At 48.9% G+C, this 57,671-nt stretch carries 56 protein-coding genes and 2 tRNA genes (2 of these 58 only partly in view); 33 read left to right on the top strand and 25 right to left on the bottom strand.

All coding sequences use genetic code 11. From position 1 onward, the window contains the following. The 13 genes from ABXT40_RS05555 to ABXT40_RS05495 form a co-directional block, all read left to right on the top strand. A protein-coding gene (locus ABXT40_RS05555; protein WP_443646834.1) for a deoxyguanosinetriphosphate triphosphohydrolase crosses the window boundary here: on the top strand, window positions 1–862 show its 3' portion. 341 nt of this gene lie to the left of the window's left edge; 862 of the gene's 1,203 nt are visible here — the last part of the coding sequence; its start codon lies off the left edge, out of view; its stop codon occupies window positions 860–862. A 34-nt stretch (window positions 863–896) separates the two neighbouring features. Further along, window positions 897–2,627, top strand: a complete 1,731-nt coding sequence (gene argS, locus ABXT40_RS05550) for an arginine--tRNA ligase (RefSeq protein WP_443646833.1) — start codon at window positions 897–899, stop codon at window positions 2,625–2,627. An 8-nt stretch (window positions 2,628–2,635) separates the two neighbouring features. Next, a complete protein-coding gene (locus ABXT40_RS05545; protein WP_443646832.1) occupies window positions 2,636–3,544 on the top strand; it encodes an SPOR domain-containing protein in 909 nt (302 codons plus the stop codon). Between the two features lie 58 nt (window positions 3,545–3,602). Next, window positions 3,603–4,385, top strand: coding sequence for a segregation and condensation protein A (locus ABXT40_RS05540; RefSeq protein WP_443646831.1), 783 nt, complete (start codon window positions 3,603–3,605; stop codon window positions 4,383–4,385). A 1-nt stretch (window position 4,386) separates the two neighbouring features. Next, window positions 4,387–5,055: an SMC-Scp complex subunit ScpB gene (scpB, locus tag ABXT40_RS05535; RefSeq protein WP_443646830.1), complete on the top strand. Its 669-nt coding sequence runs from the start codon at window positions 4,387–4,389 to the stop codon at window positions 5,053–5,055. Beyond that, window positions 5,048–6,097 carry an ABC transporter ATP-binding protein gene (locus ABXT40_RS05530; RefSeq protein ID WP_443646829.1) on the top strand — a complete coding sequence of 350 codons (1,050 nt, stop codon included), beginning with the start codon at window positions 5,048–5,050 and terminating at the stop codon, window positions 6,095–6,097. Before scpB ends, ABXT40_RS05530 begins: the two co-directional genes overlap by 8 nt. 178 nt (window positions 6,098–6,275) lie before the next feature. Then, the gene (gene tatA, locus ABXT40_RS05525) at window positions 6,276–6,572 is read left to right on the top strand and encodes a twin-arginine translocase TatA/TatE family subunit (protein WP_443646828.1); all 297 of its coding nucleotides are present in this window, start codon (window positions 6,276–6,278) and stop codon (window positions 6,570–6,572) included. Between the two features lie 16 nt (window positions 6,573–6,588). After that, window positions 6,589–7,032: a Sec-independent protein translocase protein TatB gene (tatB, locus tag ABXT40_RS05520; protein WP_443646827.1), complete on the top strand. Its 444-nt coding sequence runs from the start codon at window positions 6,589–6,591 to the stop codon at window positions 7,030–7,032. Between the two features lie 6 nt (window positions 7,033–7,038). Next, complete coding sequence (gene tatC, locus ABXT40_RS05515; protein ID WP_443646826.1) at window positions 7,039–7,860, top strand: twin-arginine translocase subunit TatC; 822 nt, start codon at window positions 7,039–7,041, stop codon at window positions 7,858–7,860. A 96-nt stretch (window positions 7,861–7,956) separates the two neighbouring features. Further along, entirely contained in the window at window positions 7,957–9,240 is a 1,284-nt protein-coding gene (gene serS, locus ABXT40_RS05510) for a serine--tRNA ligase (RefSeq protein ID WP_443646825.1), read from the top strand. Further along, entirely contained in the window at window positions 9,240–10,019 is a 780-nt protein-coding gene (surE, locus tag ABXT40_RS05505) for a 5'/3'-nucleotidase SurE (protein WP_443646824.1), read from the top strand. The genes serS and surE overlap by 1 nt, the downstream gene beginning before the upstream one ends. 7 nt (window positions 10,020–10,026) lie before the next feature. Then, window positions 10,027–10,659 (top strand): protein-L-isoaspartate(D-aspartate) O-methyltransferase, encoded by a 633-nt coding sequence (locus ABXT40_RS05500; protein WP_443646823.1) that lies wholly within the window; start codon window positions 10,027–10,029, stop codon window positions 10,657–10,659. Further along, window positions 10,660–11,628: a peptidoglycan DD-metalloendopeptidase family protein gene (locus tag ABXT40_RS05495; RefSeq protein WP_443646822.1), complete on the top strand. Its 969-nt coding sequence runs from the start codon at window positions 10,660–10,662 to the stop codon at window positions 11,626–11,628. A 21-nt stretch (window positions 11,629–11,649) separates the two neighbouring features. On the opposite strand, the gene ABXT40_RS05490 is transcribed toward ABXT40_RS05495, so the two are convergent. After that, window positions 11,650–12,519 carry an ATP-binding protein gene (locus ABXT40_RS05490; protein WP_443646821.1) on the bottom strand — a complete coding sequence of 290 codons (870 nt, stop codon included), beginning with the start codon at window positions 12,517–12,519 and terminating at the stop codon, window positions 11,650–11,652. Between the two features lie 128 nt (window positions 12,520–12,647). Here ABXT40_RS05490 and yajC point away from each other — a divergent pair, with 128 nt between their 5' ends. The 5 genes from yajC to ABXT40_RS05465 all read left to right on the top strand — a co-directional run bounded on the left by yajC (window position 12,648) and on the right by ABXT40_RS05465 (window position 16,749). Further along, window positions 12,648–12,998, top strand: coding sequence for a preprotein translocase subunit YajC (gene yajC, locus ABXT40_RS05485; protein WP_443646820.1), 351 nt, complete (start codon window positions 12,648–12,650; stop codon window positions 12,996–12,998). Window positions 12,999–13,104: 106 nt separating this feature from the next. Next, complete coding sequence (gene secD, locus ABXT40_RS05480; RefSeq protein WP_443646819.1) at window positions 13,105–14,664, top strand: protein translocase subunit SecD; 1,560 nt, start codon at window positions 13,105–13,107, stop codon at window positions 14,662–14,664. A gap of 15 nt (window positions 14,665–14,679) precedes the next feature. Further along, window positions 14,680–15,621: a protein translocase subunit SecF gene (gene secF / locus ABXT40_RS05475; protein WP_443646818.1), complete on the top strand. Its 942-nt coding sequence runs from the start codon at window positions 14,680–14,682 to the stop codon at window positions 15,619–15,621. Further along, entirely contained in the window at window positions 15,608–16,060 is a 453-nt protein-coding gene (locus tag ABXT40_RS05470; RefSeq protein ID WP_443646817.1) for an Mth938-like domain-containing protein, read from the top strand. The genes secF and ABXT40_RS05470 overlap by 14 nt, the downstream gene beginning before the upstream one ends. Before the next feature lie 26 nt (window positions 16,061–16,086). Further along, window positions 16,087–16,749, top strand: coding sequence for a hypothetical protein (locus tag ABXT40_RS05465; protein WP_443646816.1), 663 nt, complete (start codon window positions 16,087–16,089; stop codon window positions 16,747–16,749). 55 nt (window positions 16,750–16,804) lie between these two features. Here the strand turns inward: ABXT40_RS05465 and trmFO are convergent, their stop codons facing one another. Together trmFO and uvrA are read right to left on the bottom strand one after the other, a co-directional pair. After that, complete coding sequence (gene trmFO / locus ABXT40_RS05460) at window positions 16,805–18,166, bottom strand: methylenetetrahydrofolate--tRNA-(uracil(54)-C(5))-methyltransferase (FADH(2)-oxidizing) TrmFO (protein ID WP_443646815.1); 1,362 nt, start codon at window positions 18,164–18,166, stop codon at window positions 16,805–16,807. Window positions 18,167–18,172: 6 nt separating this feature from the next. Beyond that, window positions 18,173–21,001, bottom strand: coding sequence for an excinuclease ABC subunit UvrA (gene uvrA, locus ABXT40_RS05455; RefSeq protein WP_443646967.1), 2,829 nt, complete (start codon window positions 20,999–21,001; stop codon window positions 18,173–18,175). Between the two features lie 342 nt (window positions 21,002–21,343). Between uvrA and ssb the strand changes: the two genes are divergently transcribed. The 3 genes from ssb to coaD all read left to right on the top strand — a co-directional run bounded on the left by ssb (window position 21,344) and on the right by coaD (window position 25,319). Continuing rightward, window positions 21,344–21,835 (top strand): single-stranded DNA-binding protein, encoded by a 492-nt coding sequence (ssb, locus tag ABXT40_RS05450; protein WP_443646814.1) that lies wholly within the window; start codon window positions 21,344–21,346, stop codon window positions 21,833–21,835. Between the two features lie 269 nt (window positions 21,836–22,104). After that, window positions 22,105–24,807, top strand: coding sequence for a DNA gyrase subunit A (gyrA, locus tag ABXT40_RS05445; protein WP_443646966.1), 2,703 nt, complete (start codon window positions 22,105–22,107; stop codon window positions 24,805–24,807). Further along, the gene (gene coaD / locus ABXT40_RS05440; protein WP_443646813.1) at window positions 24,804–25,319 is read left to right on the top strand and encodes a pantetheine-phosphate adenylyltransferase; all 516 of its coding nucleotides are present in this window, start codon (window positions 24,804–24,806) and stop codon (window positions 25,317–25,319) included. Before gyrA ends, coaD begins: the two co-directional genes overlap by 4 nt. Before the next feature lie 392 nt (window positions 25,320–25,711). On the opposite strand, the gene ABXT40_RS05435 is transcribed toward coaD, so the two are convergent. Next, complete coding sequence (locus ABXT40_RS05435) at window positions 25,712–26,044, bottom strand: hypothetical protein (protein ID WP_443646812.1); 333 nt, start codon at window positions 26,042–26,044, stop codon at window positions 25,712–25,714. A gap of 336 nt (window positions 26,045–26,380) precedes the next feature. On the opposite strand from ABXT40_RS05435, the gene ABXT40_RS05430 reads away from it, so the two are divergent. Further along, window positions 26,381–26,456 (top strand) — tRNA-Lys (locus ABXT40_RS05430). A 91-nt stretch (window positions 26,457–26,547) separates the two neighbouring features. Here the strand turns inward: ABXT40_RS05430 and ABXT40_RS05425 are convergent. The 11 genes from ABXT40_RS05425 to ABXT40_RS05375 form a co-directional block, all read right to left on the bottom strand. Further along, window positions 26,548–26,691 (bottom strand): hypothetical protein, encoded by a 144-nt coding sequence (locus tag ABXT40_RS05425; RefSeq protein WP_443646811.1) that lies wholly within the window; start codon window positions 26,689–26,691, stop codon window positions 26,548–26,550. A 229-nt stretch (window positions 26,692–26,920) separates the two neighbouring features. Then, a complete protein-coding gene (locus ABXT40_RS05420; protein WP_443646810.1) occupies window positions 26,921–27,697 on the bottom strand; it encodes an MBL fold metallo-hydrolase in 777 nt (258 codons plus the stop codon). Then, complete coding sequence (locus tag ABXT40_RS05415; RefSeq protein ID WP_443646809.1) at window positions 27,694–28,515, bottom strand: TatD family hydrolase; 822 nt, start codon at window positions 28,513–28,515, stop codon at window positions 27,694–27,696. The genes ABXT40_RS05420 and ABXT40_RS05415 overlap by 4 nt, the downstream gene beginning before the upstream one ends. After that, window positions 28,505–30,061 (bottom strand): methionine--tRNA ligase, encoded by a 1,557-nt coding sequence (gene metG, locus ABXT40_RS05410; RefSeq protein ID WP_443646808.1) that lies wholly within the window; start codon window positions 30,059–30,061, stop codon window positions 28,505–28,507. Before metG ends, ABXT40_RS05415 begins: the two co-directional genes overlap by 11 nt. 68 nt (window positions 30,062–30,129) lie before the next feature. Then, a complete protein-coding gene (locus tag ABXT40_RS05405; RefSeq protein WP_443646807.1) occupies window positions 30,130–31,242 on the bottom strand; it encodes a DNA polymerase III subunit delta' in 1,113 nt (370 codons plus the stop codon). 46 nt (window positions 31,243–31,288) lie between these two features. Continuing rightward, complete coding sequence (gene tmk / locus ABXT40_RS05400) at window positions 31,289–31,942, bottom strand: dTMP kinase (protein WP_443646965.1); 654 nt, start codon at window positions 31,940–31,942, stop codon at window positions 31,289–31,291. 8 nt (window positions 31,943–31,950) lie between these two features. Next, the gene (locus ABXT40_RS05395; protein ID WP_443646806.1) at window positions 31,951–33,123 is read right to left on the bottom strand and encodes a D-alanyl-D-alanine carboxypeptidase family protein; all 1,173 of its coding nucleotides are present in this window, start codon (window positions 33,121–33,123) and stop codon (window positions 31,951–31,953) included. Window positions 33,124–33,231: 108 nt separating this feature from the next. Continuing rightward, on the bottom strand, window positions 33,232–34,197 hold the full coding sequence (locus ABXT40_RS05390; protein WP_443646805.1) for a septal ring lytic transglycosylase RlpA family protein: 966 nt from the start codon (window positions 34,195–34,197) through the stop codon (window positions 33,232–33,234). A 29-nt stretch (window positions 34,198–34,226) separates the two neighbouring features. After that, window positions 34,227–35,210, bottom strand: a complete 984-nt coding sequence (locus ABXT40_RS05385; protein ID WP_443646804.1) for a lytic murein transglycosylase — start codon at window positions 35,208–35,210, stop codon at window positions 34,227–34,229. A 313-nt stretch (window positions 35,211–35,523) separates the two neighbouring features. Further along, window positions 35,524–38,691: an efflux RND transporter permease subunit gene (locus tag ABXT40_RS05380; RefSeq protein ID WP_443646803.1), complete on the bottom strand. Its 3,168-nt coding sequence runs from the start codon at window positions 38,689–38,691 to the stop codon at window positions 35,524–35,526. Continuing rightward, on the bottom strand, window positions 38,691–40,034 hold the full coding sequence (locus tag ABXT40_RS05375) for an efflux RND transporter periplasmic adaptor subunit (RefSeq protein ID WP_443646802.1): 1,344 nt from the start codon (window positions 40,032–40,034) through the stop codon (window positions 38,691–38,693). Before ABXT40_RS05375 ends, ABXT40_RS05380 begins: the two co-directional genes overlap by 1 nt. Window positions 40,035–40,287: 253 nt before the next feature. Here ABXT40_RS05375 and ABXT40_RS05370 point away from each other — a divergent pair. The 3 genes from ABXT40_RS05370 to ABXT40_RS05360 all read left to right on the top strand — a co-directional run bounded on the left by ABXT40_RS05370 (window position 40,288) and on the right by ABXT40_RS05360 (window position 42,024). Continuing rightward, window positions 40,288–40,377: transfer RNA gene (locus ABXT40_RS05370), tRNA-Ser, on the top strand. 223 nt (window positions 40,378–40,600) lie between these two features. After that, window positions 40,601–41,497, top strand: a complete 897-nt coding sequence (locus tag ABXT40_RS05365) for a polysaccharide deacetylase (protein WP_443646801.1) — start codon at window positions 40,601–40,603, stop codon at window positions 41,495–41,497. Then, on the top strand, window positions 41,497–42,024 hold the full coding sequence (locus ABXT40_RS05360; RefSeq protein ID WP_443646800.1) for a ricin-type beta-trefoil lectin domain protein: 528 nt from the start codon (window positions 41,497–41,499) through the stop codon (window positions 42,022–42,024). The genes ABXT40_RS05365 and ABXT40_RS05360 overlap by 1 nt, the downstream gene beginning before the upstream one ends. Before the next feature lie 47 nt (window positions 42,025–42,071). Here ABXT40_RS05360 and ABXT40_RS05355 read toward each other — a convergent pair whose 3' ends face one another. After that, entirely contained in the window at window positions 42,072–42,941 is an 870-nt protein-coding gene (locus tag ABXT40_RS05355; RefSeq protein ID WP_443646964.1) for a DMT family transporter, read from the bottom strand. Between the two features lie 126 nt (window positions 42,942–43,067). Then, on the bottom strand, window positions 43,068–43,760 hold the full coding sequence (locus ABXT40_RS05350) for an SDR family NAD(P)-dependent oxidoreductase (RefSeq protein ID WP_443646799.1): 693 nt from the start codon (window positions 43,758–43,760) through the stop codon (window positions 43,068–43,070). 190 nt (window positions 43,761–43,950) lie between these two features. Between ABXT40_RS05350 and ABXT40_RS05345 the strand changes: the two genes are divergently transcribed. Then, window positions 43,951–44,361, top strand: a complete 411-nt coding sequence (locus tag ABXT40_RS05345) for a GFA family protein (protein ID WP_443646798.1) — start codon at window positions 43,951–43,953, stop codon at window positions 44,359–44,361. A gap of 359 nt (window positions 44,362–44,720) precedes the next feature. Here the strand turns inward: ABXT40_RS05345 and ABXT40_RS05340 are convergent, their stop codons facing one another. Then, window positions 44,721–45,380: a DUF938 domain-containing protein gene (locus ABXT40_RS05340; protein WP_443646797.1), complete on the bottom strand. Its 660-nt coding sequence runs from the start codon at window positions 45,378–45,380 to the stop codon at window positions 44,721–44,723. 346 nt (window positions 45,381–45,726) lie between these two features. On the opposite strand from ABXT40_RS05340, the gene ABXT40_RS05335 reads away from it, so the two are divergent. From ABXT40_RS05335 to ABXT40_RS05325, 3 genes are all read left to right on the top strand, one after another. Then, window positions 45,727–46,539 carry a sulfite exporter TauE/SafE family protein gene (locus tag ABXT40_RS05335; RefSeq protein ID WP_443646796.1) on the top strand — a complete coding sequence of 271 codons (813 nt, stop codon included), beginning with the start codon at window positions 45,727–45,729 and terminating at the stop codon, window positions 46,537–46,539. A gap of 143 nt (window positions 46,540–46,682) precedes the next feature. Next, window positions 46,683–47,123, top strand: coding sequence for a hypothetical protein (locus ABXT40_RS05330; RefSeq protein WP_443646795.1), 441 nt, complete (start codon window positions 46,683–46,685; stop codon window positions 47,121–47,123). Between the two features lie 55 nt (window positions 47,124–47,178). Continuing rightward, window positions 47,179–47,859 (top strand): hypothetical protein, encoded by a 681-nt coding sequence (locus ABXT40_RS05325; protein ID WP_443646794.1) that lies wholly within the window; start codon window positions 47,179–47,181, stop codon window positions 47,857–47,859. 152 nt (window positions 47,860–48,011) lie between these two features. On the opposite strand, the gene ABXT40_RS05320 is transcribed toward ABXT40_RS05325, so the two are convergent. Beyond that, entirely contained in the window at window positions 48,012–49,202 is a 1,191-nt protein-coding gene (locus ABXT40_RS05320; protein WP_443646793.1) for an aminotransferase class V-fold PLP-dependent enzyme, read from the bottom strand. 142 nt (window positions 49,203–49,344) lie between these two features. Here ABXT40_RS05320 and ABXT40_RS05315 point away from each other — a divergent pair, with 142 nt between their 5' ends. Both ABXT40_RS05315 and ABXT40_RS05310 read left to right on the top strand, forming a co-directional pair. Beyond that, window positions 49,345–50,751 (top strand): helix-turn-helix domain-containing protein, encoded by a 1,407-nt coding sequence (locus ABXT40_RS05315; RefSeq protein WP_443646792.1) that lies wholly within the window; start codon window positions 49,345–49,347, stop codon window positions 50,749–50,751. 236 nt (window positions 50,752–50,987) lie between these two features. Next, window positions 50,988–51,152 (top strand): DUF2805 domain-containing protein, encoded by a 165-nt coding sequence (locus ABXT40_RS05310; protein ID WP_443646963.1) that lies wholly within the window; start codon window positions 50,988–50,990, stop codon window positions 51,150–51,152. A gap of 38 nt (window positions 51,153–51,190) precedes the next feature. Here ABXT40_RS05310 and ABXT40_RS05305 read toward each other — a convergent pair whose 3' ends face one another. The 5 genes from ABXT40_RS05305 to nthA all read right to left on the bottom strand — a co-directional run bounded on the left by ABXT40_RS05305 (window position 51,191) and on the right by nthA (window position 54,924). After that, a complete protein-coding gene (locus ABXT40_RS05305) occupies window positions 51,191–51,406 on the bottom strand; it encodes a hypothetical protein (protein ID WP_443646791.1) in 216 nt (71 codons plus the stop codon). Window positions 51,407–51,464: 58 nt separating this feature from the next. After that, a complete protein-coding gene (locus tag ABXT40_RS05300; RefSeq protein ID WP_443646962.1) occupies window positions 51,465–53,006 on the bottom strand; it encodes a SulP family inorganic anion transporter in 1,542 nt (513 codons plus the stop codon). A 213-nt stretch (window positions 53,007–53,219) separates the two neighbouring features. Next, complete coding sequence (locus ABXT40_RS05295; RefSeq protein WP_443646790.1) at window positions 53,220–53,615, bottom strand: nitrile hydratase accessory protein; 396 nt, start codon at window positions 53,613–53,615, stop codon at window positions 53,220–53,222. Further along, window positions 53,612–54,304, bottom strand: a complete 693-nt coding sequence (gene nthB, locus ABXT40_RS05290) for a nitrile hydratase subunit beta (RefSeq protein WP_443646789.1) — start codon at window positions 54,302–54,304, stop codon at window positions 53,612–53,614. The genes ABXT40_RS05295 and nthB overlap by 4 nt, the downstream gene beginning before the upstream one ends. Continuing rightward, the gene (nthA, locus tag ABXT40_RS05285; RefSeq protein ID WP_443646788.1) at window positions 54,301–54,924 is read right to left on the bottom strand and encodes a nitrile hydratase subunit alpha; all 624 of its coding nucleotides are present in this window, start codon (window positions 54,922–54,924) and stop codon (window positions 54,301–54,303) included. The genes nthB and nthA overlap by 4 nt, the downstream gene beginning before the upstream one ends. A 179-nt stretch (window positions 54,925–55,103) precedes the next feature. Between nthA and ABXT40_RS05280 the strand changes: the two genes are divergently transcribed. Next, on the top strand, window positions 55,104–55,901 hold the full coding sequence (locus tag ABXT40_RS05280) for an SDR family oxidoreductase (protein ID WP_443646787.1): 798 nt from the start codon (window positions 55,104–55,106) through the stop codon (window positions 55,899–55,901). Window positions 55,902–55,972: 71 nt separating this feature from the next. Here ABXT40_RS05280 and ABXT40_RS05275 read toward each other — a convergent pair whose 3' ends face one another. Continuing rightward, on the bottom strand, window positions 55,973–56,854 hold the full coding sequence (locus tag ABXT40_RS05275; protein ID WP_443646786.1) for a DMT family transporter: 882 nt from the start codon (window positions 56,852–56,854) through the stop codon (window positions 55,973–55,975). A 341-nt stretch (window positions 56,855–57,195) separates the two neighbouring features. On the opposite strand from ABXT40_RS05275, the gene ABXT40_RS05270 reads away from it, so the two are divergent. Then, window positions 57,196–57,671: the 5' portion of a pirin family protein gene (locus tag ABXT40_RS05270; protein WP_443646785.1), read on the top strand. The gene runs 445 nt beyond the window's last position; 476 of the gene's 921 nt are visible here — the first part of the coding sequence; its start codon is at window positions 57,196–57,198; its stop codon lies off the right edge, out of view.

Raw genomic sequence — 57,671 nt, 5'->3', positions numbered from 1 at the left:
TGCTGGTGAAGACGCACTTGACCGGCTGATGACTGAGCATGGCGGTTTTGACCATAATGAACAAACGGTTCGGGTGCTAACCCAGCTTGAACAGCGCTATGCCGGTTTTGACGGGCTGAACCTGTCATGGGAAACGCTTGAAGGTGTTGTAAAACATCATGGTTCCATCAAAGATCGCACCACGCTTCGCCCAGCCATTATCGCCATTGATAAAAATATGGATTTGCAACTCGAGCGCCATTCATCAGCCGAGGCGCAACTGGCGAATCTGGCCGATGATATTGCCTATCTTTCCCATGATTTTGACGATGCGCTTCGTGCTGGCCTATTTGGCATCGAAGATATACGGCCATTGCCACAGGTGGGAAAGGCGCTGTTAGATATAGAAAAAAATCACGGCAATTTAGAATTGAGCCGGATCACCCATGAATTGGTGCGGCGGTTAATTTCGGTTTTTGTCGAGGATATACTTGGCGTATCGGCTGGCAATCTAGCGGCATTGCAGGCCAAGCATGCAGATGATATCCGCAATCACAAAATGCCAGTTATCGGCTTTTCATCGGGCATGGCAGCTGATCTGGAAACCTTGCGCGAGTTTCTGTTCAAAAACATGTGGCGGCATTATAAAGTGAACCGTATGTCAAGTAAGGCAAAACGAGTGGTGACAGATCTGTTTGATTTGTTTATGTCCGAACCCAACACATTGCCAAGTGACTGGCAATTTAGTGGTGGAAAAGCCCTGAGCGACATGACAAATAGCGATCGGGCACGTATTATCGCCGACTATATTGCCTCAATGACCGACCGCTATGCCATTATCGAACATGAACGCCTTTTCGATCTTGGCCCCATTTTACGATAGATTCTGTTTGCGGATAGAGAAAAGACCCGATTACATGAATATTTTTTCCTTCTTTGAAGTTGAATTTCAAACCATCATCAACCGGCTTGTTTCCGCCGATTTACTATCTGGCGACATTGATACAAGCCGTGTTGTCTTTGAGTTGCCACGGGATGAAAGCCATGGCGATCTTGCCACAAATGCGGCGATGGTTTTGGCCAAACAGGCGGGTAAATCACCGCATGATCTTGCTGCCTTATTTGCTACCGAGTTGGCAAAAATTGATGGGGTGAACAGCGTTGATATTGCCGGTCCGGGCTTTTTGAACCTCACCATTGAATCACGTCTATGGACACGGGAAATAGCCGATATTCTTGCTGCCAATTTAACCTATGGCAAAAGCGACATTGGGGCAGGCGAGCCGGTGAATGTCGAATTTGTGTCGGCGAATCCAACCGGCCCATTACATGCCGCCCATGCCCGCGGTGCGGTGATTGGAGATGCGCTTGGCGGGTTGATGGAGTTTTGCGGCTGGAACGTCACACGTGAATATTACATTAATGACGCTGGTGGACAGGTCGATGTTTTAGCGCGGTCAACTTATCTTCGCTATTGCGAGGCGCTTGGCCAGGACATCGGTGCTATTCCGGCTGGTCTATATCCCGGGCTTTATCTCAAAGATGTGGGGCAAGCATTGGCCGCCCGTGATGGCGAACTCTACCTTGATAAGCCTGAAGCCGAGTGGCTTGAGACTGTTCGCGGCTTTGCCATTGACGCTATCATGCAAGGAATCAAAACCGATCTTTTGGCACTTGGCATCAAAATGGATCAGTTTTCATCAGAACGCGCCATTGTGAATTCGGGGGCGGTTGGGCGCGCAATTGATAAATTGCAGCAAGACGGCCATCTCTACCACGGTGTTTTGCAGCCACCAAAGGGCAAAGAGCCGGAAGATTGGGAACCGCGCGAACAATTGCTGTTCAAAGCCAGCGAATTTGGCGATGACACGGATCGGCCTTTGCAAAAATCCGATGGAACATGGACCTATTTTGCTGCCGATGTTGCCTATCATCTTGACAAGTTAGAGCGAACCGGGGGCGCCTTAATCAATATTTTTGGTGCTGATCACGGCGGCTATGTCAAGCGCATGACCGCGGCGGTTGCCGCCTTATCGGGCATGCAGAACATGCTTGATATCAAACTATGCCAGCTGGTGAATTTGCTGGATAACGGACAGCCAGTCAAAATGTCAAAACGCGCTGGTACTTTTGTTACAGTTGAAGATGTTATCGAGGCGGTTGGCGCTGATGTGATTCGTTTTATAATGCTCACAAGGCGCAATGATCAAACCTTGGATTTTGATTTTGCAAAAGTAACCGAGCAATCTCGCGATAATCCGGTTTTCTATGTCCAATATGCGCATGCCCGCGCCTGTTCGGTTATTCGGCAATTTGAAAAAGACCGGACAATCCCCGAAACGGCAGATCTTGGCCTGATTACCGACCCTGCTGAACTGGCTGTCGTTAAAATGCTGGTTGGCTGGCCAAAGCTGGTTGAATCAGCTGCCAGCGCGCATGAACCGCACCGGATTGCCTTTTACCTTGTCGATCTTGCAAGCCGGTTCCATTCATTATGGAATGCGGGTCGGGAAAACCCATCATTGCGCTTTATCCTCGACGATGATGCGGCAACGACAGCCGCCCGACTGCAACTTGTTCAAGCAACAAGTTTTGTTATTCGAACCGGCTTAAATGTGTTATCGATTAACGCCTTAGAAGAAATGTAGAGTGCAAAATGAGCGATGAAGACCAACAGGTTAGCGGCGTCAATTGGGGATGGTTTGTCATCCTTGCCAGCATCATCGCCATTGTTGGCGGCACAACTTACTTTCTGCTGCCAAGCCTGATTTCAAAAACCGTTACAGATATTACAGTGGTCAAAGCGATTGATGAGCCGATCAAGGTAAAGCCTTTGGATCCGGGCGTTGAGGCGGTCGATCACCAAGATTTGCTTGTTGTTGATATCCTGAAAGGCGGCAACAAAGCCGATGATCAAACCGAGACGCTGCGCCCAACATCACCAAGCCCGGAACCACCCCCGGTTACCGAAGTCGAAACCGCAGCAAAATCAGTTTTAAAAACACCCGTAGCAACCAGTGAGAACCAGTCCAACATTGGCAATAAGGCAATGGTTACTAGCGGTGATGAGGCGGCCAAGAAACCAGCCAAGGAAATAGCCAAAAACCCCCTGCCAAAAGCAAAGCCTGTGGCAAAAGATCCAACGGTTAAAGATGCAATTGGGGCAGACACCAAAACAGCGGCCAATGCCAAGACCAGTGCCAAGCCAATAAAACCAGCTACGGAAAATCCGGCTGCGGCCAAGCCCGATCAAGACACCACGTCAAAGATCAAAAAGCGGGTGATCGTGATTGAAGGTGATGAGCCACTTTACATGATTCAGCTTGCCGCGTTTCGCAATAGAGAAAAAGCCACTGAAATGGCGAAAATTTTGTCACAGAAACACAAATCGCGCCTGCAAGATGTCGATCTTGAAACGATGTCGGTTGATACCGGCAGTAACGGTATTTTCTACCGCATTGTCAGCGCCGCATTGCCGCGCCCTGATGCCGATAAGATTTGCGGCGTTTTGCGGCGGTCGGGTCAGGATTGTTTCTTGCGGAAATACACCGCGCCAAGTCCGTAAATTAATGAAAACCCTCAAAACCTTAAACCAAATCTGAACTGGCATTATTACAGCGATTATGACCGACCTACAGGACACATTCACCGCCGATGAAAGCCCCATAGACCGACCAAAGCAGCTGGCGCTTTTCGTTAATCTTGATGGTTTTGAGGGGCCGATTGATCTATTGCTGAAACTGGCGCGGGATCAAAAGGTTGATTTAACTAAAATCGCTATTTTACCATTGGCAGAACAATATCTCAGCTTTGTGAATAATGTTCGTGAACTCGATCTGGAAATTGCTGCCGATTATCTGGTAATGGCGGCATGGCTTGCCTATCTGAAATCGCGGCTTTTATTGCCCGACCCTGAGCCCGAGCAAGCCGAAGAAATGGTCGATATGGCGGATGCGCTGCGCTATCAGCTTTTGCGGCTCGAAGCCATGCAGCAAGCTGCTAAACGCCTGTCATCAATGCCTAAACTGGGGCAACAACGATTTGCCCGTGGCGCACCCGAACAATTTGCCAATACTAGCCAAGCGATCTGGACAGCATCACTTTATGAATTGTTATCATGCTATGGCGATATTCGTTCAACCGAAGATGCCGAAACACTGACCATTGCCTCGACCCGGCTTTATTCGGTTGAAGAGGCAGCAAAGCGGTTGCGCAACCTTATTGGATCAAGCCCGAATTGGACGGTTTTGCAGCATTTCCTGCCAACCGGCCTGCAATCACCAATGGATTTGCGATCGGCAACGGCGTCGCATTTTGTCGCATCACTGGAATTGGCACGCGAAGGCGTGCTAAAACTGCGCCAAGACAATCATTTTGCGCCGTTATATATGAAGGTTAGAGACTAAGATGACGATGTTGTCACCGCTGCAAGATTGCGCCGCCACAATTGAAGCCCTGATTTTTGCCTCAGATCGGCCAATTCGCGAGCGCGAGCTGATTGTGCATGTGCCTGACAATATGGATCTTGCCGAAGTGATTGCCGCCATTGCTTTGCGTTATGATGCAACAAGCGGCATTGAGCTATGTCAGGTTGGTGATGGCTGGGCGTTTCGCACCAAAGCCGAAATTGCCGAAAGATTAAGCCAACATAAACAGGTTGAACGGCCACTTTCCCGCGCTGCGCTGGAAGTTTTGGCGATCATTGCCTATCACCAGCCCATCACGCGCGCCGAAATTGAAGAAATTCGTGGGATCAGCTTGTCAAAAGGCACTATGGATATTTTGCTTGAACTTGGCTGGATTAAACCACGCGGCCGCCGCCGGACGCCAGGTCGCCCGTTAACATGGGGAACAAGCCCAGCATTTCTTGACCATTTCGGGCTTGCCGATATTGGTGATTTACCGGGAATGGATGACTTGAAAGCAGCCGGCCTGCTTCGCAAAGGCCAAATTCTTGGCGCTTTGATGGATCACACATCGCAAAATGATGATCTTGATGATGAAGATGACAGTGACGCCGATTTTCTGGAAGATGGATTGCTAGAAGCCGGTTATGACGGAGATGGACATGCTTGAATTTGAACATATCAGGCATGCCTATAACGGCAGCCTGTCGGTTCGTGATGTCAGTTTCAAGGTTCAGCCAGGCGAGGTTGTGTCACTGCTTGGACCATCCGGGTGCGGTAAAACGACCTTGCTGCGGCTGGCAGCAGGGCTAGAACAACCCCAACATGGCAGCATTAGTCTTCATGGCGATGTTATTTCGTCGTCTGATTACATCCAGCCGCCTGAACAGCGCGGCATTGGCTATATGTTTCAGGATTACGCGCTATTTCCGCATATGACAGTATTGCAAAATGTGGTCTTCGGCCTTGTCGAAAAAGGCAGTGCGGCGACCCGGCGCGGGCTTGATGTGCTTGGCGAGGTTGGCATTGACGATCTTAGTGATATGTATCCGCATGAATTGTCAGGTGGCCAGCAACAACGCGTTGCGCTGGCGCGGGCGCTTGCCCCAAAACCCGCGGTTATCCTACTTGATGAGCCCTATGCCGGTCTGGATAGCCGCCTTCGCGAGCGTATCCGTGACCAGATGCTGCATGTTCTAAAAGCTTCGAATGCGGCAGCGTTGATGGTGACACATGATGCCGAAGAGGCAATGTTCATGTCGGACCGGATTGTTGTTCTGCGTGATGGCCATGTCGTTCAAACCGGCCGCCCAGTTAATCTATATTGCCAACCAAGCAGTGCCTTTGTTGCTGAATTTTTTGGCGAAGTGAACCGTATTGAAGGCATTGTTGCCAAGGATAAGGTGGTTACCGCGCTTGGCGAGTTTAGCGCGCCAAAAACCCTAAGCGATGGCAGCGCAGCGAGTGTTGTGATCCGGCATGAAGCGCTTTTGATAGATGCTGGCAATGATGGCGTCGTTGGCGAGGTGATGGAGTCACGCTTGCTAGGCCGTGCGTCACTAATCCATTTATCGGTGCCAACGGGGCGGGATGTTCTTCATCTTCACGCGCGCATACCCGGCTTGAACTCTATTGAAGTTGGAAGTCAAGTTCGGGTTCGCGTTGATCCGGCACAGGCATTTGTTTTTGCTGCCGGAAATGGGGCTGAATAAGCCAAGAGTAAAACCACAATCGCCAAAACATTTGGTTTTTTCACAGATTTGTCACTTTTCTGTACCGGTTTTGCCAAGGACTTCTTGTAGACAGCCAAAGCCCTGTCTATAGTGCGGGGGCAACAAGGCCATTGGTTTTTCCGGTGGCCGAAACGAATTGGAAATGAGGACCTAAACTATGTTTGGTGGTACATTCAGTATTTTACATTGGATCGTTGTTTTGGCAGTTGTTCTGCTGCTTTTTGGCGGCAGAGGCAAAGTGTCGGCGATCATGGGTGATTTCGGTAAAGGCTTGCGTAACTTTAAAACAGGTCTGAAGGGGCCTGAAGAAGACGCCGGCGAAGAGGCCGAGGCCATCGAAGAGGCGCCAAAGGCAGCGAAAAAGCCAGCGGCAAAAAAAGCGGCTCCAAAGAAAGCGGCGGCCAAAAAAGCCACAGCTAAAAAAGCATCTGCTAAAAAAGCCGCCAAGAAATAGGCGCTAGGAGCAGATAATGCTTGATATTGGCGGCTGGGAATTCTTGGTTGTTGCCTTTGTGCTGATCATGGTGGTTGGCCCAAAGGAGCTTCCCAAGATGCTTCGTGGTTTTACCCGTGTAATGCGTCAAGTGCGATCAATGGCGGCCGAATTTTCGCGCAGCATGCAAAACATGGCCGATGACGCCGAACTTGGCGATCTAAAAGGCACGCTGGAAGACGTCAAGCGCGGCAATCTGGCCGGCGTCGCCGATGCGATTGATCCTGCAGGAAATCTGAAAGACTCAGTTGAAGATTTGAAAAAATCAGCAACGGAAACGGGTTTGCAGGATGATGTTGGCGAAATCCGTAATCTGGCAGGAACAACCGGCGACGGTTTTGCCGAGGTAATCAATCAAGCACCGGAAGATGATGCCAAAGCCGCCGCATCTTCTGATACAAAAACGAAAACCGGGAGCTAGGCCAAAATGGCAGAGCAAGACGCAGATAATTCAGGGTTGGCCGAAGGCCGCATGACACTGATCGGCCATTTGACCGAGCTGCGCAACCGGCTTGGGGTTGCACTTGGCGTTTTTTTGCTTTTGTTCCTGATCAGCGTTGCCCCGTTGCCCGGGACAACAAGCAACAGCATCGCCTATCAGGTATTTGTGTTTTTGCAGGCGCCATTGGCTGAAATCTTAAATGCCAAGGGCGGCGGCCGGATGATTTTCACCGCCCTCCATGAAGGGTTTTTCACGCAAATCAAAGTTGGCTTTTTTACCGCGCTTTGCATCACCTTTCCGATTATCAGCATGCAGCTTTGGAAATTCGTTGCCCCAGGGCTTTACAAAAATGAGCGTAAAGCTTTCTTACCGTTCTTGATTGCCACACCGGTTCTGTTCACCCTTGGTGCGGCGATGGTTTATTATGTTGTCACGCCAATGGCATGGGCGTTCTTCGTGTCATTTGAGATGGTTGGCGATAATAGCGCGCTGGCGATCGAACTTGAGCCCCGTATCAGTGAATATCTGTCGTTGATGATGCGGTTAATCTTTGCCTTTGGGCTTGCTTTTGAACTGCCTGTTATTCTGCTTTTGCTGGCACGCGCAGGACTGGTCACGCATCAAGGGCTAGCTGAAAAGCGCAAAATCGCGATTGTAATCAGCTTTGTCGTTGCAGCAATTTTGACACCGCCCGATGTCATTTCACAATTGCTATTGGCTGTTCCCATCATCCTGCTTTACGAATTATCCATTTTTGGGGCAAGGCTGATGAGCCCACCTGAAAATAATGAATTCGACAATAGTTAAAACAAAGGTTGCGCGCCGCAGGTCAATTTTGACGGTCGGCATACAATTTGCGACTAGCTGTCCTGATCCGAACCTGACCAACAAACCGAGTTAAAAATGCATGATATCCGTTTTATCCGCGAAAATCCTGATGCCTTTGATGCGGCTCTAAAGCGGCGCAAGCTTGCCCCTATGGCGGGTGAAATCCTTAAAACCGATAGTGATCGCCGCGCATTGCAGGCGCAAATTCAGGAACTGCAATCGCGCCGCAATCAGGCATCAAAGGAAATCGGCGCGCTTAAGGCCAAAGGTGGCGATGCCGATGCCTTGATCGCCGAGGTCAATGATATCAAAACCAAAATGCCAGCCCTTGAAACCGAAGAAGCCAACCTTGCCGAAAGTCTGGAATCACGGCTTCTTGAGCTGCCGAACCTTCTCGATGAATCGGTGCCTGATGGCGATGATGAAGATCACAACCATTTAATCCGCACCATTGGCGATGTTCCCAGCTTTCATTTCACGCCAAAAGATCATGTGGCGTTGGGCGAGGGGCTTGGCCTAATGGATTTTGCGCTTGGTGCCAAATTGGCAGGCGCACGGTTTGTTGTTCTATCTGGCCAGCTAGCTAGGTTGGAACGTGCCTTGGCGGCCTTTATGCTGGACACACATACCGGCAAATTTGGCTATGTTGAGACCTTGCCACCAGCCTTGGTCAACAGCCAAACAATGACCGGTACCGGTCAATTGCCAAAATTTGCCGAAGACCTCTATCGTACTGACGATAAATGGCTAATTCCTACCGCCGAAGTGCCACTAACCAATATTGTGGCTGACGAGATTACTGACAGTGCGGTTCTGCCATTGCGCATGACCGCCTATACCCAATGTTTCCGGTCAGAAGCTGGCTCTGCAGGCCGTGACACAAGAGGCATGATCCGCCAGCACCAATTTTCCAAAGTGGAAATGGTGTCAATCACGCACCCCGATCAATCGGCAGATGAACTTGAGCGGATGACGTCATGCGCCGAAACAATTTTGCAAAAGCTGGAATTGCCCTATCGTGTGCTCAAGCTTTGCAGTGGCGATACCGGCTTTTCAGCGCAGCAAACCTATGATCTGGAAGTATGGTTGCCCGGTCAGGACGAAGGCCGCGGCATGTATCGTGAAATCTCATCCTGTTCGAATTGCGGGCCGTTTCAGGCACGCCGCATGAAAGCTCGTTTCCGCGATGTTGAAACCGGCGAGACCCGCTTTTTACATACCTTGAATGGTTCGGGATTGGCGGTTGGCCGTACCTTGATTGCCATTCTGGAAAATGGCCAGCAGGAAGATGGTAGCATTCGTCTGCCACAAGTCCTGCATAGCTATATGGGAACCGACCGGTTGGTGGCAAAGGCCTGATGGCAGCCATATCCAACAAGCCTGTCGGCCGCATTCTGATTAGCAATGATGACGGCGTTGATTCGATTGGCATCACAATCCTTCGTGAAATTGCGACAGCTTTAAGTGACGATATCTGGATCATTGCGCCAAGTGAAAACAGGTCAGGGGCGTCGCGCTCAATCACGCTTCGGCGCGATGTTGTGATCGAAGAAATTGCGCCAAAAACCTTTCGATGTTCAGGAACACCAAGCGATTGCATCATTTTTGGCATGGCTGAAATTCTCGATCAAGCGCCCGATCTGGTTCTTACCGGCATCAATCACGGCATGAATGTTGCTGATGATATTCTCTATTCGGGAACCGTCGCCGGTGCGATGGAGGCCTCATTGCTTGGCGTGCCAGCGATCGCGCTATCGCAACGACATGGCCGCGAAGACCCGGTTGATTACGCCGCAAGCCGGCTTTACGGTGAGCAGGTGATCCGCCATATTCTGGAACTGGGCATCCCGCCACGAACGGTGATGAATGTCAATTTTCCCAAAACCGATCCAGCCCGCATCAAAGGGGTGAAACCGGCGTATCTTGACCGCCACAAGCTTGGCGATGTCGTTATCAATGGCGGCGCGCCCAATCATTACCGGCTTGGCCCTTTGCATAGCGATCCAGAAACAAGCGATGGAAGCGACCGTGCCTTGCTGAATGATGGCTGGATTTCGCTGACGCCGCTGATGATGGATGTGACCGCGCATCACTTGCTTGATCAATTGCCGATATTAGATATCGCGGCGGCAAAATAGGCATATTATGACAGGTGATTTCCAACCCCAGAAAGCGCAGTTGATCATGACATTGCGCGGTATGGGCATTCTAGATTCGCGGGTGTTGGCAGCATTGGAATCGGTACCACGCGAATTATTCGTGCCACCAGCGTTGCGCCATCATTCCTATGAAAACTCATCGCTTCCCATTACCTATGATCAAACCATAAGCCAGCCCTATGTTGTGGCGCGAATGACCGAAGCTTTGAAACTTGGCGGGCGTGAACTGGTTCTTGAAATCGGATGCGGCAGTGGCTACCAGTCAGCGATCCTGTCGCATTTATGTCGGCGCGTCTATTCGATGGAACGCGTTCGTCCATTACTTGTCGATGCTGAAAACCGGCTTCGTGACCTTCGCATATCGAATATCAGCTTTCGTTTTGGTGATGGATCAAAGGGATGGCCCGAGGCTGCGCCATATGATCGAATCATTTTAACATGCGGATGTGATAAAATTCCTGACATTTTGTTGCAGCAGCTTAAAATTGGCGGCATCATGGTGGCACCAGAAGGCCATGGCAAAGCGCAATCGCTTGTTGTGGTGACACGGCATGAAACTGGGTTTGAACGCGTCGCCTTAATGCCGGTAACCTTTGTGCCACTGATTGAGGGTGAATAAATGCCGCAAAAAAGCAAAACCGGATTTGAATCCTGCACTTGGGCCTTTGGGTTTGTTGCAATATCCAGTTTGCTTGCAGCCTGTCAGGCACCAAATTTATCCTTGAACCGTTCGACACCGGCCAAATTGGTTGTTGCGCCATTGCGCGAACCGGTTGAACCCATTCCGCCAAGTCAAATGATCAAGGTGCGTGCCGATGATACATTATATGCCGTGGCAACGCGCTATCAGGTAACGCCGCAATCGGTAATCGAGGCAAATGGCCTGCAGCCGCCCTATAATCTTCGTAAAGGGCAGGCGCTTAAGCTTGTTCCGCGCCGCACCCATACTGTGCGTCCGGGTGACTCGGTCTATGTCATCTCGCAACGCTATGCTGTTAGCCAATATCAACTAGCTCAACTCAATTTTCTGAAACCACCATTCGAACTGAAAATCGGGCAAAAGCTGCAATTGCCCAACAGCCTTGATTTTTCGGTTCTTGATGTTGGTTTACCTGATGGGGTCAGTGGCACCAATATTGCCCAGCCAGTGCCAACAAAAACCAGCGCTCCAGCCGCCCCGCGCAAACGTTTTGTTGCGCCATCGCTTGCCGGTAGTTCTGGCTTTTCATGGCCAGTGCAGGGTGAAATCATCACTGAATTTGGCCCGTCACAACGCGGGGTTCATAATGATGGCGTGAATATCGCCGCCAGCGAAGGCGCATCGGTCGGCGCTGCTGCGAAAGGCCGCGTGGCCTTTGTTGGCACCAATATCAAAAGCTTTGGCAAGTTGGTGCTGGTCAAGCATAATGGCGGCATCATCACCGCCTATGCCCACCTTGGTGATATCAGCGTCAAAGAAGGCGACATTGTTAACGCTGGTCAATCCATTGGTACGATTGGCAGATCAGGGCGCGTCGATAGCTCGCAATTGCATTTTGAAATCAGAAAATCGCGGCAACCTGTTGATCCGCGAACCCTGATTTCCTAACCGCCAAAAACATCCTTATGCCTAGCGGCGCAATGATGTTTTGGTACGTGCGGCAAGGTCGGTAATGAATTGCCATGCAACCCGACCTGATCGTGAACCACGGCCAACCGACCATGCCAGCGCTTCATGTCGTATATCAATACCCTCTGCTTTAATATTGTAAAACTTAACATATTCATCAATCATTTCAAGATATGTATCTTGATCAATTGAATGAAATCCGATCCACAAACCAAACCGGTCAGACAGCGAGACGGTTTCTTCGGTTGTTTCAGACGGATTAATTGCGGTTGATCGTTCATTTTCCATCATTTGCCGCGGCATCAGATGCCGCCGGTTGGAAGTGGCATAGAAAACGATATTGTCAGGGCGGCCTTCGATGCCACCTTCGAGCGCTGCCTTTAGCGATTTATAGGTACTTTCGCCGCCTTCAAAGGCAAGATCATCCGAGAAAATGATAAAATGGCGTTCAATTTGCGCTAAAAACGCCATTAAGAATGGTAAATCGGCAATATCTTCACGATGGATCTCAACAAGCCCAAGATCATGCCCACGCGCAATCACCGTTCCATGAACCGCCTTGACCAGTGATGATTTGCCAGTGCCGCGCGCGCCCCATAACAGCGCGTTATTCGCCGGAAATCCCTGCACAAAGCCCATTGTGTTCGACAATAGATCATCACGCTGTTCATTGATTCCCTTTAACAGACCAATATCAAGCCGGTTTACCTTGGCAACAGCAACAAGCTGGCGAATATCGGATTGCCAGACATAGGCATCAGCCTGTGGCAGGGCATCGGGTGCCATATCGATTGGATATTTGCGCTCAAGCGCATCTGCAATGCGGGTTAATTGGCCAAGAAGAAGGGCTGTATCGTCAGACTTGTTCATTTTTTGCTCGGTTCAGTCACTATTGTTGAGGAAACTGTATAAAAAGGGAATATGGGTCATTGCAGCAAAGCGCAAGGGCGTTTATGTTCCCCCTTAGTATTTTCAAAGAAAATTGGAGAGATTCAGAGATGTTTATTACCCCAGCATTTGCACAGTCAGGTGGCTTTGCAGAAGGCGGATTTGGCTTGCTGCCAATCGTTTTCGTCATGGTTATTTTCTATTTCCTGTTGATCCGGCCGCAACAAAAGCGCGCCAAACAGCATCGTGAGTTATTGGCCTCGATCCGCCGTGGCGACAAGATTGTTACAACCGGTGGCCTGACAGGCACAGTGGTTAAGGTCACTGATGACGTTGATACGGTTGATGTCGAAATTGCCACAGGCGTAAAGGTTCAAATTGTGCGGGCAATGATTGCCGATGTGAGAGGCAAAAACGAGCCAGTCAAAGCCGAGCCTGTTAAAGCCAAGTCAGCCAAGTAAATCGCTGGATAAACAGCCCCATCATCTTAGGCAGATTCGGTAATTGCCGGAAAAGCCCACAGGGTAAAGCTGTTTTTCCTTATCTCTAGCCAAGAGTATTGTCGTCATGTTGCAATTCCAGCTTTGGAAAAAACTGCTTGTTGTGGTGGTTGCCGTTTTGGGAATTATCTTTGCGCTGCCAAATCTGATTGGCGGTGATGACGGTGCTGGCGCAGATTTTTTACCCGGCAAACAGATTAATCTTGGCTTGGATCTTCAAGGCGGGTCGCATCTTTTGCTTCGTGTCGATGTTGACGCGGTTAAACAGGAACGGCTCGAAAATATTGGCGAAACATTGCGGCGTGATTTCCGCGCGGAAAAAATCCGCTTTAGCGGGCTTGCCGTTGCCAATGAAACGGTCTCACTGCAAATTCGCAATCCAGAAGATGCCGCCAAGACACAACAAATCTTTACCGATCTTGGCAATGAATACACGGTCAGCAATGATGGGCTAACCTATCGCCTAGCCTTCAATGAGGCCGGACTTGCCGCGATGCAAACACGCACGGTTGAACAATCGATCGAGATCATTCGTCGGCGGCTTGACCCTGAAGGCACCAAAGAGCCGGTTATCCAGCGGCAGGGGCTTGATCGGATTCTGGTTCAATTGCCCGGCGTTGATGATCCAGAAGCGGTAAAACGGCTTCTTGGCCGTACGGCAAAACTGACATTCCAACTTGTCGATATGCGGATTAGCGCCACCGAAGCCATCCAGCGTGGTCGCACGCCGCCAGGAAGCGTTTTGATGCAAAGCGCCAGTGATGATGGCCGAAGCTATGTTATTGAAAAACGCGTTATGGTCAGCGGTGAAATGCTTGATGGGGCAACCGCAACTTTTGACCAGAATAACCGCCCAGCGGTCAGCTTTACCCTAAACGCTGCCGGTGCGCGCCGGTTTGGCAAAGTAACTGGCGAAAATATTGGCCGTCCTTTTGCGATTATTCTTGATGGCAAAGTCGTATCAGCCCCCACTATTCAGTCGCAGATTTTTGGCAGCGGGCAAATCACTGGCGATTTCAGTGTTGCCGAAACAAATGAATTGGCGCTTGTCCTGCGGGCAGGGGCCTTGCCAGCCCCGTTGATTATTCTTGAAGAGCGCTCGATTGGCCCTGGCCTTGGCGCAGATTCGATTGCCGCTGGTGAAATTGCGGCGGTGATTGGCATTATCCTTGTCGCCATTTATATGGTTGCCAGCTATGGCTTTTTTGGCGGGCTTGCTGTTGGCGCGCTAACCGTGAACATCATTTTGATTGTGGCAGCGCTATCGGCCTTGCAGGCCACCTTAACGCTTCCGGGCATTGCCGGTATTGTCTTGACGATGGGCATGGCGGTTGATGCCAATGTTCTGGTGTTTGAGCGTATCCGTGAAGAATTATCAAAGGGCAGGTCGGCCATTGCGGCGATTGACAGCGGCTATCAGCGTGCCATTTCAACAATCGTTGACTCGAACCTAACCACCTTATTTGCCGCGTTGTTCCTGTATATTTTCGGGTCAGGGCCAATTAAGGGCTTTGCTGTCACGCTAGGCATTGGCATTGCCACATCCATGTTTACGGCGGTTATGGTGACACGTCTGTTCATTGTTTTCTGGGTTGAACGCAAACGCCCCACCAGACTTGTTCTCTAAGAAGGGTTCTAAACGATGCGTCTAAAACTTGTTCCTGAAAACACGTCGATCAATTTTCTGAAATTCTATCGGCTTGCCTTTATTTTATCGTCATTGCTTGTCGCCGGATCGATTGGGCTTTTTGCCATTATCGGGCTGAATCTTGGCATTGATTTCAAAGGCGGTATTCTGATCGAAGCGCGCCATAACACAGGCCCAGCCAATATTTCAGGTCTACGTGGTGATCTTGAATCCTTGGGTCTTGGCGATATTAGCCTTCAAGGCTTTGGTACCGAAACCGATATTCTGATCCGAATTCAACGCCAAGATGGTGACGAAAAGGCGCAAATCGCCGCAATCCAGCTTGTTGGCAACACGCTTGGCAGCGATTATGACATCCGCCGAACCGAATTTGTCGGGCCAACGGTTGGTGCTGAACTCGCCGAAAAAGGCATTTTGGCGGTTGTTTGTGCGCTTTTGGCCATCATGGTCTATATCTGGTTCCGGTTTGAGTGGCAGTTTTCCATCGCTGCGATTCTGGCGCTTACCCATGATGTATTATCAACGATTGGGCTTTTCGCGCTGACAAATTTTGAATTTAATCTGGCAACCGTGGCAGCGATTTTGACCATCGCTGGCTATTCGATAAATGATACGGTTGTGGTGTTTGACCGTGTTCGTGAAAATCTGCGCCGCTATAAATCCTATAGCCTTGGCGATATTTTGAACAAATCCCTGAACGAAACCTTGTCACGAACCGTTATGACCTCGGTCACAACCCTGCTTGCTTTGACGGCAATTGTGATTTTTGGCGGTGCGGTGCTTCGTGATTTTGCCATTGCGATGATCTGGGGTGTTTTGATCGGCACCTATTCATCAGTGTTTGTTGCCGTTGGCCTTTTGTCACGTTTTGACATTAAACGCGGCGATGACGATGACGATAATGGCGTTGAAAAGCCTGAATATGAACGAACCTAAAACACCCAGTCCGAAACAACCTAGCGTCAAGTCACCTAGTGACGCCTCAAGCGAACTTGTCGATATCCGCAGTTTTGAGGGTGCCAGTGATCTGCAATTGATCCATGGCTATGGCGGCAATAGTTTTCGCATTTCCGGTGAACGTTACAGCGGTTCGGTTTTGGTGCATCCACGCCAAACGGCAATCTGGACACCGCCAGCTAAACCTGAAACATTGGTGATTGATGACCTTTTGCCGCATTTCGGCGATGATTTTCCGCCTTTGTTTATTCTTGGGGTTGGCGGCGCACCAATGGATCCAATGAATGATTTATCGGCGGCACTTCGCTTTCATGGGATTGCGCTTGAGGTTATGTCAACGCCGGCGGCTTGCCGCACATGGAATGTGTTGATGAGCGAGGGGCGTAATGCCGTTACCGGCCTTTATGACATTGCCTAAACAATTTTTCGCACGGTTTGGTTTGCATGACCGATAACGCCAAAACCGCCTTAGCGGCATTGCGTGATAGCGATCATCCGTTTGGCCGTCCTTTGGCACTTTGTTTGATGTTTGAACCTGCCAATGACCAATCTCTTGCCGCCTCGATATTTGATCTTGCGATTGCGCTTGATTCGGCGCTTCACATCCCAAGCGAGTCACTTCTTGCCGCAATCCGCGTTCAATGGTGGGTTGATGCCTTATCTGACAGCACCGCCCAAACAGCCCCGCTTGTCACACAATTGCATGCGCAATTTCAAATCCATGACGGATTACAGTCAGACATCATTGATTTAATCGGCCATTGGCAAACCGCCTGCCATGATGAAAATCGCGACAATAGTGACGGCTGGGCGGCAGTTTGGGCGCTTGTCGCCAAACATATGGGGCAGGCGGCGCAATCGGCAATTGCCACCGATATTGGCCATCAATTGCATCACGCGATCCGCGGGCATGAACCACATGCGGTAATGCCCTTGGACAGGCTGCAAATCAGCTCGCTTCGCCGCGATGATGCTGGGCAAAAACGGTCATTTCTGTATCTGGCGGCTTGCTGGCTTCGCTATATGCAACGCCCGAATGCAGACGCCAATCATCCGGCGCTGGTGTGGAAAATGCTGGCATGGCAGTTATTTGGACCACCAAAGTAATTCGGCTTACCAAAGTAATTTGAATCTTAAAAGCGGGGAACTTTCGCAATCGGGCTTATGGCATTACTGTTGCGCTGCCCCATGCCGCCAATTTGGTCAAGGCGCGTTCGGCATAGGCAACTTTGCGATCACGCCCACGCGGTCGCCGCCCGCGCTCATTCACCGGCAATTCAGGAAACAGGCCGAAATTGACATTCATTGGCTGAAAACTATCAGCCATGGCACCGCCGGTAATATGCGCAAGAAGCGCGCCATGCGCGGTATCGGCTGGTGGGGCAATCCATTCACTACCAAGCATCTCAGCTGCGGTCATTCGGCCAGCAAGCAAACCAATCGCCGCCGATTCAATATAGCCTTCAACACCGGTAATTTGCCCAGCAAAGCGCAAATTTGGTTTTGCCTTCAGCCGCAATTGCGGGTCAAGCAGACGCGGCGAATTGATAAAGGTATTACGGTGCAATCCGCCAAGCCTTGCAAATTGTGCATTTTCAAGACCCGGGATCGTTTGGAAAACCCGCACCTGTTCGCCATGTTTCAGCTTTGTCTGAAACCCGACCATATTATACAGCGTGCCAAGCGCGTTATCCTGACGAAGCTGGATAACCGCATGGGGGCGAGACCCGTCATGTGCATTGGTAAGGCCAACCGGCTTCATTGGCCCCCAACGCAGCGTTTCGCGCCCGCGTGACGCCATGATTTCAATGGGCATACAGCCATCAAAATAAGGGGTGTTTTCTTCCCATTCCTTGAATGACATTTTTTCGCCAGTTAACAGCGCGTCAATAAAGGCTTCATATTGCGGCTTTGTCATGGGGCAATTGATATAATCCTTGCCATCGCCGCCGTCAGTGGATTTGTCATATCGTGACTGGAACCAAGCCACATTCATATCCACACTGTCAAAATGGACAATGGGCGCAATCGCATCAAAAAAAGCCAGATCATCTTCACCGCCCCAGCGCCGGATTGACCCGGCTAGTTCAGGCGAGGTTAGCGGGCCAGTAGCAATGATGACCTGTTGCCAATCTTCGGGAATATCGGCAATTTCTTCGCGTTGAACCGTGATAAGCGGGTGGCTGTTGATCTTGGCCTCGACAGCGGCAGAAAAACGGTCACGATCAACCGCCAAAGCGCCACCAGCAGGTACTTTTTCAGCATCTGCGGCCTGCAAGATCAACGATCCCAAAATTCGCATTTCCTGATGCAAGACACCAACAGCATTTGCCGTTGCATCATCTGACCGAAAAGAATTGGAACAAACCAGTTCGGCAAGGCCTTCGCTATGATGTGCATCGGTTTTGCGCGTTGGGCGCATTTCATGGATTACAACAGGCACATTCATGCTGGCAATTTGAAAGGCAGCCTCACAACCAGCAAGACCACCACCAATCACATGAACAGGAGCAAGATCAGTCATCATCAATCACTTTTTTAAAACACGGGCAAGATAGGTGCCGGTATGGGAATCAGCAACTTTTGCCACTTGTTCAGGCGTGCCTTCGGCAACGATATAACCGCCGCCATCACCGCCTTCAGGACCAAGGTCGATAATCCAGTCGGCAGTTTTAATCACATCCATATTATGTTCGATCACAATGACACTATTGCCCTGTTCGACCAATTCTTGCAGAACCTCGAGCAGCTTGGCGATGTCATGGAAATGTAGGCCAGTTGTTGGCTCATCCAGAATATAAATCGTGCGCCCCGTTGCGCGGCGCGATAACTCCTTGGATAGTTTGACACGTTGAGCCTCACCACCTGACAGTGTGGTTGCTTGCTGGCCAATACGAACATAGCCAAGCCCGACGCGAAGCATGGTTTCCAGCTTTTCGCGGATAGATGGCACCGCCTTGAAATAGTCAACGCCTTCTTCGACCGTCATATCCAGAACATCGGCAATGGATTTGCCGCGCCAGGTAATTTCCAGCGTTTCCCGATTATAACGGCGTCCTTTGCAGCTATCGCAGGTTACATAGATATCAGGCAGAAAATGCATTTCGATCTTGATCAAACCATCGCCCTGACAGGCCTCGCAGCGCCCACCTTTGACATTGAACGAAAAACGCCCCGGCGCATAACCGCGCGCCTTGGCCTCGGGAAGACCTGCAAACCATTCGCGAATCGGCGTGAAAGCCCCTGTATATGTTGCCGGATTTGACCGCGGTGTGCGGCCAATCGGTGATTGATCAATATCAACAACCTTATCTAGAAATTCTGCGCCATAAATGGCTTTGTGCGGTGCAGGAATCTCGCGAGCTTTATGCAAATTCCGCGCAAGTGATTTCCATAAGGTTTCCAGAACCAAGGTCGATTTACCGCCGCCTGAAACCCCAGTGACACAGGTCATCACACCGAGCGGGAATTTCACCGAAACATCCTGCAAATTATTCCCTGTGGCGTTTTCCACGCGGATAAAGCGGCCTTTTTTCGGCGTGCGACGTTTTTTCGGCACAGCAATTTCTAACTTGCCCGATAAATATTGGCCGGTTAGTGAGTCCGGATGGTTCATCACCTCATCGGGCGTGCCAGCAGCAACAACATGACCACCATGAACCCCCGCACCAGGCCCCATATCGACAACATAATCAGCCAGCAAAATCGCTTCTTCATCATGTTCGACAACCAAAACGGTATTGCCAAGATCACGAAGCCGAACCAATGTTGATAACAGCCGGTCATTATCGCGCTGATGAAGTCCAATTGAGGGCTCATCAAGAACATATAAAACCCCTGTCAGGCCGGAACCAATTTGTGACGCCAGCCGGATACGCTGCGACTCACCGCCTGACAAGGTGCCAGAATTGCGCGACATTGCCAGATAGCCAAGTCCAACATTGACCAAAAAGCCAAGCCGTTCATTGATTTCTTTTAGAATACGCGCGGCAATTTCCGAGTCCTGACCGGTTAATTTCACACTTAAATCAACAAACCATTGGCGGGCATCAGCAATTGATAAACGGGCAATATCAGATATGTCATGCATATCAATTTTGACGGCCAAGGCCTCATTTTTCAGGCGCTTGCCCTTGCAGCTTGTACAGGGCAGGTTCGCCCGATATTTTTCCATTTCGTCACGCACCCATGACGAATCGGTTTCACGATAGCGACGCCCAAGATTGGGCATAACCCCTTCAAACGGCTTGACCGTGCGATATGACCGCATGCCATCATCAAAATCGATTGTGACAGGCACTTTGCCTGATCCATGAAGAATGATCGACTGAACATCATCATCCAGATCATTGAATGGGACATCGAGCGAAAATTTAAATTGTTTTGCCAGTGATTCCAGCGTTTGCAGGTAATAGCGAGACGTGCTTGACGACCAAGGTGCCAAGGCACCATTGCGAAGGCTGGTTTGGCGATCAGGAACAACAAGCTGTTCGTCAAAATGGCTTTTGACCCCAAGACCGTCACAAGCCCCGCAGGCACCAAACGGATTATTGAACGAAAACAGCCGCGGTTCGATCTCGTCAATGGTAAAGCCCGAGTCAGGACAGGCAAATCTGGCAGAAAACACAATCCGGTCGTCATGATCTGCATGATCGGCAAAGACCAAACCGTCACTAAGGCCAAGCGCCGTTTCCAATGAATCTGCAAGACGCGTTGCCAATTCATCGTGATCACCGGTGATCACAACGCGATCAACAACAACCTCGATATCATGTTTTTTCTGCTTATCCAGTGTTGGCGTATCGTCAACATCATAAATTTCGCCATTAATGCGGACCCGGCTGAACCCCTTGCGATGCAATTCGCCAAGCTCTTTTCGATATTCACCTTTGCGGCCGCGAACAATTGGTGCCAATAAATATAGCCGTGCGCCATCATCAAGCGCCAATAAGATATCAACCATCTGGCTAACGGTTTGGCTGCGAATTGGCAGACCCGTTGTTGGTGAATAGGGAATGCCGATCCGCGCCCATAACAGCCGCATATAGTCATAAATTTCAGTAACCGTGCCAACGGTTGATCGCGGGTTGCGTGATGTTGTTTTCTGTTCGATCGAAATGGCTGGCGACAAGCCTTCGATCAAATCAACATCCGGCTTGTTCATCATATCCAGAAACTGGCGTGCATAGGCCGACAGTGATTCGACATAACGGCGCTGGCCTTCAGCATAGATTGTGTCAAAAGCAAGGGATGATTTGCCCGAACCGGACAGACCAGTCAAAACGACAAGCTGGTCACGCGGTAAATCAATATCCACATTGGCAAGATTATGCTCGCGCGCACCACGCACCGAAATCATGCGCGGTTCAATGCCTTTGGCAGGGCGGGTGGTTTGCTGAGCCTTTTTGGCAAGCGGGGTTCTTTTAGTTTCGTTTGGCATGGGTGGACTATAGACCGTCTGGCTGTTGTTTTGCTAGTCTTTTCACGGCCATTTGCGCCGAAAAACTGATTTATAATTTTACAAATCCCATCGCATTTTGACCCGTCACAACAGGCTAATTTCACATATTTGCGATTGATCCGAACGATGGCCGATTTATCCTTGTCATACCCTTACCAGCATGGGTAATCTGAATCGGTAAATCGGGACATTATTTTAGCCCAAAAATCCAAAACTATTTCATTCAGGAGCAAAATCGCAATGGCAGGCAGCGTTAACAAAGTCATCCTAGTTGGCAATCTAGGGCGCGACCCTGAAGTGCGGTCAACACAAGACGGCAGCAAAATCGTCAATCTATCAATCGCCACTTCCGAACGCTGGAAGGATAAAAACACCGGCGAACAGCGCGAAAAGACCGAATGGCACCGCGTTGTCATCTTTAACGAGAACCTTGGCCGGATCGCCGAACAATATCTTCGCAAAGGATCAACATGCTATATCGAAGGCCAGTTGCAAACCCGCAAATGGACCGATCAGCAGGGCGTTGAAAAATACACAACCGAAGTGGTTCTGCAACGTTACCGTGGGGAAATGACGCTTCTAGGTGGACGTGGCGATTCATCCAGCATGGGCGATAGCGGCGGCTATAGCGGCAATCAGGTCAGCTATGACCAAACCCCGCAAGCCGGCGGCCAATCAAGCCCGCCACCAATGCGCAGCTCAAATGAAATGGATGACGATATTCCGTTCTAAATCAATATTTTAATAACCATATTTAATTCGGCGTCTTGTTTACATGGCAAGATGCCGTTTTTTTTGCCGAAAAAACGGCCAAAACTACAATATTTGGTGTCATAGCTTGCATTAATCGTGTAAATATTGTGTGTAACTTGTGACATTGCCTTTGCATTGTCACCGAGCGATACGGGAATGGCTCACTTGTCCTTCCCAAAGGCAGAAAGAACAATGGCGTGACCGACTTAACCGATTCGACCAATCCAACAATTTCGATTTCGGAGGAGATGCGTAAATCCTATTTGGATTATGCCATGAGCGTGATCGTTTCGCGCGCGCTTCCCGATGTGCGCGATGGCCTAAAGCCGGTTCACCGCCGCATTCTTTATGCCATGATGGAAGGCAATTACGACTGGTCAAAGCCACCGCGTAAGTCGGCGCGTATTGTTGGTGATGTCATGGGTAACTATCACCCGCATGGCGATTCATCGATTTATGAAGCCATGGTGCGGATGGCGCAGGATTTCTCGATGCGTCTGCCATTGGTTGACGGGCAGGGCAATTTCGGATCAGTCGATGGTGATCCGGCCGCCGCCATGCGTTACACCGAATCACGGCTTGCCCGCTCGGCCGAAAGCCTGCTTCGTGATATCGACAAAAATACCGTAGAATTCACCGCCAATTATGACGAAACCCAGCTAGAACCAACAGTTCTTCCCGCCGAATATCCAAATCTGCTGGTGAATGGCGCTAATGGTATCGCGGTTGGTATGGCAACCAATATTCCGCCACATAATCCGGGTGAAGTGATTGCCGCCTGTGAGGCCTATATCCTCAATCCCGAGATCACCACCGAAGAAATAAATGTCATTGTTCCGGGGCCTGATTTTCCAACTGGTGGCCTGATTATGGGACGGCACGGCATTCGGGAAGCCTATGCCAATGGGCGCGGCTCAATCATCATGCGGGCAAAGGCCGAGGTTCAGACCAATGCCAAGGATCGTGAAGCCATTATCATTCACGAAATTCCCTATCAGGTGAATAAGGCGCAATTGCTTGAACGTATTGGTGAAATGGTTCGTGAAAAGACAATTGAAGGCATTTCCGATATCCGCGACGAATCTGACCGTAACGGCATGCGGGTTGTGATCGAGATCAAGCGCGATGCGTCGGGTGATGTGGTGCTGAACCAGCTCTATCGCCATACAAGGCTGCAAACCAGCTTTCCAGTGAATTTGCTGGCCATGAATGGTGGCCGCCCACAACAGATGGGCATTAAAGATGTGATTGTCGCCTTTTGCGCCTTTCGCAAGGAAGTGGTGGTTCGCCGCACAACCTTTTTGCTGTCAAAAGCGCGTGATCGTGCACATATCTTGGCTGGCCTTATGGTGGCGCTTGCCTCGATTGACACAATCATTGAATTGATCAAAAAGGCCCCCGATACCGAAACCGCCCGTAATAAATTATGCGAAACCAACTGGCCAGCTGCCGAGGTGGCTGATTTCATCTCGCTGATTGATGATCCGGGGCATGAAGTGATTGATGGCCATTACCGGCTGTCGGAAACACAAGCGCGCGCCATTCTTGAATTACGCCTTCAGCGCCTAACCGGTATGGAACGCGACAAGCTGAGCGACGAAACCCGCGAACTTGCTGATAAAATTGCTGATTATCTTGATATTCTTGGGTCTGACACGCGGGTTAGCCGTGTTGTTCTTGACGAATTGGCAGCGACACGTGAACGCCTGTCAAACCCGCGCCGCACCGAAATCACTGACCAGCTTGGCGATCAGGATGATGAAGATCTGATCCAGCAGGAAGATATGGTCGTAACGGTTAGCCATCGCGGCTATATCAAGCGGGTGCCATTGTCAATTTACCGCGCCCAGCGTCGGGGCGGCAAAGGCCGCGCTGGCATGAAGACCCGTGACGAAGATTTTGTGACACGGCTTTTTGTCACCAATACGCATACGCCGATTTTATTCTTCACCTCACGCGGCATGGTTTACCAGTTAAAATGCTACAAGCTGCCTGAAGCCGCGCCGCAATCGCTTGGCAAGGCAATGGTCAATATCTTGCCAATCGAGCCGGAAGAAACCATCAATACCGTCATGCCAATGCCCGAAGATGAATCAAGCTGGGCCGATTTGAATGTTATGTTTGCCACGGCATCAGGCAATGTAAGGCGGAATAACCTCAGCGATTTCACCAATATCAAGCGCAATGGCAAAATCGCCATGAAGCTTCAAGATGGTGATGACCTTGTTGGCGTTCTGCCTTGTAGCGATGAAGATGATGTGTTGATGGCAACGCGCAATGGCAAGGCAATCCGCTTTGCCGCCAATGCTGTTCGCGTCTTCCGTGGCCGCGACAGCACCGGCGTTCGCGGTATTCGTCTTCTTGGCGGCGATCGTGTTGTTTCCATGTCGATTATCGCCGATGAAGATAATGAATTTATCCTGTCAGTTACCGAAAATGGCTATGGCAAACGGACACCAGTCAATGATTATCGGCGTTCCGGCCGCGGCGGGCAGGGGGTTGCCAATATCGAAACCAGCAAACGCAATGGTCAGGTCATGGCATCATTTGCTGTGGTTGAAGAAGATCAGTTGATGCTTGTCACCAATATGGGACAGGTTATCCGGATCCGCGTTCATGGCGGCGAGGGTGACTCGATACGGATTGCCAGTCGTAAAACCCAAGGTGTAAGGCTGTTTGATGTTGCCGATGATGAAAGCGAAAAGGTGGTTTCGGCCGGTCTTGTTCGCGAAACCGACAGTGATGACGACGATGATCACGAAGATAACCATACCGAGGGTCATGAGGGTGACAATAACGGCGATCAAGCGGGTGATGAAACAGCTGAAACCGCGGCAAATGCCCCGAATGCCCCAGCCCCAAATATCAATGAAGGGCAAGATGATGCCGCCGATACGCCGGCGGATGCGGACAACGCATCCAATCAAGCCGATAATGAGGACAATCAATGAGCCAGAAGGTTATTATTTATCCGGGCACCTTTGACCCGTTAACCTATGGCCATATCGACATTATCGAGCGTGGCGCACAACTTGGCGATCAATTGATTGTGGCTGTATCGCTCAATCTTGGCAAGCAGCCGCTTTTTTCAATTGAAGAACGTACTGAACTGGTCAAGGCCGAAGTTGCGCGGATCAATGACGCAAACAAGAGGGGTTTGCCCGTTTTGGTGAAAAGCTTTTCTGGCTTATTGACTGATTTTGCCACGCAGCAGGGCGCAACATCCATTTTACGCGGGCTTCGCGCGGTTGCTGATTTTGAATATGAGTTTCAAATGGCCAGCATCAACAAACGGCTTCATGGCGAATTGGAAACAATGTTTCTTATGGCTGCCGAACAGCAGCATTTTGTCGCCTCGCGCTTTGTAAAGGAAGTTGCTGTTTTTGGCGGTGATGTAACTAGCTTTGTTCCAGACAATGTTGCCAAGGCGCTAAAGCAGAAACTAGCAAACAAAAACGCCTAAACAGCCCGCCATATCAAAAAGCCACTCTGCCGCTTCCTGCAGCGCGATGACATTCACAAAACAAAACGGTTCCGCGCCATATGACTGGCTGATCGCATGCCCCAGACAAGCGGTAAAAACCCGGTCTGGAAATAGACAAAAATAAAGGCTAGCAAGGGTTACTTTAGGGTTTACACAAAATCGACACGTCTCTATGAGATGTCGGAGCGTTGAAGCCCGATGTCATCGCAAGGGTCGTAAGGCCTGAAAAAGTTTTAAAGTTCGGGCGCGTAGCTCAGTTGGTAGAGCAAGTGACTTTTAATCACAGGGCAACTCTATTCCGTCAGAAAATATCTGAGGCAAGTGACACACCCAAAGGCCCAAATGCCTCTCTCTAAATGATAGTTGTAATCCTAGTTGCCAAAGCACTTAAACACAGTGCCCATTTGTTCAGCATCAGGGGTTCCCCATCCACCAACATTTAAATCACCGTGTGCGACAGTGTCACCATCTGGATATTCCAAAGCCGCCTTATCTCTTAACCGAAATTTGATTTCTTTTCGCATCTCGTTCGCATCCCATTTCGAGAAAATTTCTGCTTCCACCTTAACTGGCCCTAGCAGCTTACAATTCGAGAGATGAGCCGCGTCGGATGGTACAATAAAGACCCTTTCTCCCTCTTTAACCCCACTAGCGCACGCAGCAAGAATAAACGATGAAAGAGCAAGGCAAATAAGATTTCTCATGGCAAAGATCCCAACTTTTAATAATGAAAAACCGTTGCATGCTAAACAAAAGTAGGCAACAAAATTTTGATCTTATTTTCCGAAGAACAAATTGTCGGTGAGGGCATCTAGTTTCTCAGGTCACTTGCCCTAAAACCAAAGGTCACTGGGCCAAAGTCAAGCCACACGCCAAACGCACGCTTACCACACGCAAAACCATACTACACGCCGAAAAAAAGTGAATCTAACGCCGAATAAGGGTTTACACAGATTCAGGCTTTAGGTAATACAGGGTCAAGTGACTGGCCTATTACCAAGGTCACTTGTCCTAATTTGTACTTTTGTAAACGAAAGTTCGGGCGCGTAGCTCAGTTGGTAGAGCAAGTGACTTTTAATCACTGGGTCACAGGTTCGAATCCTGTCGCGCTCACCATTACCTGATACCAACAGACGGTAAATGAATAGCCCCCGGCCATGAACATGACCGGGGGTTATTTGTGCCCAAATGCCCAAGGGAGGAAAAGCTATTCGGTGACACAAAATCCAGTTTTATCAAGCGCAATCATATTGCCATCACCATCACGGTAACAGGCGAATGATTCGCGGGCAGTCATCGAAGATGCAATCAAATTGGTCAATGCCGATTTGGGCAATGTTGAAAACGACAACGCCTTGTCATGGTATTCACTGACACGAATGTGTGAAAGACAGTCACGCTTAGCCAAATGCGGGTTGGCGAAGTGATAGCGCCAACAATTTTCATAGATGATATTACATCTAAGCAATGCCGTAGAACCTTCTGAAATATAGTTTATTTATTTCATGGGGCGGGCACCATTATCTGGTTTTCATAAATCATAATTTGTCGCATAATGTATATTATGCGTACAAGGGCAATTACAGATTCCAGACCAGCCCATCAATACCGGGCTTGGTACCTTGCGGACAAATTGCCGATAAAGTTTCGTAATCCGCTTCAAGCCCAAGATGTGTCAAAATTGCCTGTTTTGGTTTCACCCGATCAATCCAAGAAAACGTCTGTTCATAATGGCTGTGCGATGAATGCGGCGCGGCACGTAACGCCTCGACAATCCACAAATCAATCCCGGCCAATCTGTCAAACACATCATCACCCATCCCGACAACATCGGTCGAATAGCCAAATTTTCCGTCAAACAAAAACCCAAGTGAAACGGTATTGCCGTGATCTTGATGGAAAATCTCAATCTTGCATCCACCAATCTCAAGGACATCATTGGCAGCAATCAAATTCATTTTCATCGGCGGCACAAAATAAGATGGCGAATCTGCATGTTTGGTAAACAGATACGGGAACCGCGCCAAAATCTCGATGCTATGCTGTTTGGCGGCATAAACTGGGATATCAATCCTATCAGGCCAGTAAAATGCGCGCAAATCATCAAGGCCGGCAACGTGATCTGAGTGCGTATGGGTGATCAACAGCGCGTCAATACGCTTTAACCCAAGCGGCAATAGCTGGTTGCGGATATCAGGGCCAGCATCGACAAGAATGACCTTATCGTTAATTTCAACCAGAACAGCGCATCTTTGACGCCGATTTCGCGGATCATGCGGATCACAATCACCCCAACCAGCTTGTCCAAGCGCCGGAACACCAACCGACGTGCCGCATCCAAGCATGGTTACTTTCATGATCCAACCGTCTTGCATGATAAATCCATCCGGTTAAAAAGTCGCAACGTATTGGCGCGGGTGATGGCCGCCATATCAGCCGGCTGACGGCCACGCACCGCGGCCAATTTGACCAAAGTATGCGCGGTATAGGCTGGCTCATTCGGCCTGCCGCGATGCGGTGCTGGTGCCAGATATGGCGAATCTGTCTCAACCAGAATTCGATCTTCGGGCATTTCAGCGGCGATTTCACGCAATTCGTCAGCTTTGTTAAAGGTCAAAATGCCTGAAAAGCTGATGTAAAATCCAATGGCAACGGCGCGCCGCGCCAAATCTGCGCCCGAGCTGAAACAATGCAGGACGCCGCTAAACGCCCCCTTCTCCATCTCATCTTCAAGAATGGCCGCCATATCCTCATCAGCATCACGCGCATGGACAATGATTGGCAAATCAACTTCACGCGCAACGGCGATCTGCGCCCGAAAACTGTCGGCTTGCTGCTGCGGGGTGGCATAATCATAAAAATAATCAAGTCCGGCTTCACCAATCGCGACACATTTGGGATGGTTCGCCGCCGCCCGAATGGCGTCTATATTGGCCGCGTCTGGCTCGTTTCCGGCTTCATGTGGGTGAATCCCAACCGAACACCAGACATTGTCATGCGCCTCTGCGATCGCTTTTGGCGCATCAGCAGTGCTAAGCTTGACGCCGATGGTGATAATATGGGTGACACCAGCCGCATTTGCGCGCGCTAAAACCCCGTCCAGATCATCCGAAAGCTGCGGATAATCAAGATGTGCATGGCTATCAATCATCAAAGGCTTATTGTCATCCGGCATTTATGTCCGCCTCATCAACAAAACGCGGAAACACCGGTTCCGGCTTGGCAATCATTTGTCCATTGGCAAGCCGCGCCTGCCCGGCCAATTGGGTAAAGTCACGCGCTGCCGGATCAACGCCAAGCTGGTCGAGGATCTTGGCAGCCGCATCCGGCATCACCGGCTGGACAAGGATTGCCACTTGGCGAATGGTTTCAGCCAAAACGGCCAAGACCTCGGCCATGCGGGCTGGATCTGTTTTCTTTAAGGCCCAAGGCGCAACATTATCAACATAACGATTTGCATTTGAAATCACCTGCCAGATCACACGAAGCGCCTCATGGAAAGCTTGTTTGTCAATATGCTGGCGAACCGTGTCAAGCAATGCATCCACGCTGGCCAGAAGCGCCTGATCTTCGGCGGCTGGCTTTTCCGGCTGGGCTGGCATGATGCCATCACAGTTTTTAAAGATCATCGATAAAACACGTTGCGACAAATTGCCTAGATCATTGGCAAGATCGCCATTGATGCGCTGGGTTAGGGCTGGAACCGAAAAAATACCATCATTGCCAAACGGCACTTCGCGCATCAGGAAATAGCGCGTTTGATCAAGACCATAGGTTTCCGCAAGATGGTTCGGATCAATGGCATTGCCGAGTGATTTTGAAATTTTCTGGCCTTCATTCGTCCACCAGCCATGTGCAAAAACCCGCTTTGGCAATGGCAAACCTGCCGCCATTAAAAATGCCGGCCAATAGACCGCGTGAAACCGCAGAATATCTTTGCCAACCATATGCAAATCTGCTGGCCAAAGACGTTCATGTTTTTCGGCATCGCCATTGGCGCCATCAACAGGCCAACCGGTTGCAGTTACATAATTGGTAAGCGCATCAAGCCAGACATACATGACATGATCTCCGTCATTTGGCACCGGAACACCCCATTTAAAGCTGGCACGGCTGACCGATAGATCGCGAAGCCCGCCTTTGACAAAACTTTTAACTTCGTTAAACCGACTTTCCGGCCCAACAAAATCTGTGTTTTCAGCGTAAAAAGCCAATAATTTATCCTGCCATGCTGAAAGGTTAAAGAAATAGGATGGCTCCTCAACCCATTCGACTGGCGCGCCGGTTGGTGCCTTACCATCGACCAATTCGGTTTCGGTATAGAAGGTTTCATCGCGAACCGAATACCATCCTTCATATTTACCAAGGGTGATATGGCCATTCTCCAGAAGAATTGACCAAATTTTCTGGCAGGCTTGTTTGTGCCTGTCTTCGGTTGTGCGGATAAAATCATCATTCGAAAAATTTAGCTTGGCCGTCAGCTCACGAAAATTCTGGCTAACTTGATCGGTAAATTTTTGTGGGCTCACGCCCGCCACTTCAGCCGCTTTTTCAACTTTTTGGCCATGTTCGTCAGTTCCGGTTAAAAAGGTAACATCATAACCATCAAGCCGTTTGAAACGCGCCATCACATCGCAAGACAGCGTTGTATAGGCATGGCCAATATGCGGTTTATCATTCACATAGTAAATCGGTGTGGTGATGTAATAGGTCTGGCTCATAAGTTTTATCCGGATAGAGACGCTGTAGAATTTAAATCCCCAAGCAATGAGGTAGCCCAGCGGCTTCGTTAGGGCAAGGTTTTCTCATATAATTTGATCATTTGCCGAAGTAAAAACTGCGAAAAATCGAGATAAAGACCTTCGGCACGAGACGAGTCTTTTAAGAATGCGTCATGAAAACCGGCAAGCGTTGCCGCCGTGTGCCGTTTGCATAAAGCATCAATCGCGCCAGTTTCGAAATTGCATATTGTCAGGCTTGAACCGCCGCTGGCTGTCAATGCGGCAAGCCGCAACAGCCGATCAAGGCAAAACACCGCCCCTTCGCGCGTTGCCCGCCCTGCCGCGGCACCCCTGCCCCATTTTCCGGCAAGCGCCGCCATCGCCCCAACATCAAGCTTTGGCGCGGCCAAAAGCGAACAGGCAACCTGATAACAATCAGCCGCGCCGCTTTCAGCAAGTGAAATCGCCCGCCCGGGCGCGCCGCCACAAAGCTGCGCCGATAGATCAATATGTCCTGCATCAGCATCTGGCCATATTTTTGCCAAAACATCACGGCACATCACCGCATCCAATGCCGAAAGCCGAACAACCCGGCAACGCGACCTAATCGTTGGTGGCAATTGCCCCGGACGTGACGACACCAAGAAAATCACCGCCTTTTCGGGTGGCTCTTCCAATAGTTTTAACATGGCATTGGCACCATTGCGGTTGATCTCATCCATTGAGTCAATCACTGCAACGCGCCAGCCACCTCGCGCCGGCTTGTGCGCCATAAACGGAACCATATCGCGGATTTGATCAATTTTGATCTGGCCTGATTTATTATCGTCAAGAACGGGCGCAATCGCCAAATAATCAGGATGCGCGCCGCGAAAGACCAGATTTGCCCCCGGATCATCAGGTGAAACGGCAAATTGCGGGGCGGCATCACCAAACAAACCTGCTTCAGCCACCTGTTCAGACAAAAGCCAAGCCGCCGCCAAACGCGCCATACTAGCTTTGCCAATGCCACGCGGGCCAGTTAATAGCCACGCATGATGCATACGACCATTTGCCAACGCACCGGCAAGCGCATTGATAAAATCACTGTGACCAACAATCGCTGTTGGATCGACAGCATCATCTAATTTGTCATTCGGATCATTCATACAGAGTTGCGCCAGTTCCTTTTCCGCCGTCATCCAACAATTATCCAGCCAAATTCGCCAATCAGTTGCGCCAAGCAAATTAGCTTGCCGCAATCATGCCTTTTGCCACAAGCAAAGCACGGACCGCGGCGATCACATCTTTTGTCACCGCGTCGGCCGGTCTTGCCGCATCAATCTTGGCAATACGGTCGGGATATTTTTCGGCACGTTCAACAAAACCCTGCCGCACTTTTTGGTGAAAAGCAGTGCCTTTTGACTCAAACCGGCTTTCAGCATCTCCGCGCTGGATTGTGCGGGCAAGCCCTGCATTGCTGTCCATATCAAGAAGCAAGGTTAAGTCAGGAACCAGACCTTGGCATGACAATTCGTCAAGCCCGTCAAGAAGCGCATTATCGACCCCGCCAACATAGCCTTGATAGACATGTGTTGAGTCGGTAAAGCGATCACAAATGACAATGTCGCCGCGGCTAAGCGCTGGCTTGATCACATGAATGACATGTTCATGGCGCGATGCCGACATCATCATCGCTTCGGTTGCCGGCTGCCATTTGCTGGCTGCGCCATTCAACAGCAATTCGCGAATTGACTCGGCCTCGATTGTTCCCCCCGGTTCGCGCGTCAGACATAGATTTACGGTGTTTAAATTGGATTCAATCCAGTTTTTAAGCTGTTGTATTTGTGTTGTTTTACCGCTTCCCTCACCACCTTCGAAGGTAATGAACAGGCCGCGCATTACCGCCGTCACTTTACAATCGGTGGCGTAACAGGCGCGCCAAAGATCAGATATTTCACCGCGGCATTAACCCGATCAAACATCCCCAAAACTGGAACATCCTGCCCTGCCCGCAAAACCAATTTGCGGCTATCGCCCTTGATATCAACAGTTAATGTTCCCAATTGATCACCTGCCACAATCGGCGCTGGAACCGGATCAAGCCATTGAACCGATAATTTCAAATCGCGGCGTTCTTGATAGGATAACAGAAAGTGAAGCGGCGCGTCCAAAACCAGATCGACCTTGGCTGCATTGCCAAGCCACACATTGGCCTGATCGACCGGTTGTCCCTTATCGAAAAAGCGATAGGTTTTGAATTCACGGAACATTAAATCCATCAGGCGGCGCGATTCTGCCGACCGTTGCTTCATGCTTGTCATGCCATTCAGAACCATGATGACGCGTTGACCATCACGTTCGGCCGATCCTACCAACCCATAGCCTGATTCTTCAGTATGACCAGTTTTTAAGCCATCAGCACCAGCTGTACCATAAACAAGCGGGTTGCGGTTTGGCTGGCGAATTTTGTTATAGGTGTATTCCCGCTTGGCAAAAATAGGATAAAGATCGGGGTATTTAACTGCAGGAAATCGGCGGATCAGCTCGGTTGTCATAATATTCAGATCAGCGGCTGTTGTCGTCAAATCAGGATCAGGCCAGCCGGTTGAATTCCGGAAATTTGTATTTTTCATACCAAATTTTTTAGCCCAGAAATTCATTTCATCAGCAAAGGAGTTTTCCGTACCGGAAATCCCCTCGGCCAGAACAATGGCAGCATCATTACCCGACTGAACGATAATGCCATGCAGGAGTTCACGAACCGATACAGTTCTACCAACTTCTAGAAATGTTCGTGACCCGCCTTTTTTCCAAGCTTTTTCCGAAATGGTGAATTTATCATCCATGCTAAGCTGGCCATCAGCAATACGCTGGAACGCCACAAAAATGGTCATAATCTTCGCCATTGATGCCGGCCTCATTGGCGCGTCGGCATTCTTGCTAAACAGCACTTTGCCAGTTTCAAAATCGGTAATATGGGCCTGCTTTGCTGGCGATGTGATTTCAGCGGCAGAAACAGGCATTGCCGCGCCAAACAGCGACACCACCAAAAATGATCTTGCCAAAAAATTTCGTATCATCGTCAAATCCTTATCACTCGCGAAAGCCAGCCCTGCTTAAAGACCGGCCTGTGCAGCGGTCACCCCACCTATGTATCACCCTATAAAACGGCATAAAAATGTCATTGCCTAATCAACGACAATCCGCGCGCCACTAAAGCCGATATTGAACACTTTTTGCAGCATCGAATCTGCCATTGCCACCTCGTCGACCGGCCCAAGGCGAACACGATACAGCCGCTTGCCAAGACGGTTTACCATAGACACCCCGCCTGAGCCAATCGACCCAACCTTTGAAAATACATCATTGGCGCGCTGCTCAGACCCAAAAGCTCCAATCTGAACCCAGATCTTGGTCACAACGGGCGGAACCGAAATAACCTCGCCAACACGCGATTGTGATAGTAATTCCAAGGCCGATTGCGGTGGCTGATTAACCACAATCTTACTTTTGATTTTACTCGATTTGGCAGTCAGGCTTACCGAAGGATTGATCGCTGGCGTCATTTTCGGCATGGCGCCTTGATCATTGGCTGTCAAACTTGGAAATTCGCCCCTTTTTGCAAGATTTTCCAAGCGCAAGCTTTGCTCTGCCAATATCTGAACGCGAACTTTGGCAATGCCTTGCTTGACAAAACCAAGTAACCGCGCGCCCTCATGCGACAAATCAATGATCCGGCCGGGCGCAAAAGGCCCGCGATCATTTAATCTGACAACCAATGATTTGCCATTATCAAGATTGGTAACGCGAACCACCGATGGCAATGGCAAGGTTTTATGCGCAGCTGTTGCAATATTGGGATCAAACACTTCACCATTCGCGGTCGGCCGCCCCAAAACAGCGGTTTCCTCGCCATACCAGGATGCAAGACCCGTTTCGTCATAGGTCAGATCGCGCTTTGGATAATACCAAACGCCAAATTCTTGATAGGGATTGCCAATTTTGTAATGCGGTTTGGCGACAAATTTAGCTTGTTTGACGGTTTGGCGTTTATGTTTTTTGAACAGATCAACAGCCAGTTCAGCCGAAGCACAACCTTGTAACAACAACCCCAAGGCCAACATCCCAAACCAGTTTTTCCGGTTAACACGCATTCTTTTATCCTGTTGTTTCACAATCCGGCTTATCGCAGCTTGTCAGACAAATGGCCAATCGCCAGCGCGTAATAATTTGACCGGTTCCAATCAAGGATTGAGTCAAAATTGCTATAGACAAGAAAAGCAGGGCCATCACTGCCAGCAGGCATCACCAGCCGCGCGGTTAGATTTTTTGTTGGCAAGGCACTACCATCGGCATTAAGAACGCCTGCCTCTGCCCAAACAGGTAGTTTGACGCGCGTTTTCCCATCGGCAAGTGCCTTGGCATCTTTTCCATTCATCGAAAAGCCCTTTGGCAATGTCACCTTTCGTCCCCAGGTCATATCGTCACGCCAGCCTGCCTTCGACAGGTAATAGGCGGTTGAGGCAAACACATCGGGCTTGGTGGCCCATATATCGCGTTTGCCATCCCCATCCCAATCAACAGCATAGGATAAAAAACTGGAAGGCATAAACTGGCTTTGCCCCATGGCGCCAGCCCAAGATCCCTTCATTTTATCGGGCGCGATATGGCCCTCTTCCAGAATTTTTAGCGCATTCAATAGTTCTTTGCGGAAATAGGCGCTTCGGCGACCATCAAAGGCCAAAGTTGCCAAAGCATGCGGCACATTAAACGAGCCCAAATATTGACCAAAATTGGTTTCAACACCCCAGAACGTGACGATATAGCGTTTTTGCACACCATATTTTTTTGAGACTTTGGTTAGAATTTCATCATGCTCGACAAGCATTTTGGCCGCGATCCGCGCCCGTGTTGGCGAGGCGATTTTGCTGAGATAATCGTCAAAGGTCATGGTGAATTCAGGTTGGCGGCGGTCTAGCTCAATCACGCGCTTGATTGGCACCGCATTGCCTAACGCCGCATCCAGAATTTGATCTGAAATGCCGCGTTCTTTGGCTTCTTGACGAAGCTCAACAAGCCATTTTGCAAAATCGTGATCGGCTGCACTGGCAATGGGGGCAATCAATAATGCCAAAACGGTTATAATTGCGCTTAATCCGAATTTCATTTTGCAGCCTTCCCAACGTTACCAAGCAGCTTATCAAAACCGGTCACGGCAATGCGATCGGCGGCAAGTTGAGACATGGTAAAGCGGAAGCCGGCTTAGGGGCAACCGTGAATTTGCTCAATTAGTCGTTTCTTCGACAGAAAAAAGAACTGGCCAATCCACAAACCCGAACAATATCGAAAAACCCAAGTGATACCGCGGTGAAACCCCAGCGAAACCGCAGCGAGATCAAATTTGATTTGTCTTTTATCGGCATATGATGTCGTCATTTGGCGTTTCAGGGCAAATGGCGTCGCCTGCCCCGAAAATTAATCTACAGCTTTTCTTTCAAAATGGCGGTTGGGCTTGGCGCATCACCAAATCGTGAATTAAGCGCAATTGCCATCAATGGCGGCACAATGATCAAGGTCGCCAAGGTTGACAGGCCAAGGCCACCAAACACCACAACACCAATACCGCGATATAATTCTGATCCGGCACCCGGGAAAATAACCAGCGGCACAAGACCAAAAAGCGAGGTTAAGGTCGACATGAAGATTGGTCTGATCCGGTTCCGTGTTGCTTCGATCACCGCATCATTTGCCGACAAACCCTCTTCACGCATATGAAGAGTGGTTTGTTCAATCATCAAAATCGCATTATTCACAACAACACCCGTTAGGATCACAAATCCAAGCATGGTCAACATATCAAGCGGCTGCCGGATCGACAGGTTCAAGATTGCCAACCCGCCAATGCCCCCTGCCGCGGCGACCGGAATGGCCAGAAGAATAATCATTGGCAAAACAAAGCTGCGAAGCAAAATCACCAAAAGCAGGAAAATAACAAAGATTGCTGTTAACACATTGGCCTGCATGGCTTTCCATGTCATTGCAAGCGCGCTTGCCGCACCTTCAAGCTTGATTGTCACGCCATTTGCTGATGCTTCGGCACGAATAGGCGGCAAAATTTCATTGTCAATAACATCCACAACATCTTCAAGCGACAACGCCTCGGTGGGTCGCAGCCGAATTGAAATGGCCTGCCGCCCGCCTAGCCTTCGCACCTGAACCGGCGCACTAATCACCTCGATATTTGCCAATTGCTCAAGCCGAATCACATTGCCTTGACGCGTGATTATCGGAATATCCTGCAAATCTCTGGTGCTAAGATTTTCTGCATCCTTGCCTGATACAACCATATCAATCAATTGGCCATCAATTGGCACCTGTATAACGTTGGCACCATCATTAAAGACATCAATTGCCGATGAAAATTCACGAACCGAAACGTTGGCTCGCGCCAGAGCGGTTAGATCAGGCGTGATCCGAATTTGCGGCGCGCCCGAATCAAGACCGGGTAAAGTACGGATTTGGTTGCCATCGCGTGCTGAAAATTGCGCACTAAGAGCGTCATTTACCTGCACAGCAACCGGCAGGATATCTTCAGCTTGCGACCCAACAATATCAATGCTGATTGACCGTGAGCCACCAACCGAACGACCAAAAAGTGACGATTGCTGCACAAAGGCACGCGCGCCCGGTTCGGCGAAAATAGGACGCGTCAGCACCATGCGCAATTCACGAACACGCGCCGGATCACTGGCTGATGCACCGGCAAAGGCCCCGCCGGAATAGGCTACAAAGAAAAACCGTTCAATGGCTGGCGGGCCGTCTTCAGTGACCTCGCCTTCCCACAAAGGCCGCGCTGCTTTTTCCATCCGCTCAGCGATACGCAGGGTTTCTTCCATCGAATAACCAGCTGGCACGCTGATACGACCAAAAATGAAATTCGCATTGCCATCGGGAAGATAATCCAATTTGGGCATCAGCTTGGCACTGATTCCAAAAGCCGAAGCCAGAACGATAGCCACAATGCCAAAGCCGACCAGTTTGCGCCTTACGACAAATTGGGCATAGCCAATAAACAAACTGGCAAACCGGCGGGCAATCGGATCAAGCACCGGAATTGTTGGCAGCTTTTCAAATCGGTTTGCCGCCCCGCCAAGCAATCTGGCCGCCAATGTCGGAATGACTGTTACCGACACAACAACTGAAATCAAAACCGAAACCGAAATCGCAATGCCAATGTCACGGAACAATTGCCCAACAGGCAAATCCAAGGTCAATACCGGAATAAAAACAATCACCGTTGTTAATGCCGATCCCAGAATTGGCCCCCAGACCTGACGCGCCCCATGATAGGCGGCGTTTTGAGAATCGATCCCGCGTTGGCGAAGCCGGAAAATATTTTCCAGAGACACAATTGACGCATCAACCACCATGCCAACGGCAAAGGCCAGGCCAGCAAGCGAAATCACATTGATCGACAGCCCCAATCCTGCAATCGCCACAAATGTGCCTATCACCGATACCGGAATCGCAACAAAAACGATCAGCGTTGGAATGAAATTGCGCAAAAACAGCATCAGGATGCATAAGGCCAAAATACCGCCAATCCAGATATTCTGCTGCACAAGATCAATGGCTGACGAGATATATTTTGTTTCGTCATAAACGACGCGCAAATTCAAGCCTCGCGCATCAAGCTCATCACGATTAAGCGCATCCGCAACAAGGCGCAACCGCAACATGGTACCAACAACATTGCTTCCCTGCTCACGGATTGCGTTCAAGATAATTGCAGGTTTTCCGTTTAACCGCCTGAAACTGGTACGTTTTTGTACTTTTATTTCGAGCGTTGCTACATCTTGAAGAAGCAAAGGAACAATCGTTCCCGATGACGATATATCCGCACGAATAACAATATTTCCAGCGGTTTCAGGTGTAAAATTCAAGGCTTCAGACCTGACCGTGTAGGATCTTTTGCCTTCGGTCACCATGCCAACACTCATCATTGACGACGATGATCGCAGCGCGTCAATCACCTCATTCACGGTGATCTTATATTGGATCAGCTTGTCCGGATCGATAACGACGCGCATTTCACGCCGCCCGCCACCACGGTAATCAACCTCGGCAATGCCTTCAACGCGAGACAAAGGCTCGACAATATTCGTATCGAGATATTGCCCAAGCATTTCAAGATCGACATTCGATCCATCCTTGGCGACAAGTGCCAATCGCGCAATCGGGCTATCTTCAGAATTTGACGTTCGCACAAGCGGCGTATCGGCATCATCAGGCAGCCCGTTTACCGCTGACAGCTTGCTTAGCAGCAAAACGAGCGCTTTATCCATGTCCTGGCCAACACCATAGGTCAAGGTCACACGGGCATAGCCCCTTGTTGAGCGTGAGGCGATTTCCTCAACACCATTCAATGATGCCAGTTCATTTTCCAGCCGCCCAACAATTTCGCGGTCAACATCGGTTGGTGACGCGCCAGCCCAGCGCACCCGCACATCAAGAACCGGTTTTTCAATATCGGGACTCATTTGAATCGGGATCGACTGCAACGCAACCGCACCAAAGATAACGGTCATGAAAATCAGTGCCAGAACAGCAACCGGCCTTTCAATCGCCAGCTTGATAATGCCGCCCATTAATTTGAGCCTTTCATTTCAGCCGGTTTTGACGAGCCTTTAGATTTTTGCCCAGAGCCGGCCTTGCCGCCTGCTTTCTTATCACCACCAATTTGGATTTCTTTGCCATCGGATAATTGCTCATTGCCACGAACAATGACTTTTTGACCAGCCGTAAGGCCTTTTTTCACGATGAAACCATCGTCAACCGCAGCCCCGATCTGGATAATCTGCCGGCGCGCACGATCGCCATCGGCCAGATAAACCATATGCCCCACCGCTAGCGGCAGCACCGCATCTTTTGGTACAACTAATAGCGGTGTCGGGCTGGTTGTTGGCACCTGCATGACCACAACGGCGTTGTCTGCCTGCAAGATCGATGGGATACCGCCACTAACGGAAAACCGCATCGTGCGGGTCGCCGAGCGCAAATTTTGCACCGGTAACGAGACGCGAAGTTGCATTTCCAGCTTGCTGCCATCAAGACCGCGCCCTGAGATGGATTTGGCAGCTTCAATATAGCCAAGATAGGTAACCGGAATTTCAGCCTCGATTTCAAAATTATTCAAGTCGGTAATTTTGGCAATAATTTCGCCTTCGCGGGCATAACCACGACGATAATCGGCTAGAAAAGTAATCTGACCGGCAGTTTGCGAGCGCAATTTCGTGGCTTTGATATCTTTGACAAGCTGGGCAATTTCAAATTCGGTTTGCGCAATTGTGACGCTACTCATCTCGCGTTGCGCCTTTTTGCGCGCAATTGACGATTCGCGGCTTAATAATTGCAAATTTGCCGTCAGGCTGGCGTTAAAAGCCGTTTCAGCCGCATCAACGGCAAGCGCATTATTGGCCACCAGCTCTTTCGCGCGCTTGGCCTTGCCAGCAAGCAATTCAGCTTGCGCTTTGTTGACCTCAAGCAACCCTACTTCGGCGCGCAATTCATCATCACTATCTGCCAACCGCAGCTTGGCCTCGCGGAGCCGTGCGCGAAGCTGTGATAATCTTAATTCAAGCTTGGCGCTGTCCTGAATGGCGATGATATCGCCTGGCACAACCTGATCACCAAGCCGAAATTCGCCAAGCTGTGTTGTTGCATTCGTCACCGCGGTGACTGAGTCCACAAGGCCAACAGTTAGCCGCCCTTGCACCTCGGTGAAATTTGACAGAATTTGGGTTTTTACCTCGGCAATTTCAACCCGCGCGGTGCGTTTGCCACCGCCAGCCTTTTGCGCCCATGACGGGGTGACTGTCGCAATAACAATTGCCGCAGCAAAGCCTAACCCCGCCGCGAATTGAACATAAGCGGAAAAACCGCCCCAAAAACCATACCTGGCGGCTGGCAAAGGATGAGTGAAGGGCACCATATACTCCTGAAAAACACGCACGACACAGTCATTTTCCAGTTTTGGAGGAACTGCACGACCAAAAAGGTCTTAAGCCCCAAAGCATGGTCATGACAAGCAATGTCACAAGACGCTAATATGATCCGATTTCACGGGTTAGACAAGCATATGATAACAAGATCAACAGAAAACTAATAAAAATGCGGCAATTTGGAAAAACTACCCGAATGCTTATTGACAGATCTGTCTGATTTCCGCTAATCCCATCTTCGACGGAGAGGTGGCAGAGCGGTTGAATGCACCGGTCTTGAAAACCGGCAAGGGCGAAAGCCCTTCGTGGGTTCAAATCCCACCCTCTCCGCCATTTAATTTTCTACACTAATGATTTCATTCTATTTTAATTTTCATACCGTAAATTTACGTACAATTTCCTGTGCTAAACCCACACAATGACACAATTCCAGCCATAAACCCGTCAAAATACAGGTGCAGTGTCAATGGTGAACCTAACCCATTTTCTCCCTAAACTCGGCCGGCCTTTGCGCTGGCCTTATTTTGTGGCAGCATTTCTCACGAGGATGTGAACAATGCTTAAAGATCACAATAGATTTAATTATTCAGGTATTTCGACACGGCCTTCTTTTGAATGGCCGGGTGGAAAACGCATAGCCTTTTACATCGCTTTAAACATTGAACATTTTCCGTTTGGTGAAGGTGGCGGCATTGACTTAGATCGCGAGACAAAGCCTTGGAGCCAAAGAAGCTGGTTATGGCGCGAATATGGAAACAGAGTGGGTGGTTGGCGTTTAGCAGATCTGTTTGACGACCTTGAAATGAACGTTGGCGTTATCGTGAATGCAGCTAATTACTCCCACAGCCCTGAGCTTTTGGAACGCTACCGCAACCGCGGTGATGAAATGATCGGCCACGGTATTTCAAACGGCACCACAAGGCCCATTGATATGGCCATTGATGAAGAGGCTAAAATGGTCGCTGAAGTAACAGAAATAATGACCAAGGCTGATGGTAAGCGCCCTAATGGGTGGTTGTCCTCTTACCTCACTCCAAGTCAAAAAACGCCAGATATCTTGTCCGCAGCTGGTTATGAATATTTGTTGGATTGGGGTCTCTGTGATGAGCAGCCCTTCTGGATGAAAACTAATAACGGCGAAATTTTAACCCTTCCCTACCCTATAGAACTTAATGATCAGCCAGCAATAGTCGGACGCCGAGTTTCAGCTGAGGAATACTCAAATATGATTATTGTTCAGTTTGATGTTCTGATGGATTTAAATGAGCCACAACCGCTTGTTTTTCCGCTATCGCTTCATTCATTCATTGTTGGTCAGCCCTTCAGACAAAAACACTTAAAAAGAGCCCTCGATTACATATGTAAAAGGCGTGATGAAATCTGGATTACAACACCAAACGAAGTTTCTAGGTTTTACCGTAAACTGCCACTAGATAAGCAATTGAAGCAGTAATGACCCGCACCCTACTCACAGCCATATTCCTAACCCTGTTCAGCCAGACGGCTCGGGGTGACAATTTAGCTGAGGTACAGCTTGTTAGCAAATTAGATGATCAGCGTGGATATTGTATAGATATACGCGGCCATAAGGATCGCGCAAAGGTTCAAAGAGGGCTTCAGGCCCACACGTGTTACTCCTACCAAGGGCAGATTGGCGTGGATCAGGCTTTTGATGCCAGCCTTGCAGCAACTGGTAGATTTTATCTGCCTGCCTTTGACGTCTGTATGGCAGCAGAAAACAGTTCTCAAGGATCGCGCTTAATTCTGACCAGATGCGCTGAACAAAATCTTCAAAAATTTGATCTAAACTCAGCTAATGAGATTAGATTAGTTGTTAACAACGAACTTTGTTTAGTAGTGAATGACGGAAAGTCCAAAGAAGGCGGTGGTGGCACACCTATTCACTTGATGAGGCGCTTGACGCTTGAAAACTGCGCTACAACCAAGGGCAAATACAAACATTGGCGTATAGGCAATTGATCATATTCCAAATTCAGGTAACCCGCGAAATGCCCCACAAACTCACCCTATTCCTCGTCTGTGCTTTTGAAATCGCGCTGATCCTGTTTGTAGCGGCGTGGGTATAGAACAACAAAGCTAGACAATACAATTAGCCCGCAACCAATGGCCGCAGTTAATGTGACGTTCTCTCCAAAGAAAAAAACACCGATTGCCCCACCAAAAATGATCCGTGAATATCTAAAAGGTGTGATTGCAGACACCTCACCAATCCGCATTGCTGAGATGATTGAGCTGTATCCAATTGTACCAAGAAAAACACCTAGAAGTAGATAAAGCCAAGAACTGGCGTCCGGCCAGATAAACGGTTCATTGAAGAAAAAGCTTAAAGCGAGGCCTGACAGGGCAATCGATATAAAGCCGTGCACCCCAAGAGTAAAAATATTCAATGATTTTGGCACCGCTCGGCTAGCAAGATCTCGACCCGCAAAACCAAGCATTCCTAGCACCGCCAAAATTGACAAGAATGAGAAGCTATCACTGGCAGGGTCAACTATGATCAAAACGCCAAAGAAGCCAAGCAGAACGGCAGCCCACCGCAGAGCACTAACTTTTTCTTTGAACAATACAGCTGCGCCAACCACAACAACAAGTGGAGTTGCCTGTAAGATCATTGTAGATGAGGCTAAGGGTGTCAAAGCAAGCGCAGATGAGTAAAATACGCGACCTGTTAATTCAGACACCACGCGAAAATGCATTGGCTTGGTGAAAAAAACCAATGAAAAAATCTCTTTTCGCAGGATCAAAGCCAATACAGAAAATGTCAGAGCTCCGCCAAAACCCAGCAGAAATAGAATCTGTCCAACTGGCAACGCTGACGAAACAAGTTTTATCACACTATCTTCGACAGCAAATGTTGCCATTGCAACCACCATCAAAAAGCTGCCAAGAAAATTTTCTTTTTGAATGTTACTTATCGGCAAAATGATGAGACCTGACCCTGTTGAAGCTGTTTTGGGTAAATTATAGCCGTTAAATCGCCACGTTTAATGAGCGCTTAAGCCCTAAAACTTCTCAACCCAAGGTCTCAGTTCAATTTCCCAAGACCAAACGCTGCGATCTTGGCGATGGAAATGAAGGTAAGTCTTTGCAATTTCATCTGGATCTAAAAGCGTTTGTTCTCCAGTATCAGGTCGTAACTCAGAGGAAATACCGCCATCGATAACGAAATGTGCAACGTGAATATTTTTTGGTTGCAACTCCCTAGCCAAGGATTGCGCCAGACCACGGAGGCCAAATTTACCCATTGCAAATACTGAAGAGTTTGGAAAACCTTTTATTCCAGCTGAAGCGCCAGTAAAGAAGATACTTCCACGACCGGTCTTGATCATTCGAATGGCAGCTTGTTGAGCAACTAAAAACGCTCCATAACACGTTGTTTCAAGTGCTAACTTTGTCTTTGCCGGATCAAGGCTTGTTATGTCGCCTCTGATTCTCGCTGAAGGATTGTAAACTACAACTGATGGCTTACCTGAAATTTGGTCAGTTTGAGCAAATAGGTTCTCGACTTGATCAATGTTAGTCACATCGCATTGCACCAAATCACAGTTGATCTCTTCTCTCAAACCCTTCAATTTTTGGATATCACGCGCTGCCAAGACAACAGACATATTTTCCGCACTAAACAATCTAGCGAGAGATGCGCTTAAGCCACTACCTGCACCAACTATAATACACGTTTCTTTATCCTGAACCATAAATTGGCCTCCACAAAAACACAGGCACCATACAAAAATCTAACAGCTATTCTAAAGGTCAGGGAAAATGAACCGAAGCACAAGGTCAAATCTCTCATTTCGTTAGTTACCTCGACTTAATTATTTGGCCTATGCGCCGACTTTGTTTTCTGTCAGGGTTTCATAATCAAAGTATTTTGGAGAACCGGTGATGAAAACCACAGGACGTTGCTATTGTGGCAGCCTAAAGTATGAAATTAGTGGGCAAGCTGAGGCTGCATTCCAGTGTCACTGCCGAGAGTGCCAGTACATCACTGGCGGTAACCCAAACATTGTTATGGTGTTTCCTAAAAATGCATTTCACTACGTAGAGGGGAATCCAAAAAAGTTTGCAAGAACCAATCTTGAGACGCCTGTTACTAGACATTTTTGCGAAAACTGCGGAACGGCGATGGGAACCGAGAGTCCCGCTCGTCCAAACTCAATGATTGTAAAAGTTGGGACACTGGATGACCCATCAGCATTCGCAGCACAAGCAGCTATATTTACTTGTGACATCCAACCATTCCATCACTTGCCAGATGGCCTTCCAGCCTTTGAAAAACGACCACCAAAAAAATAATTAATATTGCTTCCACTGTGATAGTTACCAAAAAGGACCAGATTGTTAACTTGAAAAATCCTGATCACAAATTCAAAGGCAATCCAATATATGATTTTTTACTGGTGTTTGTGGGCCTATTTTTCGCATTCTTTATTACCAGTCCAAATGATTGGCACAGCCCGTTGATATTGGTTATGGCTGCGATGGTCTCTTGTTTAGTAGCGTTAATTTTGTTGAAATTTAAAAAAATATAAAACAGTTACTTATTACCTATTTACGAAGCGAAATATTAACTATAATTCTCTTGATAGCCGAATTTTGGGCTCGCGCATCACCCGCTTAATAGCGTCTCTGGAAGTGCCTTTCTACAGGATGGATTAATTGGTGTTACCCTTCTCCATAACGAACGCCAAGTTGTTAGCTGGCATTTCCAAAATTTTGATAATCTTAAGACTTTGTTGCCTGAAGAGATTGAGCATCCAGGCATCATCTTTATAACCAATATTTGGATCAGCCTCTATCAAGCTCTGATGAAAGCATCTGTCACCACTGCTGCTGAGAACACCATCTCGCATAAACGGACCATAAATGACGCAACGCCCATCTTCAGCTAGCGATTGAGAAATTCCACATATGATAGCTTTTACCTCAGCTTCACTGACAAGGTGCAATAGGTTAACCAGCAAGATGAAATCCTGATTGGGGCAAAAGGATGACCAACCCTTATCCGTTACATCCAGTCTTATGGGCGGCAAAAGATTTGGTAACTGTTTTGCGAGGCTTCTTGAGACAATGCTATTCAAGCGGGTCTCGTCTATGTCAGACGGTTGCCAGATTAAGTTGGGAACAGCAGCGGCAAGCTCAACTATGTGTTGCCCGGTACCGCTTGCGATTTCCAGAGCACTTCCACTTTCCGGCGCAAAACTGCGAACAAGCTCAATTATTTGGGCTGAATTTCTCTCTGCAGCAGGCGAATGCAGGCATCCATCCCTTTTTTCCTGAACAACGCTGGCTGTTGATGGGATGTTTTTACGCAATACCAATTTAAACCACTTCCCAAATAAAAGTTAACCCCTTTGATCGCGCCAAATTCATTGCAACCGCCTTCTTTTTGCCATTTGAACAACAGTTTAGCACAATCTTACCATCATGGAAAAACCCCAACAAAAAAGGAGGAGACCTTGGCTTGGGAGCACTGTTTTCGAAGCAAGTGATGACGCGGTTTAGAATTTTAGAGAAGAGATTTTTTCAGAAAATTCAAAATTCTATTCATTTGCTGAATAAGTGCTCGTTAAGCGCGCAAATCACAGCATGGTTAAACCTTGCCAAGTAAGGCAATGTAACTAAAGTCTAGGCAACCTCACGTTGTTACGGAACAATAGCTTGACCTATTTAACTGAGTTATTTGGCGCGGTTGGCGTTGTCACGCCATTCCTGTTTTACGCTATTGGTTTTATCGCGGTGCTCATCACTGCGATTTCAAAATCCAGCTTTGGTGGCGCCGTCGCACTGGGCATACCTGTTCTTATACTGGTTACATCGCCCCGCATTGCATTGGCCGTAACGCTTCCTATTTTATTGATTATTGATATCTGGGTGGTGTTTTTTTCAAACAATAAAATTAATTATAAACTTCTCGTGATTATGTTGATTTTTGGTTTGTTGGGGCACGGCCTCGGTTGGTATTTTTTCGATTATGTATCGAACACTGCGCTTGTCACCTTTATTGGCGGAATGTCGGTATTGACAGCTTTTTTATATTTCAAAAAACGTTTTTTGCCCGTCAAAATAGACCTTGTCGCCATCCCGCCTCTGCAAAACAGGCCAATTGCGCTTTGGAGTTGGGGCGGTTTTTGGTGCACATTATCAGGCATTGCCAGCTTTATTTCAGTTTCAGGCGGCATCCCATTGCAGATATTTCTATTATCTTGCAAAGTGCCCCGGACGGTCTTTATCGGCTCAGCAGGTGCTTTTTTCTTTATCTTGAATCTCACCAAAGTCCCGCTTTATTGGGAACTTGATATTTTGTCCAAATCGAGCATCATTATCTCGTTATTGCTTTTGCCAGCGATACCTATTGGGGTGGTACTGGGGCGCAAAATAAGTGATTTAATGACCGATCAGCAATTCTATCTTTTATTACATTTTGCTCTGGCTGTTGTCGGTTTGCAACTTCTGGTGAGTGTTTACGCCTAATCAAAATCAAATTTATACGAACCGCTTTTGGTTTTCATCATTCACGCCCAATCGCATTCAATAGAGGTCTGGACTTTTAGAGGTCTGGACTTTAATTTTATTACTCGGCAGGCTTAATAATTGTCGAACTTAGGTACAATCAAATGATCCGCAAACTCACCCTATTCTCCGTCTGTGCTTTTGAGATCGCATTGATCTTTTTTGCGGGGATACAGTCGGTCAGCAGCTATTCATTTGAGCCATTCGAGAATGGCGTTGGAATCCTCTGCAAAACCATCAAGAAAAAAGACAATAAAGAACCCTTGTTCTTTTTGTTTGCTGAAGATCGCCAAATCGTATCCCGTCTGAGATTTGAAAAAAATCATATCCGTTTGAGCGAAACCCTTAAAACCGAGATCAGCGCAAATTCAATTTCTTGGCTTGACCGAGAAGGCTTTTCAAACACGCGCTATCAGCTAAACCGCACAACATTGGAACTGTCAACCAATCCCGGCAAACGCGCTTGCGAGGCAATGTCTGCAACATCCCTAAAGGAAAAAGCAGATGATTACTTATTATCCAGCATGGGCGGCAATAAGATTTAACCCAAATTCATGATGTCGGCTTCGATTGATCGAAACAATAATGGGATCTTTTATGATGTCTGACGCCACCGGAGTTGATGCAACAATGTCGCAAATTTACGTTCATCATGAGATTAGTTGCGCGCCACGGCACTGGTCAGAGGTTGCCGAACAGGTTCAAAATTCCAGCCATTTCGAAAATTCTGTTGGAAACGCTTTTCTCTATGGAATCTGGCGAAGCCAAATTGGTCTTCCAAGAGATGTTTTGACGATGATTTCTGTTTGGCCAGATACAAAAACCGCATCATCACGATCAGATGATATTCTCAGCGGTTTGAGATTCATAAACAACCACAAAACAAAGTTTCTTACCCCAACATTACGCCCAAAAACGAGCGAACCGCCGGTGAAACAAGGAAATTATGCCTTTCGTTGGTTCGAAACCCCAAAAGAGAATTACGACAAATTTTTACAGCTTTGCGAGGAGGCTTGGTCATCTTTTGAAAGCAGCTTTGACTCACAAGTAATTGGACTTTGGCGGCAACAACCAATCGACAAAGATAGTGTATCAACCCTTCTGCTTACCCGAAGACCCGATCTATCAATGTGGGAGAGATCCAAAATACCGAAAACGATAGAAGAAAAAGCCACCCGCGAAAAACTAAGCCGTCGTTATGATTTATGCGATAATACAGTTGTTTTCACAACAACGCTGATCACCGCGCGTGACGCCAAAGACACTGTGAGTTGGAGCTAGACACCGCGTCTTAAAAGCGAAGCCATTCTGCTTTTGCTAGCTAGCACATGCTGGCATCCGCCCAGTAAAAAAGGGCTGGGACAAGGCCTTTCAGGCACAAAACCCGACCAGCCCTTCCCAGCCCATTGATTATTCACGCGTTGTTTATAAGGCTATTCGGCCGCCAAACTCAACGGTTGACGGCTGTCAGTGTAATACTCCACCGCCGCGCCAACACCTGAACCGGCCTGGAACGGAATACCTGCATCACGCATCGCCATCTCAACGCCGCCCAATGCACGCAAAACCATCGTTTCATTTAGCCAGCCCAGATGGCCGATGCGGAAAACCTTGCCAGCGACTTTGCCAAGCCCACCACCAAGCGAAACGCCGTAATTATGGTAGGCCGCACTGATAACGTCATTCGCATCAAAGTTTTCAGGAACAATGATCGCTGTCACTGTATCCGAGTGCCATTTTGGTGCTACGGCGCAATTTTTCAAACCCCAAGCATCAACCGCAGCCCGAACACCCGATGCCAACCGGTTGTGCCGCGACGCAACATTTGCCAATCCCTCGCTGTGCAACATATCGATTGAAGCCCGCAATCCGCGCAGAAGCGTTGCCGCCGGCGTATAAGGGAAATAGCCTTGATCATTCATTTTCATCATGTCTTGAAAACTGAAATAACCTTTTGGGAAGCTTGACGTCGAACAGGCCTGTAACGCCTTGTGGCTAACACCGACAATGCAAAGCCCTGTTGGCATCATAAAGCCCTTTTGCGATCCCGATACGGCAACATCAACGCCCCATTCTTCCATCCGGAAATCAAGGCTTCCAACCGAGCTGACTCCATCGACAAAAAGCAAAGCGGGATGGCCAAGATCGTCCAATATCTGGCGAACCGCTCTGACATCACTGGTAACACCTGTTGCGGTTTCATTGTGACAGACGAGCACTGCCTTGATTGCGTGCGCCTTGTCATTCGAGAGCGCAGAATGATAATCATCAAGCGGAACGCCCTCGCCCCATGTGACATCAAAATTCTGCACATCCAGTCCAAAATCTCGGCACATAGTCACCCAAAGAGTTGAAAACTGACCAAATGACGAGGTTAGAACCTTGTCGCCGGCTGACAAAAGATTGCTAATCGAAGCCTCCCAGCCGCCTGTTCCCGAACCCGGAAACACGAAAACGCGACCAGTTTCAGTCCGGAAGATCGTTTTTAGATCAGCGAAAAGCGGCAGCGTGAAATTTGGAAAATCAGGGGCGCGATGGTCTTCAAGCGGAACTTCCATTGCGCGCTGCACTTCATAGGGCATATTTGTCGGGCCAGGTACAGCCAATGTTTTGTAGCCAATCATAACTTCCTCCGTGGCGTTGAGAAAAAAATCATGAAACATTCTTCATTTAATTTCACGAAAAATGGTGTTATTGTGTATAGTGTTTATTTAACAAATCTATTTTTTGTTAATTTGTTAATACGCTGAATGGAGCCTTCAAACTATGCAAAAAACATTTATTGGAACCCAATTACGCCAGCTCCGACGCGAGAAAGGCCAAACGCAGGTTGAAATGGGACGCGTGCTTGGGGTCAGCGCCGCTTATATTAACCTTCTGGAAAAAAACCAACGAAGCCTATCAGTTTCAATTTTGATGGCCTTGGCAGATAACTACAATGTCGATTGGCGCGATGTTGTGATGGATAAAAGCGCAAATCTGCTATCTGACTTGCGCAACGCAATGCAGGACCCCCTATTTGCAGCAAGACAGCCCGATCTTCACGAAATGCGAGCCGCGGTCGATCATGCGCCATCGCTTGTCCAGAATTTCCTAAGACTTCACCAAAGCCATCGCACGGCCATGGATAATGTAATGAAATTCGGCAATGAACGCATGCCAACCGAGTTGCTGACCGCCTCACCTGAGGCAATCATTCACGACTTTTTTCGAGATCATTTCAATTATTTTGATGTCCTCGAACAAGCCGCCGAGGCACTGAGACGCGAACAGCCGAGCCAGCCATATGAAATGCAAAGCATGCTTCAACAACGTCTTTTTACCAAACATGGCATCGTTGTTGAGACACAGCCTGTTGAAAAAATGAAGGACTCACTTCGTATTTTTGATGCTGAGGCCGGCATTATTAAACTTTCCGAGGCCTTAGATTATCAAAACCGCACATTTCAGCTAGCCCATATTCTATGTTTTGTTGAGTCTGAAACCATCTTAAACGACATCACATCCGACAGTAATTTCGAATCACAACGCGCTCTTGCCCGCTGTCATGTTGAACTTGCAAACTATTTCGCGGCGGCTCTACTGATGCCCTATGACGCTTTCCATGCGATGGCGGAGCAAAGCAAATATGACATTGACCGAATGGCCTCGGCCTTTGCCGTTTCATTCGAACAGGTCTGCCAGCGTTTAACCACCTTGCAACGCGAGACCAAACGCGGGGTTCCCTTTTTCTTTCTGCGGGTTGATAAGGCTGGCAATGTCACAAAGCGCTTTAATGCCACAAGCTTTAACATCGCCGAACATGGCGGATCATGTCCTGTTTGGAATCTGCATACGGCGTTTCGGACGCCCGGGGTTATTCTGCCGCAATATGTGGAACTAACCGATGGCGAGAAATTTTTTACTCTGGCACGAACCACTGAACGTCCTGTTTTCTCAATGCAGACCCAAGACCGCCGACTGGCGATATCGCTTGGTTGCGATATCAAACATGCAAGTAAATTGATCTATACATCGGCATTTCCAAAGCCAGCCAATGACGCCTTCAGCAAGATCGGCATTAACTGTCATCTATGCCTCAGACATAACTGCTCACAACGGGCGCATGACCCGTTGTTCATTGAGCTCAACACCGACACAACAAGGCGTGGTGAAACCCGCTATGAGAGTTAATTTTTCAGGGTTTGAATGCTGAATGAAAGCGGATGTTTGGTTGTCCTTTTCGCAAACATCCCTGTTTGTCCAGACCGGCTCAGCAAAGCCGCCGCGGAAAAACCAAAATCACGCTTTTATCGCCACAAACCGAAATTTCATGCTATTTTGCCATGTGCAAAACATAATCGAACAGTGCCAAACGATTGCAGGATTGAGATTTGTCGCAAGATTATGACATCAATGAGGTGATTGAGATGGCCTTGTCCGACCATACCAGCTTTGGCGACATCGAAAAGCTGTACGGGCTTAGTGCGGATGATGTAAAGCGCATTATGCGCCAAAATCTGAAACGCGGCAGCTATGAAGCCTGGCGACGGCGTGTCCGCAAATTTTCGGACCGGCGCGAACATTACAAATAGCCCACATCGGTCCAAAAACCGTAAATCGGCTAGAAAGCCTAATCTAGGCGTCCATCTTTATAGGCTAGCCACAATTCATGCAGCATTTCTTCGGCTTCTTCGTTCGACAGGAATTGGGGCTTTTCCTCGAAACTGCTAAAGACCTTTCCGACAAATTCCTCGGCGGAATTCGAGCTTGGCAAAAACATCTCTGCCTTATGCAGAAAAATATGCAGATCAGTTGCCCATTTTTTTACTTCCTGATTTAAAATCATCATATCCCCCAATTAAGACCAAATTGTCATGCAATCATGGTCAAGATTGGGCGGCAAATCAATGTTTGCTGTCAAAGATGCCAAGCTTTACGCCATAATCAACCGCGATGCCGTAATCTGGGTCATCGTCACTATCGACGATCAACTGCCCCGATTTGGATAAAAGCCGATGACAATCACGGGTAAGATGGCGAAGCAATAATGTCTTTCCAGCGGCATCATATTTTGCCGCAACATCTTCGATGGCCTGCAACGCCGATTGGTCAACAACGCGCGATGCCGAGAAATCAATAATCACCTTATCAGGGTCATTGTTGATATCGAATAATTCATGGAAACTTGCAATCGAGCCAAAAAATAGCGGGCCTTGGATATCATAGACCAAAGCGCCCGCTTCGCGTACCGATGGGCGGGTCGAAGCATCAATCCGCTTGGCAGCATTCCACGCATAAACCAGCGCTGACATAATTACACCAACAACAACCGCAACCGCCAGATCTTCAGCAACCGTAACGCAGGTCACAACAATCGTCACCAGCGCATCCGCGCGGGGCACGATCAGCAGGCTTTTAAGAGAATTCCAGGCAAACGTGCCAATAACCACCATAAACATCACGCCGGTCAGCGCTGCAATCGGAATCATTTCGATCACCGGACCGGTATAGAGAATAAAACATAATAAAAACAGCGCCGCGACAATGCCTGAAATGCGGCTTCGGCCACCCGATTTCACATTGATCATCGACTGGCCAATCATCGCGCACCCACCCATGCCGCCGAAAAAGCCCGTGCATAGATTGGCCGCACCCTGCGCCAAACATTCCTGTGACGCACCGCCGCGTTGATTGGTCATTTCGCCAACAAGGTTCAGCGTCAGCAGGCTCTCAATCAACCCGATGGCCGATAGGATCAAGGCATAGGGGAAAATGATCATTAAGGTTTCAATTGTCATTGGCACCATCGGGATCGCAAAGCTTGGCAAACCGCCCGACAGGCTAGCAAGGTCTCCAACACGCTGCACATCAAGATCAAACCCAAGAACAACAGCCGTCACAACACCAATGGCAAGCAAAGGAGCCGGTATAAGGCGGGTCAGACGCGGCGTTACCCAGATCAAAACCATTGTTGCGACAACCAACCCGCAAGTCAGAATTAATGTGTCACCCGATAACCAGTCACTTTGACCCGCACTGTTGGTGATTTTGAATTGATCAATCTGCGCAAGGCCGATCACAATGGCCAATCCATTAACAAAACCAAGCATCACCGGATGCGGCACCATGCGAATGAATTTCCCCCATCGCATCGCACCGGCAAATAACTGCAAAATCCCCATCAAGATGACCGTTGCAAACAGATATTGAACGCCGTGTTGGGCGACAAGCGCAACCATCACCACCGCCAAAGCACCGGTTGCACCCGAGATCATTCCCGGCCGCCCACCAAAGACCGCGGTGATCAACCCAACAATAAAGGCAGCATAAAGCCCAACAAGCGGGGCAACACCAGCGACAAAGGCAAAGGCAATCGCTTCGGGAACCAATGCCAGCGAAACCGTTAAACCCGACAGCACATCCAAATTTATTTGACGAAGGCTCAGACGTTGCGGGGAATTGGCATCATGCGCGGTTCCAAGCAAAAACTGTGGTAACCGGGAAAAAAAACTAGGGCGCAAAAGAATCTCGCTTTTTGATCAGTGAAATTAAGCCTTATAGAGACTTTCCCTGATAAAGCCACCGCCGATATGGGTTTGGTGATGTGACATTGGTAATTTTCGCCAAAATGCCAACTTATTTAGCTGGAAAAACCAGCTTTACAGATGCACCGGCTTACCATGCGGGGTTTGCAAATAGGCGTCGCGCCATTGCGCCTTAATAGATGCCAGCATCTCGGCATCGACAAGCCCTTTTTCCTGCATAAATTCGATCAAGGTTTGGAGCCAGATTTGATAATAATCATCACTGCCATCAAGCCCCTCACCCACGCCAATCTTGACCATTTTTGCCGCCGCCAGATTTTCACCAAACCGGCCTGCCCATTCCGGCCAATCAAAATGGCCGCCCTCATTCAAATGAACGGCAAGGGCAAACACTTCGGCATGCCAAGGCGCGTCAAAGGCTTGTTCGGGTGATGGCTGCATCGCCGCCACGCCGGTTTCCCCCTTTTTCATCATTCGAGATATGGGGTCTTTTGGCAATTGTCCGGTCATGTCAATGGCTCAAGATAGCTTTGCCAGCAATCAACAATCACACGATCGCCAGCATCGCCATCCGGCCATAGGTTGGCGCTGGAAAATTCAACCGAATAAAGCGGTTCGGGACATTCACCCAGAAAATGTGCATTGCTGTTCGGCAATACATGATGGCCATGAGAAAACAGAATCACACCAATTTTGTCCGCTGCATAATGCGGCAACCTTGTATGGCCTGGCATTTGCCGCTTGGTGGCATCGGGCAAGCGTGTTCGCACTTTCTGACCTTGCTGAAACAATGGTTTAGCTACTTCTGGGCGCGAGGCCTTGGCACCTGCTGCCAACATCGCCAGCACCCGATCAGCGCCAAGCGCCGCAGCATGAAGCGGCTGTTTTGTGCCAGATGGTAATCCATTGATAATCTCATCACGCGTGACAAACCCTTTGGCAACAAACAAATTGGTCAATGCAGCAAGCCATTTTTCATAATAGCTAAAAGACTGATAATCTGTTTTGGGCAGGTTTTCTCGCCAAAATCGTGACGTATCAATGCTCCACGCCCCCATCGCCCCGCCAGCAACGGTTAGTCCCAAAACGCGCTTGTGCCACGGTTTGGCAAATATCGGGTCATCTGGCTTATCGGGTATGATTGGCCCTGCCGGATCGCCGCCCATATCATAATGCGGTTTCATCTTGCGGCCAGTCATGTCTTGGCCGGGGGCTGAGGCAAGCCAGTGCCGATCATGGCATTACGGTTTACCCATAAAGCCAGTTCGCTTTTATCAAGGCCGTGGCTTTGCGCGGGCTGCATTGGCAATACCAGATATCGGATTTCGGCGGTTGAATCCCAAACACGAATCTTTTGCTCAGGCGGGATTATCATACCAAATTCAGCCAAAACCTGTCTTGGTTCACGCACCGCACGACTGCGATAGGCATCGGATTTATACCATGCTGGCGGCACGCCTAAAACTGGCCATGGATAACAGCTGCATAAGGTGCAAACGACAAGATTGTGGCAATCAGGCGTGTTTTCCACCACGACAATATGTTCACCTTGCCGTCCACCAAAACCAAGGTCAGACAAAATACCGTCGGTATTGTTGACAAGCTGCGCCTTGAATGCCGGATCAGACCAAGCGCGTGCGATCAACCCAGCGCCAATTTGCGGGCCGATATGATGTTCATACCGGTCGATGATCGCATCGACTGCCGCCGGATCAATCAGTCCCTTTTGCACCAAAATTGTCTCAAGCGCCTTGACCCGCAGCGCAGGCTCGCTTGGCAATAGAGAATGGGCATCTTCATCATGGTTATCATGGGGCATGCCAAAATCCTAGCATCTGAATTTGAGACAAGTCCAGAAATGAAAAACTGCCTAAACTCAAAAACAGATCACGAAAATGCTTTATCGGTACCGCTTGGCAAAATCGTCAAAAGCTTTATGGTATTTTTCATCATCAGTCGGCTTTTTCGCCGGTGATAACAGTTAATATAGGTGCGTAAATGCAAGCGAGACTCGACGGGCGTAACGCGATCATCACCGGCGGCAGCGCCGGCATTGGTAAAGCCATTGCCAAAAATTTTCTGACCTCAGGTGCTAATGTCGCAATTGTGGCACGGCGACGCGATTTTCTGGATGCAGCAAAGGCTGAAATCGAAGCCGAAGGCGCAAAAGCCGGCAGCATTGGCAAAGTCATTGCGCTATCTGCCGATATCCGCCGCGATGATGAATGCACCGCCGTTATCGACAACATTATCGCTGAATTCGGCAAGATTGATGTTTTGGTGAATAATGCAGGCACATCGCAACGTGGCGCGTTTCTCGAAGTAAGCGACGAAGTTTGGCAAGATGATCTTGATTTGAAATTATTTTCCGCAATCCGACTCAGCCGTTTGGTCATTCCGGGCATGCGGGAACGCAAATGGGGTCGCATCATCAATGTTCTGAATCTTGGCGCAAAAGCCCCAAATGCAGGCGGCGCACCAACCGCAGTCAGCCGCGCTGCGGGCATGGCCCTGACCAAGGTTCTGGCAAATGAAAATGCCGGCTTTAATATTCTGGTCAATGGTCTTCTTGTTGGCCGCATCCGCAGCGATCAATGGGAAAAGCGACATGCCGCCGACCCGCGCGGCCTAACCCTTGAAGAATGGTATGCTGACGCTGCTCAAGGCTTGAATATCGGGCGGTTTGGCACGGCTGAAGAATTTGCCAATATGGCAACATTTCTGGCCTCAGATGCCGGATCCTACATCAATGGAACGGCAATCAATGTCGATGGTGGCAGCTCACCAGTCGTCTAGCTCCAAAAAGCCCCCAAGAAAAGGCCAGTGCGAAAGGCCAGTGCGAAAGGCCAGTGCGAAACCGGCTTGTTTCAGGTTGCGCTGGCCTTTTGCCGAACGCGTTCACGGTGAAAGGCGTAAACGCCCATGCCAATCACGATACAGCTTCCCAAAATCGTCATTTGATCAGGCAAATTTCCAAAAAGCAAAAAGCCGAATAAAATCGCCCAGATCATGCCGGTATAGCGAAATGGCGCAACAAAGCTAATATCCCCATTACGCATGGCCATCACGGCAAATGAATAGCCGCAAGTAATGGCGATCGCAGCTACAAACACAATCATGCCCATTGACCAAGATATTGGCGTCCAGCCCGTTGTCACCGTCATGGCCCCGCCAAACAGAAAAATCGGAATAGCCGAGACAAAGGCAACAAACAGCGATGGCACCGAATGGTCAAGACGCCGCGTAATTGCATCACGCAACGTGATAAACCCAACCGCAACCAGTGCCAGAACAGCATATTCGTTAAAACCATCACTTCCCGGGCGGATGATAATCAAAACCCCGATGAATCCAACGAGAATGGCGCTCCACCGACGCCAGCCAACCACCTCGCCAAAAAATACCGCGGCAAACATTGTCACGGTCAGCGGCAATGATTGTAAAATGGCGGTAATATTGGCTAACGGCATATGCGCCAAAGCGTTTAGAAACAACATTGTCGAAATAAGCTCGGCAAAAGCACGAACAAGGATCACTCGCCAATTTCGCCAATCAATGCGGATAAACAGGCTTTTGCGAAAATAGGCGATCACCGCAAGAAGCGGAACCGACACAAGCCCGCGCATGAAGATACCCTGTTCAACCGAAATGGTTTGAAACAGAAATTTCATTAAGGCATCATTCCCAATGAATGACAGCATGCTGACCGCCATAAAAATGGCACCAAAAACATTATCCGTTAATTTCATTCTCGGTTTCACCCAATGGCGGTTGCGATCGCAACATGATGAAAAGGTCTGCCCGCCCGCTTTGCCGAAATTCTATCGACTATTTGCTTATGCGCTTGAATTTTCGATAAAACAACAAGAAACCATATCGGAACTCACCGCAAAATTTGCAAAAATCACGCGCTATTCTTATCGATAATGCAAAAGTTCTTTTCCAATTACCCCCTGCAAAAACAATCTAAAACGAGTAAATTATAGCTACGTGATTAGTTGATGGTTTGGCCGCTGGCAGCCATCAGGCACGCCAAGATTTTTGAAAATGCCGAAAAAGCCTTTTGGCGTTGGCAAACTGGAGTCCTTTGATGTCAATTCGTCCTGTTAAAATGTCAAGCGAAGCACGCCCAACAACCGAAGGGGCTGGCGTCCATCTTCACCGCATCTTCGGATTCGGCGACACCAAACCATTCGATCCTTTTTTGATGATGGATGATTTCCGCAATGATGATCCTCATCTCTACAAAAACGGGTTTCCGTGGCACCCGCATCGCGGCATCGAGACCATCACCTATGTTTTAAAAGGCACGGTTGATCATGGTGACAGCCTAGGCAATGTCGGCACGCTTGGTAGCGGCGATATTCAATGGATGACCGCCGGCTCGGGCATTATTCATCAAGAAATGCCAAAAGGCGATAAAGCTGGTGCTATGCATGGCTTTCAACTATGGGCCAATCTGCCATCATCGCAAAAAATGACAACGCCGCGCTATCAGGATATCAAATCGCAGGAAATTTCCGAGACGCTTGATGATGATGGCAGTAAAATTCGCATCATTGCTGG

Origin of the sequence: Candidatus Ponderosibacter sp. Uisw_141_02, from assembly GCF_048087665.1 — a bacterium.
In the GTDB taxonomy this organism is placed as follows: Bacteria; Pseudomonadota; Alphaproteobacteria; order Puniceispirillales; family Puniceispirillaceae; genus UBA3439.
The sequence above is the reverse complement of the archived record's forward strand: the minus strand, read 5'-3'. Positions and strand labels throughout refer to the sequence as shown.

What these genes read in the sequence shown, in the direction of transcription:
- argS (WP_443646833.1), top strand. Translation starts at nt 897, where the DNA reads ATGAATATTTTTTCCTTCTTTGAAGTTGAATTTCAAACCATCATCAAC.
- ABXT40_RS05545 (WP_443646832.1), top strand. Translation starts at nt 2,636, where the DNA reads ATGAGCGATGAAGACCAACAGGTTAGCGGCGTCAATTGGGGATGGTTT.
- ABXT40_RS05540 (WP_443646831.1), top strand. Translation starts at nt 3,603, where the DNA reads ATGACCGACCTACAGGACACATTCACCGCCGATGAAAGCCCCATAGAC.
- scpB (WP_443646830.1), top strand. Translation starts at nt 4,387, where the DNA reads ATGACGATGTTGTCACCGCTGCAAGATTGCGCCGCCACAATTGAAGCC.
- ABXT40_RS05530 (WP_443646829.1), top strand. Translation starts at nt 5,048, where the DNA reads ATGCTTGAATTTGAACATATCAGGCATGCCTATAACGGCAGCCTGTCG.
- tatA (WP_443646828.1), top strand. Translation starts at nt 6,276, where the DNA reads ATGTTTGGTGGTACATTCAGTATTTTACATTGGATCGTTGTTTTGGCA.
- tatB (WP_443646827.1), top strand. Translation starts at nt 6,589, where the DNA reads ATGCTTGATATTGGCGGCTGGGAATTCTTGGTTGTTGCCTTTGTGCTG.
- tatC (WP_443646826.1), top strand. Translation starts at nt 7,039, where the DNA reads ATGGCAGAGCAAGACGCAGATAATTCAGGGTTGGCCGAAGGCCGCATG.
- serS (WP_443646825.1), top strand. Translation starts at nt 7,957, where the DNA reads ATGCATGATATCCGTTTTATCCGCGAAAATCCTGATGCCTTTGATGCG.
- surE (WP_443646824.1), top strand. Translation starts at nt 9,240, where the DNA reads ATGGCAGCCATATCCAACAAGCCTGTCGGCCGCATTCTGATTAGCAAT.
- ABXT40_RS05500 (WP_443646823.1), top strand. Translation starts at nt 10,027, where the DNA reads ATGACAGGTGATTTCCAACCCCAGAAAGCGCAGTTGATCATGACATTG.
- ABXT40_RS05495 (WP_443646822.1), top strand. Translation starts at nt 10,660, where the DNA reads ATGCCGCAAAAAAGCAAAACCGGATTTGAATCCTGCACTTGGGCCTTT.
- ABXT40_RS05490 (WP_443646821.1), bottom strand. Translation starts at nt 12,519, where the DNA reads ATGAACAAGTCTGACGATACAGCCCTTCTTCTTGGCCAATTAACCCGC.
- yajC (WP_443646820.1), top strand. Translation starts at nt 12,648, where the DNA reads ATGTTTATTACCCCAGCATTTGCACAGTCAGGTGGCTTTGCAGAAGGC.
- secD (WP_443646819.1), top strand. Translation starts at nt 13,105, where the DNA reads ATGTTGCAATTCCAGCTTTGGAAAAAACTGCTTGTTGTGGTGGTTGCC.
- secF (WP_443646818.1), top strand. Translation starts at nt 14,680, where the DNA reads ATGCGTCTAAAACTTGTTCCTGAAAACACGTCGATCAATTTTCTGAAA.
- ABXT40_RS05470 (WP_443646817.1), top strand. Translation starts at nt 15,608, where the DNA reads ATGAACGAACCTAAAACACCCAGTCCGAAACAACCTAGCGTCAAGTCA.
- ABXT40_RS05465 (WP_443646816.1), top strand. Translation starts at nt 16,087, where the DNA reads ATGACCGATAACGCCAAAACCGCCTTAGCGGCATTGCGTGATAGCGAT.
- trmFO (WP_443646815.1), bottom strand. Translation starts at nt 18,166, where the DNA reads ATGACTGATCTTGCTCCTGTTCATGTGATTGGTGGTGGTCTTGCTGGT.
- uvrA (WP_443646967.1), bottom strand. Translation starts at nt 21,001, where the DNA reads ATGATTTCGGTGCGTGGTGCGCGCGAGCATAATCTTGCCAATGTGGAT.
- ssb (WP_443646814.1), top strand. Translation starts at nt 21,344, where the DNA reads ATGGCAGGCAGCGTTAACAAAGTCATCCTAGTTGGCAATCTAGGGCGC.
- gyrA (WP_443646966.1), top strand. Translation starts at nt 22,105, where the DNA reads ATGCGTAAATCCTATTTGGATTATGCCATGAGCGTGATCGTTTCGCGC.
- coaD (WP_443646813.1), top strand. Translation starts at nt 24,804, where the DNA reads ATGAGCCAGAAGGTTATTATTTATCCGGGCACCTTTGACCCGTTAACC.
- ABXT40_RS05435 (WP_443646812.1), bottom strand. Translation starts at nt 26,044, where the DNA reads ATGAGAAATCTTATTTGCCTTGCTCTTTCATCGTTTATTCTTGCTGCG.
- ABXT40_RS05420 (WP_443646810.1), bottom strand. Translation starts at nt 27,697, where the DNA reads ATGAAAGTAACCATGCTTGGATGCGGCACGTCGGTTGGTGTTCCGGCG.
- ABXT40_RS05415 (WP_443646809.1), bottom strand. Translation starts at nt 28,515, where the DNA reads ATGCCGGATGACAATAAGCCTTTGATGATTGATAGCCATGCACATCTT.
- metG (WP_443646808.1), bottom strand. Translation starts at nt 30,061, where the DNA reads ATGAGCCAGACCTATTACATCACCACACCGATTTACTATGTGAATGAT.
- ABXT40_RS05405 (WP_443646807.1), bottom strand. Translation starts at nt 31,242, where the DNA reads ATGACGGCGGAAAAGGAACTGGCGCAACTCTGTATGAATGATCCGAAT.
- tmk (WP_443646965.1), bottom strand. Translation starts at nt 31,942, where the DNA reads ATGCGCGGCCTGTTCATTACCTTCGAAGGTGGTGAGGGAAGCGGTAAA.
- ABXT40_RS05395 (WP_443646806.1), bottom strand. Translation starts at nt 33,123, where the DNA reads ATGATACGAAATTTTTTGGCAAGATCATTTTTGGTGGTGTCGCTGTTT.
- ABXT40_RS05390 (WP_443646805.1), bottom strand. Translation starts at nt 34,197, where the DNA reads ATGCGTGTTAACCGGAAAAACTGGTTTGGGATGTTGGCCTTGGGGTTG.
- ABXT40_RS05385 (WP_443646804.1), bottom strand. Translation starts at nt 35,210, where the DNA reads ATGAAATTCGGATTAAGCGCAATTATAACCGTTTTGGCATTATTGATT.
- ABXT40_RS05380 (WP_443646803.1), bottom strand. Translation starts at nt 38,691, where the DNA reads ATGGGCGGCATTATCAAGCTGGCGATTGAAAGGCCGGTTGCTGTTCTG.
- ABXT40_RS05375 (WP_443646802.1), bottom strand. Translation starts at nt 40,034, where the DNA reads ATGGTGCCCTTCACTCATCCTTTGCCAGCCGCCAGGTATGGTTTTTGG.
- ABXT40_RS05365 (WP_443646801.1), top strand. Translation starts at nt 40,601, where the DNA reads ATGCTTAAAGATCACAATAGATTTAATTATTCAGGTATTTCGACACGG.
- ABXT40_RS05360 (WP_443646800.1), top strand. Translation starts at nt 41,497, where the DNA reads ATGACCCGCACCCTACTCACAGCCATATTCCTAACCCTGTTCAGCCAG.
- ABXT40_RS05350 (WP_443646799.1), bottom strand. Translation starts at nt 43,760, where the DNA reads ATGGTTCAGGATAAAGAAACGTGTATTATAGTTGGTGCAGGTAGTGGC.
- ABXT40_RS05345 (WP_443646798.1), top strand. Translation starts at nt 43,951, where the DNA reads ATGAAAACCACAGGACGTTGCTATTGTGGCAGCCTAAAGTATGAAATT.
- ABXT40_RS05330 (WP_443646795.1), top strand. Translation starts at nt 46,683, where the DNA reads ATGATCCGCAAACTCACCCTATTCTCCGTCTGTGCTTTTGAGATCGCA.
- ABXT40_RS05325 (WP_443646794.1), top strand. Translation starts at nt 47,179, where the DNA reads ATGTCTGACGCCACCGGAGTTGATGCAACAATGTCGCAAATTTACGTT.
- ABXT40_RS05320 (WP_443646793.1), bottom strand. Translation starts at nt 49,202, where the DNA reads ATGATTGGCTACAAAACATTGGCTGTACCTGGCCCGACAAATATGCCC.
- ABXT40_RS05315 (WP_443646792.1), top strand. Translation starts at nt 49,345, where the DNA reads ATGCAAAAAACATTTATTGGAACCCAATTACGCCAGCTCCGACGCGAG.
- ABXT40_RS05310 (WP_443646963.1), top strand. Translation starts at nt 50,988, where the DNA reads ATGGCCTTGTCCGACCATACCAGCTTTGGCGACATCGAAAAGCTGTAC.
- ABXT40_RS05305 (WP_443646791.1), bottom strand. Translation starts at nt 51,406, where the DNA reads ATGATTTTAAATCAGGAAGTAAAAAAATGGGCAACTGATCTGCATATT.
- ABXT40_RS05295 (WP_443646790.1), bottom strand. Translation starts at nt 53,615, where the DNA reads ATGACCGGACAATTGCCAAAAGACCCCATATCTCGAATGATGAAAAAG.
- nthB (WP_443646789.1), bottom strand. Translation starts at nt 54,304, where the DNA reads ATGACTGGCCGCAAGATGAAACCGCATTATGATATGGGCGGCGATCCG.
- nthA (WP_443646788.1), bottom strand. Translation starts at nt 54,924, where the DNA reads ATGCCCCATGATAACCATGATGAAGATGCCCATTCTCTATTGCCAAGC.
- ABXT40_RS05280 (WP_443646787.1), top strand. Translation starts at nt 55,104, where the DNA reads ATGCAAGCGAGACTCGACGGGCGTAACGCGATCATCACCGGCGGCAGC.
- ABXT40_RS05275 (WP_443646786.1), bottom strand. Translation starts at nt 56,854, where the DNA reads ATGAAATTAACGGATAATGTTTTTGGTGCCATTTTTATGGCGGTCAGC.